The organism is Pseudomonas sp. PB3P13 (assembly GCF_054897735.1).
Window position 1 is genome coordinate 1831785 of record NZ_CM142702.1, and the last position, 57671, is coordinate 1889455.

Below are 57671 nucleotides of genomic sequence, written 5' to 3' on the forward strand. Positions count from 1 at the left end.
GACCCTGCGGGAGCACGCTTGCACATGTTCATTCACCGGCTATTCCCATGACAGCAACTCCCCGGCGCCACATCTTCATACCGATCGTGATACGTCATCCAGTCCATAATCACGCGTTCATTACGCCCCTTCGGCATCAGATCCAGATAGTTATAAGCCCCGACCAACATATCCAGACCCCGCGCATAAGTGGAATAGGTATGGAAAATTTCCCCATCCCCTCCGCGATAAAACACACTCAACCCGGGAAGTTCTTCTTCGGTTGCCTCCGACTTTTCGTAGTTGTAAGTCGCTTTGCCGGCAGCAACGTCCTCTGCGCGGAACGAAACCCCAAAGTCATAATTGAAGTCGCAACCCTCCGATGACAGCCAATCAAACTTCCAGCCCATGCGACGTTTGAACGGCTGAAACTCTGCATAGGGCGTGTGGGAAACCACCACCACTGCAACGTCGTGATGGGCCAGGTGCAAATTGGCCCCATCGATGTGATCGGCTAAAAATGAGCAGCCGGGACAGCCTTCATCCCAGCCTTTGCCATACATGAAATGGTAGATGACTAACTGGCTTCGGCCGCCGAACAGATCGGCCAGTTTCAGCTCACCGTTGGGTCCCTGGAAATGGTAGTCCTTGTCGATTTTCACCCAGGGCAGGGCGCGGCGCTCGGCGCTGAGTTTGTCGCGCTCCTTGGTAAACGCCTTTTCGCGGGCGAGATGTTGTACACGGGCGGCGAGCCATTCTTCCCGGGACACAACGGGATGGTTCTGAATGTTCATTGATTTCTCCTGCGGGAGGCTGGGAGGTGACTTACACCCCATAGTCGCGCGACCGCCGGGTCATTCGACATACCGCCGGTCAGCGGCTGCGAAAAGCCGGGCTGAACGGCTTACGAGCGCACCGGTCACAACCTATGAAAGCCATCTTACTCACAGGCTTTGGAGGTTGAATCAGGATGACGACTTACAACTGGGATTTGATTGAGCGCTTGTTGCACGAAGTGCAGAAAGGCGACGCGAGCTTTACGCCTCGACCGTACGCTGAACAGTACGTGGCAGAGAAGGCCTCCGAGGGGGAGCGGACTGAAAACGTGGACCATTTGAAAGCGGTGGCTGGCGAGTATGAAAGTCTGCTGGTAGAACGCGGTTATATCGAAGCGCGACCTGAGGAGCAGGGCGGGACGGGCTCGAATTACATTTTGACGGCGAGGGGTTCGAGTCTGCTGAGCATGATCGACAGCAGCATTCCGGGTAATGATCATCCACGGCAGGTGCTGGATGAACAGGACGATGCGCTGGACGAAGTGACATTTGATGAAGTGGCTTCGAAGGCGCAGATTGCCTGATGTGGTGGTGACAGCAAAAGATCGCAGCCTTCGGCAGCCTACAGCGAACGCCACCTCTGTGGAGCACCGAAGGCTGCGATCTTTTGATATTCAGCCCTGCTGCGCCGCTTTCAAACACTTTAAATCATTGAAATCCTTGCGCACCCCTTCGATTTTCTTCAGCAACTGCTGCCGTTGCTCCGGCGTGCTCTCCGCCATCAAATCCACGAACAATGCCCGCGCCTGAGCCTCTGTATTGGCGAAAGCCTGGCGGTAAGCCGGTGTCCATAAACTCTCGCGATTCACCAGAAGCGTCTCGATTCGTTGTGGGAATTCTGCACTTTCTCGCTGGGCAACGGCTGCACTGAACTGATTCTGCCAATGTGCACGGTTCGCGATCCATTGACTGTTCTGGTCGCCCAACGCGGCAGACCAGGCTGCAACTCGTTGCTGTTGAGACGGGCTTAACGGGCCAAGCCAGTCGTTCATGCGTTTCTCCATGCGCTCGCTGCGATCCTTGATCTGCTCAGCCAATGACGGTTTGACGTATTCCTGCTGACGCTTGCGCTGGTCCTTGGCGAACGCCTCGTTCATTTCCGCGACTTGCTGGTCATCCAGCCCTTTCAATAACTGGATCGCCGAGGGTGTGATTTCCCGGGCGGTCTGCGCAATTGCGTGTTTGGCTTCGCGAGTGCGCTCCAACAGCGCACCGTCGGTGACCTGATTGGTCTCGACCATCGTTTGCAAGCGGTCGAGCCAGTCCAGATAACCGGGCAATTGCGTGGTGCAATGCCAGCTCAGGTGCTCCTTGAGGCGCTCATTGAACCAGTCTTTCTGGTCACCGCTTATGTTCAGGTAATCACTGAGCGTCCACGGGATGATCACATCGAGATTGCGATACGCCAGGCCGACGCGGCTGCATCCGCCAAGGGCGAGGCTAAGGGTGAGCACAACGGCGAGACATTTTAACCAGCGCGACATGGGCGAGTCCTTGCGAAAGCGTAGGTTTGCATGTGATCGGAGGATGAGGCTGGCAGTTCAGCCGATCAAAAAAAAGCGCGCTCGGCCTTGAGCGTCACCAGGCCATCGCATTGGCTGTTGTGCCCGGAGTAGGCGGAACAATCACTGCCACGCAGGCTCGAGTCACTGTAGATCAGGTTGAGGTCGACCCCCATGAACGGCCGGGAAAGCTGCACCGACCAGTCGGTGAAGCTGTCGATATAGCCGCCGTCTACCGATACCGGTGCGTTGAGCTGATGAGTGGTGTATTTCATGCTGATCCCGATGCCGAACGGCTGATTGCCGCCGAGGTCGGCGAAAACGGTGCTGTTCTGTTTGTCCGGGTCGTTGCTGAAGGCGGCGCCGAATCGGCTGCCGAGCAAGGTCAGACCGCCGAACAGTTCCTGGCTGTCGAGGGTGTCGACGTGTGGGTAGCTGTAATGAATCATGCCGACTTCGTAACCGAGCGTGTGATCGAAAGGCTGTTTGAAACCGAAGTAGGAATCCACCTCAAGGTTACTGCCGGGGCTCAGGCCCATGCTCGGCGACCATTGGCCAACGTAAAAGCCGCTGCCGTGGCTGAGATCGAGTCCACCGTGGAACGAACCGGTACTGGCAGGTTTGACCAGCCCTTGGGCCATGCTGCGCGAGGGCGTCGTGCCGAGTTTGAGGTCGAAGTCACCCAGCTCGCGCTGAAAAATTTGCGCGTTGGCGACCGGACACGACAGCAGAACGCCGAGCAATAAGCAGGAAGGTTTGAGCATGCGTCACTCCATGAACGGCGAGCGCAGGCCAGGAAAACCTGCTGAAACGCTTGATCTAGACGTGCGAAAGCATACCGACGATTGCACCGCGCTGATGGCCGTTCGTCGATTTTTGGAAAACTGTAGTAAGTGCGGGAGTGTTCGTGAGAGGTTCCAGTGCAAGCGCTTCGAAGCTCAAAGCGCTTAGGGACCAGTGATCGCGGGGATCTTGAAGAGGTTTATTTCTTGCCCAGAGTGATCTGCTTGGACGGGCCGAATGTCTGGCCGCTGACGCCTTTGGCAATTTGCTGGATCTCGCCGCCAGACTTGAGGAACGCAGCGATCTGGTTGTTGATCGACTCGCTGGTTTCAACGGCTGGAGCTGGCTTTGCTTTGCTGGTGGATGCTTTTACACGCATGGCGGCCATTAACCTGTAGAAATTAACTTGGCCAAGCATAGTACAGGAAATACTTGACAATTGCTTGGCAAATATCCCCTTGGAAGACGCTTCACATAAGCACGGTTATCTGCAGGATATAATCGGAATTTTCCGCCTAAGCTGCTGTTTTAAATCAGAAGAGTGGCCATGCAAAGTGCTTCGCCAGACACCTTTATCCCGCAATAACTGATCAATTGGTCTGACGAGCGGCCATCACCGTACCGCAAGAGCCCAGCCAAGCCGTGGCTCGCCGAGGATTTTCGTCTGCCACCGGGTTGACCCGTCAACGCCGCGCGCAAAACCGGGTAGAATGCCGCCCACGCAATGAGGGTATTGGAAATGGCTTTAGTCGGGCGCTACAACAGTTTGCAAGTAGTTAAACACACTAACTTCGGTTTATATCTGGACGGCGGCGCGGACGGCGAAATCCTGCTGCCCAATCGTTATATTCCCAAAGATATTCCCAGTGAAGATGAAGATTGGCTCAACGTTTTTATTTATCTGGACAGCGATGACAAACTCATCGCAACAACTGAAAAGCCGAAAGTGCAGGTCGGTGAATTCGCCAGTTTGAAAGTCGTTGAAGTCAACAGCATCGGTGTTTTTCTCGACTGGGGCTTGCCCAAGGATCTGTTGCTGCCGTACTCCGAAGAAAAGCGTCAGATGACTGCTGGCGAGTACGTCGTGGTGCACGTCTACCTCGACAAGCACACCCGACGGATTACAGCGACGGCGCGTCTGGACCGTTACCTGGACAAAACTCCGGCCAGTTACACGCCGGGTCAGGAAGTTGACCTGCTGGTCGCCGAAGCAACCGACATGGGTTTCAAGGCGATCATCAACAACAAGCACTGGGGCCTGATTCACAAGAACGAAATCTTCAAGTTCATGCGCGCCGGTAAAGAAGAGAAGGGCTTCATCAAGGAAGTCCGTGCCGATGGCAAGATCAGCCTGAGCCTGCAGCCGGTCGGTGAGGAAGCTGCCACCAGCCTTAACTCGAAGATCCTCGCCAGGTTGCGCGACAACAATGGTTCGTTGCCGGTGAGCGACAAGAGCGATCCGACCGTCATCAGCAGCATGTTTGGCGTCAGCAAGGGCAACTTCAAGAAGGCCATTGGTGCGTTGTACAAGAATGGCCAGATTGTCATTCATGCCGATCGCATCGAACTGAGCTGACCGCTGTACGGACAGCGACGTTACGTTGTCAGCAAATTGAACCCGACGGGCCCCGCCAAGCGGGGTTTTGTTTTTTTAGTGAGAGCCACACTGCCATGGATTGTATCGTCGAGGTTTTTTCATGACCGCCACCCGGCGCAGCGCCGATGGATTCGCCCTGCAGGTGATGGTTGGCCTGTGTCTGGTCTGGGGCGTTCAGCAGGTCATGATCAAATGGGCTGCGCCAGACATTGCCCCGGTGATGCAGGCGGCCGCTCGGTCGGGTATTTCAGCGTTGCTGGTAGGACTGCTCATCTGCTGGAAAGGCGGATGGGACCAGGTCAGTCATACCTGGCACGGCGGACTGCTCGCTGGTGCGCTGTTCGGTCTCGAATTCTTCTTCATATCCGAAGGCCTTCAACTGACCACCGCCGCGCACATGTCGGTGTTTCTCTACACCGCGCCTATCTTCACCGCGTTGGGCGTGCACTGGTTGCTGCCCAGCGAACGGTTGAGACCGGTGCAATGGCTAGGCATTTTCCTCGCCTTCGTGGGTATCGCGGTCGCGTTTGCGGGGGGTGTTTCGTGGGATAACCTTGATCGACGCATGCTCATGGGCGATGCCCTCGGCGTGCTGGCGGGCGCTGCGTGGGGCGCAACCACCGTGGTGGTGCGCGCCTCGCGGCTGTCGGAAGCGCCAGTGACGCTGACGTTGTTCTATCAGTTGATGGTCGGTTTTGTCGGCCTGCTGCTGATTGCGATTTTCAGCGGGCAGGTCACCCATGTCAGCCTGACTACCGTGGCGGTGGCCAGTGTGCTGTTTCAGGGGCTGGTGGTGTCGTTCTTCAGTTATCTGACCTGGTTCTGGTTGCTGCGTCGTTACCTGGCGGCCAACCTTGCCGTTTTTTCGTTCATGACGCCGTTGTTCGGTGTGACCTTTGGCGTGCTGCTGCTCGACGAGGAATTGAGTCTCAACTTCGTCGTCGGCGCAGTGCTGGTGTTATTGGGCATCACATTCGTCAGCGCGGAGCAGTGGGTGCGCCGTCGGTTGCGCAAGGCCCTCGGGCAGACTTGACCGGACCCGCGACACACCGCCGGCGATCAGCAAACCACTGCCGGCAACGATCAAAGCGGGGTGCAAGCCGCCGCTGAAATGACTGCTCAACGCGGCCAGCAACGGCCCACTCAGTTGGCCGACAGCAAAGCAGGCAGTCAGCAAACCAGCATTACGCTGAGTGGAATGGGGCGCCAGCTCACGTGACCGTTGCATGACCAGTTGCATGCAGGCCAGAAACGGCGTCCCGCAAAGGATCACGCCCAATGCAAGACCCGCACCGCTGCCCATAAGGCACGCGAATACACCGGCCGCCTGCAGCCACAATGTCGCCATCAGCCAGTGACGTGTGGCATCCGGATTGTGTCGACGCAAGCTGACCAACCCCACGCCAATCGCTGACGCCAGGCCAAAACACGGCCAGAACAGATCCGCCTGCCATTGACCCTGAAACTGCGCACTGGCCATCTGCGACAGGAAGGTAGCCGGAATGATGTAGCCCAAGCCGTACAACGCGTAAACCAGGCCTAACCGGCCAATCCCGTGATTGCCCGTGCCGACAGTGCCAGGGGCGGTGGAGTGGGTGGCCACCGTTCGCGGCAGGAACGGCAAAATCCCTAATAGCATCACCAGCCCCACGGTTGCATACACCAGCCACAATGTTGCCGAAGTCTGCTCCATCAGGTTGGAGGCCAGTGCCAACAAGCCTGTCAGAAAGATCCCCAGACCGGGTCCGGCAAATACCAATGCGCCCAGTCGCGGGCGACCGGCTGCAGCGGCGAGGGGCTGGCTCAGGGCAGTAATCATTACCAGCACCCAGGCGCTGGCCACGCCGGTGCCGAAGCGCAGGATCATGTGCGACCAGAACCCGTTCGCCCAGAACGACGCCAGGGTCAGCAACACGCACAGCCACAGGCCGCCCAGCAGCCGCCGGAGCACCTGCTCGGGGCGGCGGGAGAACATCGCATCCACGGCGCCGACGAAATAGCCCAGGTAATTGGCGGCCGCGATCAAACCGGCAGCGGTGAGGTCGATCTGTCCTTCGCTGAGCAGGTGCGGCAGCTGCGGCGTCAGGGCAAAGCGCCCAATGCCCATGGCCATCATCAAAGCGATAAAGCAGGCTGATAAACGAATCAAGGGAGTCATGGTCAGGTTCCAGCGGATGATCAGTGACCGTCAGGCTAGAGTCGATTGACTTTCTTTAAAAATGAATAATAGTGAGTAACTTGTTCTGATTTGGAGAAGATTGTGGATTTCGGACAGTTGAAGATCTTCCAGGCTGTCGCGCAGGAGGGCTCGATTACTCGGGCTGCGGAGCGGCTACATCGCGTGCCTTCCAACCTGTCGACGCGACTCAAACAACTCGAAGAACAACTGGGCGTTGAATTGTTCATCCGCGAGCGTCAGCGTTTGCAGTTGTCGCCGGCAGGAAAGGTTTTGCTGGACTACACCACCAAGTTGTTCAATCTGCGTAACGAGGCGCAAGCGGCCGTGCAGGGCGGGCAACCGGCCGGTGACTTCGTGCTCGGCACGTTATACAGCACGGCTGCCATTCACCTGCCTGCGTTGCTGGCGCGCTATCACCGACAGTACCCAGCGGTGAACCTGCAGGTGCAGTCCGGCCCCAGTGGTGAACTGCTGGAAGGCTTGCTCTCCGGTAGGCTCGACGCCGCGTTGGTCGACGGTCCGCTTGAGCTGGCCGGGCTTGACGGTGTGCCGCTGTGCCATGAACGGCTGGTGCTGATCAGTGAGGCCGATCATCCGCCGGTGCGCAGTGCGCTGGATGTCGAGGGGCGCTCGGTGTTCACCTTTCGCCATGGCTGCTCTTACCGTATGCGCCTGGAAGCGTGGTTCGCGCACGACCGTGCCGCCATGGGTCGGGCAATGGAAATAGAATCCTATCCGGGAATGCTTGCCTGCGTGATTGCCGGCTCCGGGGTAGCGCTGATGTCGGAATCGATGCTCGCCAGCCTGCCCGGTCGCGAAAGTGTCGCCGTGCACCCGCTGGCCGAGCCGTTTGCCAGTGCGACGACGTGGCTAATGTGGCGCAAGGGCATGGTCGGGGCCAACCTGAATGCCTGGATCGAGCAACAGCAGGCGGTCTATCCACCACCGGTGATCGCCGCGCAGGGGATTGCTTGAACTTACCGCGCGGGATTCGGATCAATTCAGTAACAGATCATTGCTACTTTTGCCGAGCATTGCGTAGGACTTCGGACTATTATCAGTGCGAAGGGGCTTCAGAATTTCAGCCGCTCAGCACGACCCTGAAGGGGGCACCATGAAAGAGAAAATCCAAAACTGGCTGCACGATCTGGGTGTTGCACTCGGTTTGATCGAACCACCTATGCAACCTGTGCCTATTCGTACGGACGACGAACAGCGTCGACGTCAGCAACGCCGTCGGTAAGTCGCTTCCGGGCCATGATGAGCGCCGCTGAACGCGGCCTCGCGGTGCTCGACAGCTGCTACACGGTATCCGCGGGGGCGCGGACGTTCCGGTCATTGCCGCCCAATCTCGATTCAATACGCATTATTTTTTTCCTCCCGGGGTGGTAGCGTCAGGCTCAATCCCGGGAAGCGCTTCATGCTGCAGACGAAAAAAAAACGGGTGTGGCAACCGACGCCACACCCGTCGAAGAAAGCATCAAATCGGTTAGCGTTTAAATCGCACTCGCCACCACTGCCGGCCGACGATACAGCAGGCTGACCGCAACGAAGCTCACCAGGCTGACCCCCAGGCTGTAATAGATCGGCGTATTGGCATCCATGCCATCGATGTACATGAATACCAAAGCTGTGATGAAGCCCAATGCCATGCTGGTGATCGCCCCGGCTGTCGTCGCACGTTTCCAGTAAATGGCGCCCATCAATGGGATCAGCATGCCGCCCACCAGCAAGTTGTACGCAAGGGTCAACGCGCTGATCACATCATTGACGACCAGCGCGATGCCCAGCACCACGGTCCCGGTGAGGAGGGTGAACAGGCGGTTGCTGTTGACGTTCGACGGCTTGCCGCCGCGCAGTTTCGGCAACAGGTCTTCAGACAGCGTGGTGGACGCAGCCAGCAGGCCGGCACTGGCGGTGGACATCATCGCGGCCAGTGCGGCGGCAATGACCAGACCGCGGATACCGTCCGGCAAGGACACTTTGACGATGGCCGCGAAGGCGTTGTTGACGTTGTCCAGATCCGGAATCAGTACGTGGGCCGCCATGCCGATCAAGGCGCAGACCAGGCCATAAATGATGCAGTAGATGCCGGCGGAGGTGCCGGCCACTTTGGCGACTGTCTCGCTGCGGGCGGTGAACACCCGCTGCCAGATATCCTGGCCGATCAGGATGCCGAAAAAGTAGATCAGGAAGTAGGTGATGATGGTGTCCCAGCCGATGCTGGTGAAGCTGAAACTGGCTGCCGGCAGTTGCGCCACCAGTTGGTCCCAGCCACCCACGCGATACATGCAGATCGGCAGCAACAGGAACATCAGGCCAACGGTCTGGATACCGAACTGGACGATGTCCGTCAGGGTCAAGGACCACATGCCGCCGATGGTGGAGTAGATCACCACAATGCCGCCGCCCAGCAGCACCGAAATCCAGAACGGTATGTCGAACAGCACTTGCAGTACGGTGCCAATGGCCAGGATAGACGTCACCCCGATCATCAGTGCGTACGCGAGCATGATGGTTGCGCTGGCCGTCCGGGCCATCGGGTTGTAGCGTTTTTCCAGCACTTGGGTAACGGTGAATATTTTCAGTTTCAGCAGCGGCTTGGCAAGAAACAGGTTGATCGCAATGATCCCGCAACCCAGCGCGGCACACAGCCAGAAACCGGAGATGCCATGGACGTAGCCCAAGCGTACGGTGCCGACGGTCGAGGCACCCCCCAGAACGGTGGCCGCCATGGTGCCCATATAGAGGCCAGGACCCAGATTGCGACCTGCGACCAGATAGTCTTCGTGGGTTTTTGCCTTGCGCATGCCGTAGTAACCCAGCACCAGCATTGCCACGGCGTAAATGATGATGACGAATAAATCCAAAGCCATGATGGCGGGTCTCCGATTGTCTTTTTTATGGTGAAGCGAAGATCAGTTCCCTTGTGGGAGCGGGGGGATCAGGCAGCTTGTCGTATCGCCGGTTTAGCGAGCGTATCCGCGCCCTTGCTACGTGGATCATTCGGCCCGAACACGGCGGCCGGTTCCGGAAACAGACCCAGCAACGTCAGATACAGCACCGATGCCAAACCGAGGGTAACCGGCAGGCTGATGTCGATGCCGCCCGCCAATTCCCCCAACGGGCCAACAAATTGGCCCGGCAGGTTGACGAAGCACAGACCGACCAGCGCACTCGGGATCCATGCACCCAGACCGCGCCAGTTCCAGCCGTGGGTAAACCAGTAGCGGCCACCTTTTTCGCCACGGGTGAACACTTGCAGGTCATCCGGGCAATAGAAGCCGCGACGCACCAGCAGGCCGATGATCATGATCACCATCCACGGGGTAGTGCAGGTGATGATCAGCACGGCGAAGGTCGACACGCTCTGCACCAGATTCGCCGCAAAACGTCCGATGAAGATGAAGGCAATCGACATTACGCCGATCAGCAATGTCGCCTTCACCCGCGACAGCACTCGTGGGAATACGCTCGACATGTCCAGCCCGGTGCCATACAGCGCAGTCGTTCCGGTCGACATGCCGCCAATCACCGCGATCAGGCACACCGGCAGGAAAAACCAGCTCGGCGAAACGGCCAGCAGACCGCCGACGTAATTGTTGGCGGCGATGTAGTCCGGCGCTTTGATCGCGACGATGGTGGCGGTGGCGAGGCCAAACAGGAACGGGATCAAGGTCGCGACTTGTGCAGCGATCACCGCCAGCATGATCCGGCGTTTCGGGGTTTCTCGCGGGATGTAGCGAGACCAGTCACCGAGAAACGCGCCGAAAGAAATCGGGTTGCTCATGGCCACCAGCGCTGCGCCGATGAAGGCTGCCCAGAAGCCGGCCTGACCCATCGCGACGGTGCCGCTGAACTGACTGTCGAACGTCGGGGCGAAGGCGAACACCCCGAGCAGGAACAGCGCGCTGGCCGCCCACACCGCGATGCGGTTGACCCACAGCATGAAGCGAAAACCGTAGATGCAGACAATCAGCACCAGTATCGCGAACAGACCGTAGGCCAGGCCCAATGACAGGTCGGTTTCCGGCAGGCCGATCAGGCGTTTCGCGCCCCCGATCAACGCATCGCCAGAGCTCCACACTGACAGCGAAAAGAAAGCGATGGCGGTCAACAGCGACAGAAACGATCCGACGATCCGTCCGTGCACGCCAAAGTGCGCACCGGATGAGACGGCGTTGTTGGTGCCATTGAGCGGACCGAACAGGCCCATGGGTGCAAGGATCACCGCGCCGAGCAATACGCCCAGGACAATCGCCCAGACGCCCGCTTGAAACGACAGCCCGAACAGCACCGGGAAACTGCCGAGCACGGCGGTTGCAAAGGTATTGGCGCCGCCGAAGATCAGACGAAAAAGATCGCTGGGGCGGGCATCACGCTCGTGGTCCGGGATCTGTTCGACCCCGTTTGTTTCGATGCTGCTAAGGCTTTTGTCGTTGTTATTATTCATGATCTGCTCCGATCATATCGGCGCGCTCATCGTGTGTGAGCGTCACCTGTTTGGCTAAGAGATTGGCAGCCCTTCCGGCATCGCGGACAAATGTTCGTGGCAGGCCAGCCATAGGCCTTGTTGTTGTCGGCGAAACACAATGGTCTCGCGCTCCTGGCTGAAGTGTTGCTCCCCTTGCATGCGCAGCTCGGTGGCCACGTCATGGATGAAAATCGCCACATCACCCCGCAGGCTGACGAAAGCGTTGCTCGAGGTGCATGACAGCACCTCGAAGCCATCCTCGGCGCGCCAGCTGTCCCACAAGGCCTGATAGGCATCGCGCGACAGCAATGGCTGTTTGAGGGTGTAGAACACGAAGCTGGCATCGGCGCTGAACGCATCGAAGTAGGCTTGGCGGTCGTTGCGGGCGAAAGCTGCCACCAGGGCGGCGGCGGCGTTTAGAACCTGATCACGTTCGTTCATGACCGATCCTCAGCGGTGGGCCACGCCAGGCAGTACGCAGAGCATTTCGTACAGCAGGTTGGCGGCCAGCAGCGAGGTGTTGCCGGTTGTGTCGTAAGCCGGCGAGACTTCTACCAGATCGCAACCGATCAGGTCGAGACCCTGGCAACCGCGAATGATCTCGATCGCCTGAATGGTGGTCAGACCGCCGATTTCCGGGGTGCCGGTGCCGGGTGCCCAGGCGGGATCGATGCCGTCGATATCGAAGCTCAGGTACACCGGACCGTTGCCGACTTTCTCGCGTACTTCGGCCATCAGCGGCGCCAGGGATTTGTGCCAGCACTCTTCAGCCTGAACCACGCGAAAGCCTTGTTTGCGGCTCCAGTTGAAATCTTCGGAGGTGTAGCCCTGAGCGCGCAGACCGATTTGTACCACGCGGTCACAGTCGATCAGGCCTTCTTCGGCAGCGCGACGGAAGGTGGTGCCGTGGGCGATTTTCTCGCCGAACATGTGATCGTTCACATCTGCGTGGGCGTCGATGTGCACCAGGCCGACCTTGCCGTGTTTTTTGTGAATGGCACGCAGGATCGGCAGGGTGATGGTGTGGTCGCCGCCGAGGGTCAGCGGGATCACATTGTGTTCGAGGATGTTGTCGTACGACTCTTCGATGATCCGTACCGCGTCCAGCAGATTGAAGGTATTGATCGCCACGTCACCGATGTCGGCGACCGAAAGGGAATCGAACGGTGCGGCGCCGGTGGCCATGTTGTAGGGGCGGATCATCACTGATTCGGCGCGGATTTCGCGAGGCCCGAAGCGGGTGCCTGGGCGCAGGGATGTGCCGATGTCCAGCGGTACACCAACGAAGGCAGCATCGAGGCCGGCAGCGGTCGGCACATGGGGAAGTCGCATCATGGTGGCGATGCCGCCGAAGCGCGGCATTTCGTTGCCGCCCAGTGGCTGGTGAAGAATCTTGTCCACGGGTAAGGCCTCATCGTCGTTGTTTTATTTATGTCGGTTGCACGGCTCGGGGAGAGACGGGCGAAACCTTGTGCGCCGATTCTGCGAAATGTAGTGGCCGGGAAGAATCGCTACGGGCAAATACTTAGTTCAGATTTTTCTAAACTAATGGCTGGCGGGAAGATAGACTTTGCGCCCTTGCACAGAATCCCGTGTGGATTGGGCTTTTGTGGCGAGGGGGCTCGCCCCCGTTCGGCTGCGCAGCAGTCGTCAGGTGATTTGGGGCCGCTTCGCGGCCCAACGGGGCGAGCCCCCTCGCCACAGAGTTCTGTGTCGAGCCCAGGAGAGCTTTCAATGGCCAACGCTTTACCCGACCTGAAACTGTTGCGCATCTTCGTCAGCGTGGTCCGTCATCAAGGTTTCGCCACCGCCCAGCAGGAACTCAACCTCTCCACTTCGGCGATCAGCACTTACATGAGCCAGCTCGAATCGGCACTGGGTCTGGTGCTCTGCCATCGCGGGCGTGGCGGCTTCAGCCTGACCAGCAAAGGCGAGCTGTTTCATCAGGAAACCTTGCGCCTGCTCGGTGAGCTGGAAGGGTTCGAGCAGTATGCCGCCGCTTTGAAGGGCGAGTTGCGCGGCACCTTGAACCTCGGCGTGATCGATTCCACCGTGAGCGACAAGGCACTGCCATTCGCCGAAGCCATTGGCGCTTACAGCCAGGAACACCCGGCCGTGCATTTGCACCTGTCGGTAATGAGCCCATATGAACTGCAACTGGGCGTGCAGGACAATCGCCTCGACCTGGCGATCGGCGCGTTCTCCACGCGCATGAGCGGCCTGGTCTACATGCCGCTCTACCGCGAACAACACTGGCTGTATTGCAGCAGCCGCCATCCGCTGTTCACCGAGCGGCGCATCCCCGAGCAAGTGATCACCCAGCAACGCATGGTGGGTCGTGGTTACTGGAGTCAGGCCGAACTGGCGCGCCACGGTTTCAAGCACAGCGCCGCCACCGTGGAAAGCATGGAGGCGCAGCTGATTCTGGTGCTGTCCGGCGCCTACATCGGTTACCTGCCGGAGCACTATGCGCAGGCCTGGGCTGACAAGGGCGATCTGCGCGTTCTGCTGCCGGCGACGTTCGGTTATCAGGCGCCGTTTTCGATGATCGTGCGCCGAGGCCGTAGCCGTGAACCGCTGATCCAGACATTCCGCGACTTGCTCAAAGCGCAGCTCAATCAGGTCTAAGACGATGCCCAGAATCCACTGCCCGCGCTGCCTGCGCCCCGAAGGCCATTGCCTGTGCGCGCTCATCCCCAATCTCGACAGCCGCACCCGCGTGCTGCTGTTGCAACACCCGACGGAAGTGAATCATGCGCTGAACACGGCGCGTTTGGCGGCGTTGGGGTTGAACAATGCCGAGCTGATCGTCGGTGAGATATTCGAGGATTTGCCCGCGCTGTTGAATCAGCCTGGTTACCGCGCGCGGCTGCTGTTTCCGGCTGACGATGCGCAGACATTGCACGCGTATGCCGCAACCGATAAACCGCTGTTGCTGGTCGTCCCGGACGGCACCTGGCGCAAGGCGCGCAAGATGTTGCACCTCAACCCGTTGCTGGCAGCGTTGCCGAGGGTGACGCTGGCGGGCGGCGCGGTGTCGCGTTATCGCCTGCGCAAGGCACCGGGGCCAGGCGCATTGTCGACCGTCGAGGCCATTGCCCAGGCGTTGCAGACACTGGAATCGCCAGCGGATTTCGACGCGTTATTGAAGCCGTTCGAAGCGCTGATCGAGGGGCAGATTGCGGCGATGGGGCAGGAGACCTATCAGCGTAATCATGGGCCCAAATAGCCGTCGTTATAAGGACCTCATCGCGAGCAGGCTCGCTCCTACAGTGATCGAGTTCTTCCAGAAAAACTGCGATCCACTGTAGGAGCGAGCCTGCTCGCGATGGCGTTAGAACAATCACAGCAATCCCGAGCCAGAGATCACCGCTCCCGCATCGCCTCGGTCCGCGCTTTCAACACCGGTTTCAGCAAGTAATCCAGCACGCTTTTCTCGCCAGTAATGATGTCGACAGTCGCCACCATCCCCGGAATGATCAGCAGCGGTTTCGCATCCCCGCCCAAGTGGTTTTTATCGGTGCGCACCTGAATCAGATAAAAGCTGTTGCCCTTGTCATCCGTGATCGTATCCGCACCAATCAGCTCGAGTTTGGCGCTCAATCCACCATAAATCGTGTAGTCGTAAGCGCTGAACTTGACCATCGCTTTCTGCCCGGGGTGCAGGAAGGCCACATCCTGCGGGCGCACCTTGGCTTCGATCAGCAGGTTCTCTTCGATCGGCACAATCTCCACCATGTCGTTGCCCGGCTGAACCACGCCACCGATGGTATTGACCTTCAACATCTTGATGATCCCGTGTACCGGCGAGACCACCGTGGTGCGGGTCACGCGGTCATCGATGGCGATACTCGACGCGGTGATTTTCGACAGTTCGGTGCGTTTCTCATTGAGTTCCTTGGCCGCTTCGGAACGGAACGCTTGCTCGGATTCGTCCATCTTGCTTTTGATCTCGTTGATCGCCGATTCCGCACGCGGTATCGCCAATGTCGTTGCGTTCAACGAACCCCGGATTTCCACCGCACTGCGCTTGAGCCTTAGAATTTCCACCGGCGAAACCGCACCCGTGCCGACCAGCGGCGCGGACATGTTCATTTCCTGTTGAAGCAGCGCAAGGCTGGAGCTGAACTGACCCTGTTTGGAACGAAATTCCGCCAGCTCCTGGGTTTTTTGTCGCAGTTGCTCGCTCAGCGTGCGTTGCTCACTGGCCAACTGGCGCTGCCGTTGGTCGAATAGCGAACGTTCGTCTGCGGCCACTTGCGGCGCTTTGGCGATCACGTCCGGTGACAGTTTGAAGGGACGCCCCTCGGCTTCGGCGGACAGACGCTCGACTTGCGCCGTCAGCGCATAGCGATCCGCTTCACTTTCGCCCTTGTTTGACAAAAACCGGGTGTCATCCAGGCGCAGCAACGTATCGCCCTTGTTCACCATCTGACCTTCGCGGACGAAAATCTCGGTGACGATGCCGCCCTCAAGGTTCTGGATGACCTGAACCTTGCTCGACGGAATTGCCTTGCCTTCGCCCATGGTCACTTCTTCCAGCACGGCGAACTTGGCCCAGACCACGGCGGTAATGATCAGCCCGGCGGCCAGCCATACGGTGATCCGCGACCAGCGCGGCGAATCCTGCAAAGCGGCGCCTGCGGTTTCCGGCATGAATTCGCTTTCGGCGGTTTTGCCGAAACTGCCGAAGTAGCCCCTGTCTTTCGATGACGCTGCGGATGAATCAGACATGGACAACTCCTATACCGCCGCAGAGCCGACGCGGCCCTTGCGTAATGCATCGATAACCGCTTCCTTCGGACCGTCGGCGACGATCCGCCCGTTGTCCAGCACCACCAGCCGGTCGACGAGGCTGAGCATCGAGGTGCGGTGGGTGACCAGCAACAGGGTTTTGCCTTGCATCCAGCCGTGGAGCTTCTGGCGGAGAACGTCTTCGCTGCTGTTGTCCATGGCGCTGGTGGGTTCGTCGAGCAGCATAATTGGCGGGTCGAGCAACAAGGCCCGCGCCAGCAACACGGCCTGACGCTGACCGCCGGAGAGCAACTGGCCGCGCTCGCCCACCGGCCGGTCAAATCCTTGCGGATGTTGACGCGCCAGTTCGGTAACGCCGGTCAGTTCGGCCACTTCAAGCATGCGCGCATCGCTGATGTACCGCGCGCCCAGGGTCAGGTTGTCGCGCAGGCTGCCGGCCAGCAACGGCAAGTCGTGGGCGACGTAGCCGATTTGCTGACGCAGGTCGGCGACGTCCAGTTGCCGCAGGTCCAGGCCGTCAAGCAGCAGTTGACCTTCCTCCGGCGCGTAGAAACCCATCACCAGCCGCGCCAGCGTGCTTTTGCCGGAACCGCTGCGGCCGATGATGCCGATGCGCTCACCGGGTTTCATGCTGAAACTGACGTTGTGCAGTGCTGGCGTATTCTGGCCGTTGTAGTGAAAGGTCACGCCGATCACGTCGAGTGCGCCTTGCAACTGGGTGCGCTCCAGCGGACGTTGTTTGGCATCGCGCTCCTGGGGCAGGCTCATCAGCGCATCGGTGCTTTTCATGGTCAGTTGTGCTTGCTGATAGCGCGTGATCAACCCGGCGATTTGCCCGAGCGGCGCGAGCACGCGACTGCCGAGCATGTAGGTCGCGACCAGCGCGCCGACGCTGAGGTTACCGGCAATGATGCTGTACACACCGGCAACGATGGTCGCCATGCCGGAGAATTGCTGGATGAACAGTGTGCCGTTGGTGGCCATCGCCGAGAGATTGCGTGCGTGGCTGTCGAGGCGGGTGAGGGCGCCGTGGGTGCTCTCCCATTTGTGCTGGCGTTCGCTTTCGGCGCTGCACGCCTTCAGGGTTTCCAGACCGCCGAGGGTTTCGATCAGCAGGGCCTGGCGTTCCGCACCCAGGGTCAGGCTTTTCTGTACCGTGTCGCGCAGGCGCGACTGAATCACCATGGCAAAGATGATCGTGATCGGGAATGCCAGCAGCGGAATCACCACCAGCCAGCCACCGAGCAAGCCAATCACCACCAGCATCAGCACGGCGAACGGCAAGTCGATCAGACTGGTCAGGGTCACGGCGGTCAGAAACTCGCGCAGCCCCTGAAAGTCGTGAATGCTCTGCGCAAACCCGCCGATGGTTGCCGGCCGCGCTTTCATCGACATGCCGGTGATGCGCTCGAACAAAGTCGCGGACAGGATCACATCGGTTTTCTTCCCGGCGGTGTCCAGCAAGTGCGCGCGCACCAGGCGCAATACCAGTTCGAAACCGGTGCCGATCAGCAGCCCGATCGACAACACCCACAACGTCGACGTGGCCTGGTTCGGTACCACGCGATCGTAGGTTTGCATGACGAACAGCGGCACCATCAGGCCGAGCAGGTTGATCAGGAAACTGGCGAGAATCGCATCGCTGTACAGCCATTTCGATAGTTTCAAGGTGTCGCGAAACCACGCATCCACCCTCGGTACCAGCGGCGCGCGCAAGTCTTCGAGTTCGTGTCGCGGGCGCGCGAACAAGGCCTGGCCGGTGTAGTCCGCCGTCAGTTCTTCACGGCTGACCCACTGTTCACCACCGTCGGCTTCGCTGGGCAGAATCAACAAGCGCCCGTCATCGCCGACGCGCCGCAGTATGGCGGTGCATCCGTTGGTGAGCATCAACATGACCGGCAGGTTGAGCGGCGAGATGTCGGCCAGCTCGCGCCGTAACAGCCGCGCTTGCAAACCGGCCCGGGCCGCCGCACGGGGCAGCAGGTCCAGGCTTAAACGTTGGTGTGCCATAGGCAGCCCGGCACTCAGGCTGGCGCGACTGACTGTCGCGCCATGAAGTTTGCAGAGAATCAACAGACCGTCCAGAAGCGGGTCGTCGAAGCTCAGCCGCGGATCGACGCCGATGTTGCCGGGTTCCATGCTGGTCACACTAATTGTTCCTGTTGATCCGTGTAGATGCATCTCACCTACGGGCTTGGTTTTATCTCAGCTCGGGCAAACGGGCTTCGCTTTTCACTTCACTCTGGGCGACGGCATCGGCGGGCAGCACCACACGCTGTTTGCTCAACAGCTGACCCATGTTTGCGAGCACACGGTACATGGAATATTCCTCGGTGTAGCGAACTTCCGTGTAGCGTCGGTTGGCGTTGTAGAGCTCGTTTTCACTGTCGAGAACGTCGAGCAAGGTCCGCTGGCCGAGGCCGAACTGATCCTGGTAAGCGGCGCGCACGCGAGTGGTGGTCTCGGCGTATTCGCGAGCGGTCGGGGTTTGCTTGCGCGCGTTGACCATGGCGTTCCACGCCAGGTGAATGTTCTCGTTGAGCTGACGCAGGGCGTTGTTGCGGATGTCCATCGACTGGTTGATCAGGTGCGCGTTGGAAGCCAGGCGCGCCTTGTCGCTGCCGCCGCGGAACAGGTTGTAGTTCATCACCACGCCAACGCGCCATTCGTTGTCGTGGCCTTCTTCGCCTTGCACGTTGTTGTTGGCACCTACCGCAGCTTCGGCATCGAAGCGGGGGTAGAACGGCGACTTGGCGACCTCGTATTGGCTCTCGGCAGATTGCACGTCAGCCTGGGCGGATTTCAGGTACGGGTTGTTGTCGACCATGCTGTTCTGGGCGTCTTGCAGATTGGCCGGCATCTCACCGCGGATCGACGGCAGGGTTTCCAGCTCATCGGGCATGCGTCCGGTGACGGCGAAGAAATTCGACTCGGCATCGGCCAGATCGACCTGGGCGGTGTCCAGGTTGTTCTCGGCCAGCGCGCGGCGGGCGGTCGATTGATCGGCGTCAGCATTGCTGCCGATGCCGCGTTGGGTACGCAGGCCGATCTGATCGTTGACCCGCAGGTGCGCCTGCAGATTGTTCGTGGCCAGCGTCACCAGTTCACGGCGCTTGAGCACTTCGAGGTAGACCTCGATGGTGCGCAGGGCCAGATCCTGAGCGGTGCCCTGAGCGTAATAGGCCCGTGAATTGACCACGCCTTTGGTGCGCTCGACTTCGTTGGCCGTGTTGAAGCCGTCAAAGAGCATCTGCCGCAGACGCAATTCCGACTGGGTGTAGGTGAGAATTTCGGTGTTGTGATTGCCGAACGCCCGGGTGTTGGTGTTGTCGCTGTATCCGCGGCCGTACGCAGCGTTCAAATCCACCGACGGATAAAATCCACCTTTGGCGACTTTCACGTCCTCGTCAGCCGAGAGACGGCTGTCAACGCGCGAAGCGAGTTCCGGGTGAGTGGCGAGGGTACTTTGGATAGCCTCGGTCAGTGACATGGCTTGGGCCTGAGTCGTGCAGGCCATGGCCAATAAAATCGCACTGCAAAGGGGTGTTAAAAGGCGCATGGGTGCATCTCCCTGGTTCCTGATGGTGCTTTATCGGTCGCCAAATATTTGACGACATTTATAGGTTAAATTGTTTCATGCTTGTAACAACAGAGCTAAGAACATTCCAGCAAAAAGCTGAGAAGAATTTCGCATAAAGCATATTCCAAAAAAAACTTATGCGCTAAGCTCATTACAGCACATTGTTCACGCGTAAAACCCTTGATTTGATTGCGTTATAGAGCGTCAAGGGATTAAAGAAAAAGTTCCATCCACTTATCGACATAGAGCGAAGAAGTGCTGAAGGGGAGGAGAGTGTAACGGTTTTGAGCGACAGATTTCTGTCACTCCTAGTACCTAAACCGTTACGCATCGCTCGACGGGCCGGGCTGCGAAGTCAAATTGGTGCCACAAAAGGCGCAGATCTTGACAGTCGCATCCGCAGCCCTCTGGCGAAGTGCCAGGTGTGAGGCAGGACAGAATGGCGGCCCGTTTTACTTGGCCCACTGTCTGCCTCTACCGGCCACCTGTTCGAGCCAGAGCACATTCTTCGCTGACAACAGGTGCCGACAGCGGTTGGCAGCGGAGGAAATGCACATGGCTACGCTCTTCGGTATCGTCAGTAAGGTTATTGGCCAAGTGTTCGCAGTTGCGGGCGATGGCACTCGTCGCGTGTTGATCGAGGGCGACAGATTGTTCGCCGGCGATCAACTGGTGACCGGAGCCGAGGGTTCGGTCGCGGTGCGTTTGCAAAATGGCCAGGAGCTGACGCTGGGGCGTGGCAGCAGTCTGCAGATGAATGCGCAGTTGCTCGCCCATCAGGCGCCGCACGTGGACACCGCTGACGCGACCACGCCGACTCAGGCGCAACTGACCGATGTCGAACAGCTGCAAAAAGCAATCGCGGCGGGCGCTGACCCGACTCAGACCGGTGAGGCCACGGCTGCCGGCCCAGGCAACCCTGGAGCACCGGGTGGCCCATTAGGTGGCGGTCACAGTTTCGTGTTGCTGGAAGAAGTGGCCGGAAGCGTCGACCCTACCGTTGGCTTCCCGACCGAAGGCTTCAACGGCATTCCGGAATTTCCGCTGGGGCGGCTGGCCGGCGATCCGGACAATGGCAGTGATGGCCTGGACGACGCTGGCGATCTTCCGGTTGACCCTGGTAATCCTGTAAGCCCGGTTGACCCGGTTATTCCCGTTGACCCTGTAAGCCCGGTTGATCCAGTGCTCCCCGGTGACCCTCAAGTGCCCGATTCGCCCAACAACCCTGTCACGTTGACGGGGCTCTCGGTCGCTGGCGGCGAGCTGACGCTCAATGAAGCCAACCTCACCGACGGTTCTGCGCGCAATCCGGGTGCCTTGACCCAAAGCAGCACGTTCAGCATCTCCGCACCGGACGGTCTGACCAGCCTGAGCATCGGCGGAATCAACGTGATCAGCGGTGGCGTGGCCGCCGGTTTCCCGCAATCGATCACTACCCAGTTGGGCAACACCCTGACCGTGACCGGCTACAACCCGGCCACCGGCGTGGTGAGCTACAGCTACAGCCTCAACGGCAACGAAACCCATTCGGCCGGTGACGGCATCAATAACCTCAGCGAACAGTTCACCGTTGTCGCCGGTGACAGCAATGGCGACACCGCCACCGGTACGGTGGACGTCAATATCACCGATGACGTGCCGCAGGCAGTCGACGACAGCAACGCCAGCGCCGCTTCGGAAAACCTGGTCATACTGACCGGCAGCGTCCTGCCGAATGACGCGCAGGGCGCCGACCGAATCGCGGTTGGCCCCAACAGCGGCCCGATCATCGGCGGAACGTTCACCGGGACCTACGGCACATTGGTGCTGAACGCCAACGGCACGTACACCTACACCCTCAACACCGGCGACGCCGATTTCAAGGCGTTGACCGGTGGCGGCAATGGCACCGAGACGTTCACCTACACCCTCACCGATGCCGATGGGGACACCAGCACCGCTGACCTAATCCTGGACATTCACAACAACGATGACCCGGTGGTTATCGATGGGCTCACCTTGGCCGGTGGCGAACTGACCGTTCGTGAGCAAAACCTGGGCGATGGCACCAGCCCGGATGCACCGGCGCTGACTCAGAGCGGCACGTTCACCATCACCGCCCTCGACGGCGTGCAGACCCTGACCGTCGGCGGCATTGCCGTGGTCACTGCCGGTGTCGCCGCAGGCTTCCCGCAATCGGTGGTTACGCCGCTGGGCAGCACACTGACCGTCACCGGTTTCGACAGCGTTACCGGCGTGGTCAGCTACAGCTACAGCCTGGCCGATAGCGAAGCCCATTCGAATGCCAATGGCAGCAACAATATCGCCGAGCAGTTCGCTGTGACGGTGGTCGATGACAACGGCACCACCGCCAATGGCAGCCTCGACGTGAACATCGTCGACGACGTGCCGCAAGCCATCGATGACAGCAACGTCGCCACCGGATCCGAAGCCCTGCGGACGCTTGAAGGCAACGTTCTGGGCAATGACGCGCAAGGCGCCGACCGTGTCGCGACCGGGCCGACTGCCGGGCCGATCACCGCCGGAACGTTCATCGGGACCTACGGCACATTGGTGCTGAACGCCAACGGCACGTACACCTACACCCTCAACACCGGCGACGCCGATTTCAAAGCGTTGAATGGCGGCGGCAATGGTGTGGAGAGCTTCGTCTACACGCTCACCGATGCCGACGGCGACACCAGCACCGCAACGCTGGTACTGAACATCGGCAACAACAACGATGACGTGATCCTCAACGGTCTCGACGTCAACGGTGGCGAGCTGACCGTCTCCGAGCAGAACCTCGGCGACGGCACCAACCCTGACACCCCGGCATTGACCCAGAGCGGCACCTTCACCGTCACTGCCCTCGACGGCCTGCAAACCCTGACCGTCGGTGGCATTGCCGTGGTCACCGGTGGCGTCGCCGCAGGCTTCCCGCAATCGGCCGTCACGCCGCTGGGCAGTACGCTGACCATCACCGGTTACAACCCGACGACCGGCGTGGTCAGCTACACCTACACCCTGGTCGACAACGAAGCTCACCCGAATGCCGCCGGTGTCAACAGCATTAGCGAGAACTTCGATGTGGTCGCCACCGATAACGACGGCAGCACCGCGTCGGGCCAGATCAACGTCAACATTGTCGATGACCTGCCCACCGCCAGCCGTGACGCCGGCACAGTGCAGGAAGGCGCCACGGTCAGCGGCAACGTGCTCGACAACGACATCGGCGGTGCCGACGGTCCGGCGCTCAGCGGTGCCGTAGTGGGCGTGCGCGCGGGTAGCGACACCTCGACCTCGGCCATCGGTGGGCTGAACTCGCAGATCAATGGCGCCTACGGTTACCTGACCCTCGACGCCAATGGCAACGCGACGTACCACAGCAATCCAGACGCGGTCAGCGCACCGGGCGCGACCGATGTGTTCACCTACACCGTGCGCGATGCCGACGGTGATGAAAGCACCACGACCATCACCATCAACGTGGCGGACAGTCGCCTCTTGGCGGCGACAGACAGCGACGTGAAAGTCTACGAAAAAGCCCTCGACCTGACCCGCGACGGCCAGGACCTGGCGCCGGGCATCGTCGAAGGCAGCCGTCCAAACAGCACCGCCGAAACGGCGACCGGAACGCTGGTCGGTTCGGTCACCGGCGCCGTGGGCGCGATCACCTATTCGCTGGTCAGCAACGCGACCGGAACCTACGGGCAGATTCTGCTCAACGCCGATGGCAGCTACACCTACACCCTGACGTCGCCAGCCACCACCACCCCGGGCGTGGATGACGGCCCGAACAAGCTGAGCGAAAGCTTCACCTATCAAGCCACCGACTCGCTGGGCAACACCGTCACCAGCCAGATTGTGGTCAGCATTGTCGATGACGTGCCGATCGCACACTGCGATTTTGCGTCGGTCACTGAAGGTGGCACCGTCACCGGCAACGTCCTGGGCAACGATGTGCTCGGGGCGGACGGCGGTGCGGCGGGCGGCGCAATCATCGGCGTGCGCGCCGGCGACGACAATTCAAGCTCGGCCATTGGCGGTTTGAATACCAGGATTCAGGGCACCTACGGTTACCTGACGCTGGATGCCCAGGGTAATGCGGTTTATCACAGCAATCCCGACAGCGTGAACCCCGCCGGCGCGACGGATGTGTTCTCCTACACCGTGCGCGATGGCGACGGCGACGAAGCCACCACGACCATCACCATCGACGTCAGCAACAGCTGCATCGCTGCCGTCAAAGACACCGACGTCACCGTCTTCGAAAAAGCGCTGGACCTGAACAAGGGCGGCCTCGACCTTGCGCCTGGCACCGTCACCGGCAGCGAGCCCGGCAATACCGGCGAAACCGCTTCCGGCACATTGGTCGGTTCGGTCAGCGGCGCCAGCGGGGCGGTCACTTACACCCTGGTCGGCAACGCTACCGGTGCGTATGGGCAACTCCTGTTGAACCCCAACGGTACTTACACCTACACCTTGACCTCGGCGCCGAAAACCGCGCCGAACGCCAACGATGGTGCAAACAGCCTCAGTGAAAGTTTTACCTACAAGGCCACCGACGCGCTCGGCAACAGCACTACCAGCACCATTCAGATCAACATTGTCGATGACGTGCCCAAAGCAGTCGCGTCTGATCGTTCGGTGGCGGCGGCGGCGATCGATTCCAACCTGCTGCTGGTGATCGACGTCTCCGGCAGTATGAAGGACGCATCCGGCGTGGCCGGCCTGTCGCGCATGGCGTTGGCCAAACAGGCGATCAGCGCCTTGCTCGACAAGTACGACGACCTCGGCGACGTCAAAGTGCAGATCGTCACGTTCAGCAGCGATGCCACCGACAAGACGTCGGTCTGGGTCGATGTGGCCACGGCCAAGTCGATCATCTCCGGCCTGGTGGCGCACGGGGACACCAACTACGATGCCGCGATCAAAGTGGCGCAAACGGCGTTCGACACCGACGGCAAACTGGCCGGCGCACAGAACGTTGGCTACTTCTTCTCCGACGGCAAACCCACTGTGGGCAATCTCGATAAAACCGAAGAAGCTGGCTGGAAAACGTTCCTCGAAGAAAACAACATCAAGAACTATGCGATCGGCCTGGGGAATGGCGCCCGCAATCTCAACCTTGATCCGCTGGCGTTTGACGGCACTGCCGGTTCGGGCCATGGTACCGACATCAACTCGGTGGTGGTGACCGATCTCAGCCAGCTCGATTCGGTGCTGTCCGGCACCGTCGTCGGGGCGCCGGTCACCGGCTCGCTGCTGGGCGCGGGCGGCTCCTTCGGCGCCGATGGCGGTTTCATCAAAACCATCACGGTCGATGGCGCCACCTACACGTTCGATCCGAAAGGCAACAGCAATCAGGGTTCACTGACGGTCAGCGGTGCGACCAGCCATGGCACTTTCAACACGCTCGACAATACCCTGAGCATCGCCACCAATAACAAAGGCACGCTGGTGGTCAATCTCGACACTGGCGAATACACCTACACCTCGCAGAAAACCACGGCGGTGGTGCTGACAGAAAACATCGGTTTCACCGTCAGCGACAACGACGGCGACCTCTCCAGCTCCAAACTGGTCATCAAGGTCATCCCAAATGCCGCCCCGGTCGCCATGGACGATCACGTCATTACCAACGTGTTTGCGCCTAACGTGGTCTTGCCGGGCGACGTGCTGCTGGCCAACGACAAGGATCCCAATGGCGATCCGATGACCGCATCGCCAACCACATTCAAGACCGGCTGGATCGCCAAAGGCGCAGACTTCATCGGCACCAAGCCTAATCTTGTCTTCACTGGCAGCAATGAGCAGGCCGTGACGATTGCTCGCAGCCAGTTCGTTGCCAACACGGCGGCGATGACCGCTGTGCTGGTGGTTGGCGGTGCGTTGGGCGCGGTCAGCAACCTCAATACCAATGACGAGGACCGCATTACCGTCAACCTGAAACAGGGCGAAACGCTCAACCTGGATCACAACCTGGCGGCGGGTAACATCGGCATGGAATATTCGGTCAACGGCGGCGCGTTCATGGCGCTTGCGGACGGCCAGACCATTACCGCGGCCTCGGACGGCACCTACCAGATTCGTGTCACCAATACCCTGGATACCCCGGGCAACGGTGGCACGGGTTCGGAGGCCTACAAACTGACCATGACTGTCAATTACGCCAACGCCCACGACGTTACCCCTGATGCGCATGGCACCTATGCGGCCAACGATAATCATGGCGGCAGCGACAGCGCGGCAGTGTCCATCAGCTATCAGGCCGGTCACACCCTCACCGGGACCGCAAGCGATGACGTGCTGGTGGCGGGCGCCGGGGATAACATCCTCAATGCCGGCGACGGCAACGACGTGCTCAGTGCCGGCGCCGGCAATAATCAGTTGCACGGTGGTGCGGGCAATGACTTGCTTTACAGCGGCGCAGGCAATGATCTGCTCGACGGTGGCACCGGCATCGACACCGCCAATTACGCCAACGCCACGGCAGGGGTCAAGGTCGACCTGGGTCTGACAAGTGCGCAGAACACTGGCGGCGCGGGCACCGATACGTTGACCGCGATCGAAAACCTCACGGGCTCCAGCTTCAACGACCAGCTCACCGGCGACAGCCGCAGCAACATCATCACTGGCGGCTTGGGTAATGACATCCTCAATGGCGGTGACGGCGATGATTTCCTGATCGGCGGCTTGGGCAATGACACCCTCAGCGGTGGTGCCGGCGCGGACACCTTCCAGTGGCTAAAAGGCAACAGCGGCCATGACGTGGTCACCGATTTCACCCCGGGCACCGATAAACTCGACCTGTCACAATTGCTGCAGGGTGAAAATGCCAGCGTGTCCTCGCTCGACGATTACTTGCACTTCAAAGTCATCGGCAGCGGCTCGGAAGTCATCACCAGTATCGACGTCAGCGCCATGGCCGGCGCCGCGCCGAATCAGACCATCGACCTGGCCGGCGTCAACCTCGCCAGTCATTACGGCGTGACGCCGGGAGCGGGCGGGATGGTTGCTGGCGGGCACGACACCGCGACGATTATCACTGGCATGTTGAACGACCATTCATTGAAGGTTGATACGGTGTGATCTGAAAGCCTGAAACGAAAAACCCGCCATCTTCGAGAGCAGATGGCGGGTTTGTTTTTTGTGCGAACAGAGTTTCTTCAGGGTCGCGAAAACGCGCAGTCGTCAGGATTTACGCAAAGTCTTCTGCCGAAGGATATAAACCGTGACCAGCACTGCACTGGTCAGCATGAACCCGCGCGCCCACATCAGCGGCACCAGATAGCAGGACACTAAAATGCTTATCCACATTGAGCCAATGGCGTAGATCTTGCCTTTGAGGGGAATGCCGTTGCCTTCCAGATAATCACGAATCCACGGCCCGAGTCGTGGATGCTCCACCAGCCAGTGATAAAAACGCGGAGAGCTGCGGGCGAAGCAGGCGGCCGCCAGTAGAAGGAAGGGCGTGGTGGGCAATACCGGCAGGAAAATGCCGATCACCCCCAGCGCCACGCTCAGCCAGCCGACGGCCAGCAGCACGTAGCGCAACATCGGGGAGCGGTTGCCTATGGGTTTGTCCATAGGCGGCACCTTAGTGGTGACGGGGCTTAAGGATCGCCGGTTTTTCGTCCGGGGCATTGCACAGCAAATACAGCGCAGTCAGGGCTTCCGGAATCTGCACGATCATGTCGTCCATCAGGTTGGCGTCGGCCGCAATGTCGGAGAATTCCGGCTGCTCGTCGAACAGACCCGAACCGACCATGATCGGCAGCAGCATTTCGCTGACTTCGTCTTCGGCGGTTTCAAACCAGGCGGCCTCACGCAGGAACACGCCTTCCATGAAACCGATGCACCAGCCGCGCAGGTCCGAATCGTCCGGCTCTTCGCCAAGATCGAGGTCGCAAGGCAACTCGAATTCTTCATCGGCGGCCAGCTGGCGAGCAATGTGTGCCTTGAGCAGGATCAGCGTCGATTCGATCGCTTCGCGCTCGGTGTCGTCGGCGTAATGCGGTTCTTCAGCGAAGAGCGCGTCGATCCACTCACGCTCCGGAACCTCTTCGGAACAGATCGACAGCGCGGTCAGATAGCCGTGGGCGGCCACATAGTCCAGCGCCTCGTCATGCAGTTCATCGGCGTCGAGGAAGACTTGCAGGCGGGTTAATTGCTCAGCGAAGGACATTAAAGGGCTACCTTGGGAATTAAACAGATGCGCGAATTCTAGGCCTTCTTGAGCACTCAGGCCAGCCGCGCGGCATATTTGCAAACGCAAACACCACAATCCCTGTGGGAGCGAGGCTTGCCCGCCAAGGCGATATCACATGCACATGGAATCTTCGGCAGCGGCCGTGTCGCTTTTGCATTCATGTGTCTTCTCAGCGGCACCCTCTGCCGGACGGCCCTCGGGTATACTTGCGCGTTTTGTGAATGCCCTGCTGGCGTCGCGGCTGAGATGTGAAGCGTCATGCAACGCGCACTTACTATTTGTCGGTGCAGCCTGCATGTTTCTGAACCAGCCTTGCAGGGATGTTTCGGTGATTTTTGGAGTTTTTATGCTCGAACAGGCTCAACGCGTCCTCAAGGACATCTTCGGCTACGACAGTTTCCGTGGCCGGCAGGGGGCGATCATTGAGCGCGTGGCCAGTGGCGGCGACGCCCTGGTGCTGATGCCTACCGGTGGTGGCAAATCCTTGTGCTTCCAGGTGCCGGCGCTGCTGCGCGAAGGCCTGGCGGTGGTGGTGTCGCCGCTGATCGCATTGATGGATGATCAGGTCGCGACCCTTGAGGAACTGGGCGTCGCGGCCGCGGCCCTGAACTCCACGCTCAGCGCCGAGCAGCAACGCGACCTGGCGGCACGGATCAAACGCGGCGAAGTGAAAATGCTCTACCTCGCACCCGAACGTCTGGTGCAACCGCGCATGCTGGCATTTTTGCAAAGCCTCGAGATCGCCCTGTTTGCTATCGACGAGGCGCATTGCGTGTCGCAATGGGGTCATGATTTCCGTCGCGAATACCTGCAACTCGGCCAGTTGGCGGAGTTGTTTCCCAACGTCCCGCGCATCGCCTTGACGGCCACTGCCGATAAACGAACCCGAGAAGAAATCGTCGATCGCCTGCACTTGCAGAATGCCGAGCGTTTTCTGTCGAGTTTCGACCGTCCCAACATTTTTTACCGCATCGTGCCCAAGGAGCAGCCGCGCAAGCAGTTGCTCGCATTCCTCGCCGAGCGCCGCAGCGATGCCGGCATCGTCTACTGCCTGTCGCGCAAGAAAGTCGATGAGGTGGCGGTGTTCCTCAGCGAGCAGGGGTTCCCGGCGCTGCCTTATCACGCCGGCCTGCCCAACGAAACGCGTTCCCACCACCAAAAGCGCTTTCTCAACGAAGAAGGCTTGATCATGGTGGCCACCGTAGCGTTCGGCATGGGCATCGATAAACCCAACGTGCGGTTTGTCGCGCACCTGGACCTGCCGAAATCCCTCGAAGCCTATTATCAGGAAACCGGTCGTGGTGGTCGCGACGGTCTGCCGGCGGATGCCTGGATGGCCTACGGTCTGCAAGACGTGGTGATGCTCAAGCAGATGCTGCAAAACTCCGAAGGCGACGAGCGCCACAAGCGTCTTGAGCATCACAAGCTCGACGCCATGCTTTCGCTGTGCGAGGAAACCCGTTGCCGACGCCAGACCCTGCTGGCCTATTTCGACGAAGACATGCCTGAGCCATGCGGCCATTGCGACAATTGCATCGATGGCGTGCAAACCTGGGATGCCACCGAGCCGGCGCGTCAGGCGCTCTCGGCGATTTACCGCACTGGCCAGCGCTACGGCGTCGGTCATCTGGTCGATGTGTTGCTGGGCAAGGACAACGAGAAAGTGCGCAGCTTTGGCCATCAGCACTTGTCGGTGTTCGGCGTTGGCAAGGCGATGGGCGACAGCGAATGGCGCTCGCTGTTTCGCCAACTGGTTGCGCGCGGTCTCGCCGACATTGACCTTGAGGGCTATGGCGGTTTGCGCCTGAGCGATAAATGCCGGCCGTTGCTCAAGGGGGAAGTGACCCTGGAACTGCGCCGCGACCTCAAACCGCAAACCACGGCGAAAAGCAGCAAAAGTCAGGCGAGCCAACTGGTCCGCGGCGAAGAGCGCGAACAATGGGAAGCCTTGCGTGCCCTGCGGCGCAAACTGGCCGAAGAACACGGCGTACCGCCGTACGTCATTTTCCCCGACTCGACCTTGCTGGAAATGCTCCGCAGCCAGCCGACCTCGCTGGCGGAAATGGCCACGGTCAGTGGCGTAGGGGCGCGCAAACTCGAGCGTTACGGCGAGGCGTTCCTGGAAGTGCTCGGTGGGCAGGTCGAAGCGCCAAAAGTGGTGGCCGATGTGCGTCACGAGCTGATCACGCTCGCTCGCGCCGGTATGACGCCGTTGCAGATTGCCGGCCAGTTGCAATGCTCGGAAAAAACCGTCTACACCCTGCTCGCCGAAGCCATTGGCAAACAGCAGCTGTCGCTGGATCAGGCGCTGGATCTGCCCGAAGACTTGATGAGCGAAGTCCAGGATGCCTTTCTCGATGGCGAAGGCGAATTACCGCCCGTTACCGAGATTGCGGCACTGTTTGCCGGGCGGGTGCCGGAAGGTGTTCTGTATTGCGTACGTGCCGCGTTGCAATCGGAATTTGAGATGTGAATCAGGTATTTGCGCCCTGTCTGACTGATGTAACGATTCAGTGCGGTGCGACCCTTGCCTCAAGCCAAGGGTCATGCTTAGCTGACTAATAATTAGTATTTCTACTTCAGTCCGATCATGAGTGTTTTATGCCGCTGACCGATCAACACCGTTTTGGCATGCAACTGGCCCATATGTCGCGTGGATGGCGCGCCGAACTTGACCGTCGCCTGGCGGGTCTTGGCCTTTCGCAGGCGCGCTGGCTGGTGCTGCTGCACCTGGCGCGTTTCGACGATGCACCCACTCAGCGCGAGCTGGCGCAAAGCGTTGGCGTGGAAGGGCCGACGCTGGCCCGGTTGCTGGACAGCCTGGAAGGTCAGGGGCTGGTGCAGCGTCAATCGGTGGTGGAAGATCGCCGGGCGAAAAAGATTGTCCTCTGTGCCCCGGCTCGTCCGCTGATTGAACAAATCGAAACCATTGCCACGCAACTTCGACATGAATTGTTTGATGGGGTCGATGAGGCGGATTTGAAGACATGCATGCGGGTTCATGGACTGATTCTGGCAAATCTGGAAAAGTCTTGAGGCACAACATCGCATCGGCTTTTTGAGATAGCCCATCCTGCAGGCTATAAATAACTGACAAGTGGAACGTATTTTGTACCTGATGTGCGAGCGCCTACAGGTCGGTTGCGGTTAATTAAGGGATGCTCATGCTCCAGAGTTGGCACGTAGTAATGCGGTGTTGCACCCGATGGTTGCTGGCAGGTGGGCTGGTCACTTATTCGGTCGCGGCATCCGCATTGGGTCTTGGTGAGATCACCATTCATTCGGCGTTGAATCAGCCGCTGCGCGCCGACATTGCTCTGGTGGATGCCGCAGGCCTGGAGGAGGGTGATCTGTCAGTCAGCCTGGCCACCGCGGACGAATTCAGTCGCGCCGGGGTCGAGCGGGTCTTTTTCCTCAACGATCTGAAATTCACGCCGATTTTGCGCGGCAACCGTGCCGTCATCCGGGTCAGCTCCGGCAAACCGGTCAACGAACCCTTTCTGAATTTTCTCGTGCAGCTCAACCAACCCAATGGTCGATTGCTGCGCGAGTACACGGTGCTGATCGATCCGCCGGGTTCACCGGGTATCGTCCCTGTTGCCGACGAGCCGGTGACCAGTACGCCAAACTCGCCCTTCCCGAGTGTGAAGCCTGCCGCTGCACCACCTCCAGCGGTAAAAAAACCTGCTGTTAAACCGGACGCCCAAACGAATGCGGCGCCAGCGATCGATCCTGTCGCCGAGCAACTGGCTGCCAGCGTGCTGCACAACCAGCAACTGCAGCAAACGCTCGACGAGCTCAAAGCCAGGCTTCTGGCACAGGATGAGCAGATTGCCGGACAGAAGAAGCAGGTTGTCGAGCTGGAGACCCGACTGGCTGAAGGCCAACAGGCGCCGCCAGTCGCAGCGCCATTAGCGCCCGTTTCTGCCGCCCCAGCCCCGGTTGTCGTCGAGGAGTCTGAACCGACCGACTGGCTGACGATCATCGGTTTGTCGGCATTGGTTGCGTTGTTGTTGCTGGGGCTTTTGCTTCGTCGCCGCAAGCAGCAGGCGCAGGCAGTGCCGCAAGACGCTACGGTTTTCATGCCGCTACCTGACCCGATGCTTGACCGGGAAGAAGAGCCCGGCGTTCAGACTTCCCCGCTGAAACATGCCCCCGTCCATCACGAAGAGACGCCGTCGGGCGATGTACTGGAAGGTGTCGGCATCTACATCGCCTACGGGCGGTTCGCTGAAGCATCGGGGTTGCTGCGAGAGGCCCTGGCGAAGGAGCCACAACGTACGGATCTGGCGTTGCGGTTGCTGGAGGTATTGGGCAAACAGGGCGATGTCCCGGCCTACGATGCTCAGGAACAAAGCCTGATTGACAGCGGTTTTGACCCGCATCAACTTCAGGAGATCCGCGAGCGCTACCCAAAGATGATCACCGCGCCGACCCCTGTGGTTGCGGCGCTGCCGATTATCGCGCCGATCGCCGCGCCCGTTGTCGCACCGCCGCAACCAACGCATGCACCGACAGACGAATTTCAGTTGAACCTGGACGACCTGTCGATGGATTCAAATTGGGACCTGATCAGTCCATTCGAAAGCACCCCGTCTGCCGATCAGCCCCACCGTGCAAACGAGCCGGTTTTCTCCTCACACTTGCAGGTGTTGCCCGTCGAGTTCGACATGTCCGACGAACCGACACTGGACGAGACGGAACTGGAGTGGGTGGCCGAGCCCGATGCACAGTCTCTGGACGACGCCTTTCTTGACGGGTTCAGCGACCCGCTGCAGTCATTCGAACTGGAACCGCTGAGCGCCGAATCGATGGAACTGGAGCCTGCCGTAGCCGCTCACGCCGACAAGCTCGAGCAAGCTCAGACCTGTATCGATGACGGCGATCTGGACAGTGCAATCGAGTTGCTCAACGAGTTGCTCGAAGACGGCGACGAACCCCTCAAGCAGACAGCCCGGACGCTGTTGGCTGGCATCCGGTGACGTTTTATCATGGCCACTTCCACAGGTCAGGAGCCCGGCATGGCCGCGCATAAACCGGAAATCGTCATCACCTACTGCACGCAATGCCAATGGCTGTTGCGAGCTGCGTGGCTGGCTCAGGAACTTCTCAGCACCTTCGGCGATGATCTTCGCAAGGTGTCGCTGGTGCCGGGCACCGGCGGGGTGTTCCATATTTTCTGTGACGATGTGCAGATCTGGGAGCGCAAGGCTGATGGCGGCTTCCCGGAGGCCAAGGTGTTGAAGCAGCGGGTCCGCGATCGGATTGATCCGGACCGCGACCTTGGGCATAACGATCGCACTCAGTGAGAGGCCGTCTCAGCCACAACGGTTTTTTTACCGGCGCCGCCCGATAGCCTGCTCGACACTACAATCGCTACGATGATCAGCACACCGCCGACCAACATGCGCAGCGTCGGCGTTTCATTGAACAGCAGCCAGGCCAGGGTGATGCCGTAAACCGGCTCCATGGCGAATACCACGGCGGCGGTTCGCGCCTTGATGACAGCGAGGCTGGCGACGAACAGGCTGTGCGCAACCCCGGTGCAGAACACGCCTAGCAGGCCGATCCACAGCCAATCGATAGCGCGCACTTGAGCCAATTGCGGCGCCGCCACCGGCAGCAGGCACAGCGCAACCACCACGTTCTGGCACAGCGCAGCCTGCACCGGGGGAATCCGCCCGGAGCTGGCGCGATTGGTCAGGGAGAGCAACGCAAACAACAGTCCGGATCCCACCGCCCAGAGCAGGCCAGTGGTAGCGTCACTGGCGAAATCGAAATGCGGCGTGACCAGCACCAGGCCGATGCTCACCAGCACCACCAGTAGAATTTCGTTGGCGCGAATCCGCTCTCGAAAGATCAGCCCCTCAAGTATCACGGTAAACGCCGGGAAGCTGGCAAAACCCAACGTCGCGATCGCCACGCCCGCCACCTTCACCGCGATGAAAAAACTCACCCAGTGTCCGGCCAGCAACACACCGCTGAGCAGCAGACGTCGCCAGTCAATGGCCGCCAGTTTTTGCCACGGCGTCTGGCTGGCAAATCTGGCAAAAACCGCCAGCGCCAATACGGCAAACGCCGCCCGGCCAAACACGATAACGGCGGGAGAGGCGGCAGCCAGTTTGCCAAACACGCCGGTCAGGCCAAACATCAGTGCGCCAATGTGCAGGGCGCCGAGAGCGGTACGGGGAGTCATTGCAATCCTTGGCAGAGTGAGCTGGAACCGCGAGGGTCGTGGCTGTGAACGAACAGGTCGTCGGTGTGTTGGCGTAGCGTGAGGATCGGTCTCATCGCAGGTTTCTCTGTTGCGGTCGCGGCCAGTCTACACCGAGGGCGCAGACGAGCGCTGTCACACGTCTGACTTGTGTTTGTCATGGAGGGTTAATCACAGCGGCGCAAGCTTGCCCAAACCATGCAGAGGGTCGCCCATGACCAGCGCCGAGCTCGCCAAACCCAGTCGAAAGCAACGTGTGCGGACCCTGTGGATTTCCGACGTGCACCTGGGCACGCGCGATTGCCAGGCCGAGCACTTGTCGGCATTTCTCAAGGGCTACCACGCCGACAAGATCTACCTGGTCGGCGACATTATCGATGGCTGGAAACTGCGCGGCGGCATGTACTGGCCACAGGCGCACACCAATGTGATCCGTCGTCTGCTAACCATGAGCAAGCGCGGTACCGAGGTTATTTATGTAACCGGGAATCACGACGAGTTTTTGCGCCGATATTCGAAGCTGATTCTTGGCAACATTCAGTTGGTCGACGAAGCGGTGCACGTCACCGCCGATGGCCGCCATCTGTTGGTGATTCACGGTGACCAGTTCGACGTGATCACTCGCTACCACCGCTGGCTGGCCTTTCTGGGCGATTCGGCGTACGAGTTCACCTTGACGCTCAACCGCTGGCTCAACCATTGGCGCGCCCGTTACGGCTATGGCTATTGGTCGCTGTCGGCATACCTCAAGCACAAGGTGAAAACTGCTGTCAGTTTTATCAGTGATTTCGAAGAAGCCATCGCTCACGAATGTGTCAGACGTGGACTGCACGGGGTGGTGTGCGGGCATATTCACCATGCTGAAATTCGCAAGGTGGGGGAGGTGGATTACCTCAATTGTGGGGACTGGGTGGAGTCGTGCACGGCGCTGATCGAGCATTGGGACGGGACGATCGAGTTGTATCGGTTGGCGGACGCGCAGGCCCGGGAGGCGGGATTGCAAGCGATCAAGGTTGCGGAGCCAGCTTGAAAAATCCGGCGCAAGGGACATAAGTTCATCAAGCAGACGAACGCTCTTGCATCGCCGCCTTGTAAATCGAATGCTTCGGCTGCGAAAACAACCGCTCCACCATCGGCTCGAAAAAGCTCAGGGGCAATGTGTCGTAGGCGGGATCGAACGCCGCCGCATCGTATTTGGCGCAGAATTCGATGGTCGCCTGATAGTGCGGATGTCCGCTGAACTGCTCGCGCAGATGCCGATCCATGCCCAGATGATGGAAGAAATAATAACCCTGAAAAATCCCGTGCTTCTCGACCATCCACAGATTATCAGCGCTGACAAAAGGCTTGAGAATCGCCGCGGCGATGTCCGGATGATTGTAGGAGCCGAGCGTGTCACCGATGTCATGCAGCAGCGCACACACCACGTATTCCTCATCACGACCGTCGCGCCAGGCACGGCTGGCGGTTTGCAGGGAATGGGTCAGGCGATCCACCGGGAAGCCGCCAAAGTCGCCCTCCAGTAATTTCAGGTGCGCCATGATCCGGGTCGGCAACTGGCGGGCGTAGGCACTGAAATCAGCGGCGATGATCGCCCAGTCTTCCTGCGTGCCGTCCTTCATGTGGGTAAAACGGGCATTGGCATTCATGGACTATCCTCATTGAGCTGTGCGCCTAGAACGGCACGCGCCGCAGAATCATGTCGCGGTACATGGCGAAATCACCGAGCAGGCTGTAAAGCGGATGCTGAAACGTCGCAGGACGATTCTTCTCGAAGAAGAAATGCCCGATCCAGGCAAAGCTGTACCCGGCCAGCGGCAACGCCAGCAGCATCAACCATGCGCCTTTGCTGATAGTGACTGCCAGGATCAGAATCACCAGCGTCGTGCCGATAAAATGCAATCGTCGGCACGTGCTGTCCCTGTGTTCGCTGAGGTAATACGGATAGAACTCGGCGAAGCTGTTGAAATGCTTGATGTTTTCCACGACTGCAATCTCTGTGGTGGTAGATCGGCTGCAACAGGTTCTGCGGGTAGCTTATTTGAGTCTAGAGTCATCATAGGCAGCAGCCAGTGACAATGGGTGCCACTTTAGTATCCTTCGCAAATTCGCCGCGACATGCGGCCCTCTTTTTAAGTAAACGCCATGAGCGAACGAACGACTTCTGCAAGCTGGGCGATGGGAATTGTCAAAGCGCTGGAGATGGAAGGCCTTGATTGTCGGGTTCTGTTCAAACAGCTGGGGCTCGATTACGCGGCACTGAATGATCCGGATGCGCGCTTCCCGCAAGACTCGATGACACGTCTGTGGCAGCGCGCAGTGGAACTGTCCGGCAACCCTGCGATAGGCTTGAACATGGGCAAAGTGGCGCGACCGGCGTCGTTTCACGTGGCCGGGTATGCGTTGATGTCCAGTCAGACCCTGGCTGAAGGTTTTCAGCGACTGGTGCGGTATCAGCGGATCATTGCCGAAAGCGCCGACCTTAGCTTTCGCCTGCTGGATGAGGGCTACGGACTGATTCTGACGGTGCATGGCGATCTTCTGCCACCGACCCGGCAAAGCGCCGAAGCATCACTGGCCTGCGGGCTGGCATTGTGCGACTGGTTGACCGGGCGGAGCCTGCAACCGCGCAAAGTGCTGTTGCAAGGCGAGGAGCCTGCCAATCTCGAACCTTACAAACAGACTTTCCATGCACCGATGACATTCAACGCGCCTTATGACGCGCTGATTTTCGAGTGCGCCGACATGGAAGCGCCGCTGCCTACGGCCAACGAAGCCATGGCGGTGCTGCACGACCGTTTTGCCGGCGAGTACCTGGCGCGGTTTTCCGAAAGTCGCGTGACGCACAAGGCCCGTCAGGTGTTATGCCGCTTGTTGCCCCAGGGCGAACCCAAGCGCGATACGGTGGCGCAGACGCTGCACCTGTCGCAACGGACGTTGCAGCGGCGTTTGCAGGAGGAAGGCACGAGTTTTCAGACGTTGCTGGATGACACCCGGCGCGAACTGGCCGAGCAGTATCTGGCGCAACCGAGGATGACGTTGCTGGAAATTGCCTACTTGCTGGGATTTGCTGATCCGAGCAATTTCTTCCGCGCTTTCCGCCGCTGGTTTGATGCCACGCCCGGTGAATACCGGGCACGGCTGACGCAAACGGCAAACCCGGTCAATGACGCCAGAACGCAGGAATACACAGCACAAACACGGTGATGATTTCCAGTCGGCCCAATAGCATGCCGAACGAGAGAATCCACTTGGCGGCATCCGGCAGGGTGGCAAAATTGCCCGCCGGCCCGATGGTTTCGCCCAGCCCCGGACCGACGCCGGACACAGTACTGGCGGCACCTGTCAGGGCGGTCATCCAGTCGACACCGAGCAGTGAGAGCAACAGCGCAATGACGCAGATGGTAATCGCGAAGAAAAACGAGAAGGTCAGAATCGACCGCACGATCTCTTCGTCAAGGCGGTGACCGTTGTACTTTTGCTTGATCACGGCGCGTGGGTGGATCAACTGGTTAAGGTTGGCCTTGAGCAGAATGTAGGCAACCTGGAAACGGAAAATCTTGATGCCGCCGGCAGTCGATCCCGAACAGCCGCCGATGAAGCCCAGATAAAAGAACAGCATCAACGAGAAATTGCCCCACAGGCTGTAGTCTCCGAGCGCGAAACCTGTGGTCGTCACGATCGACGTCACGTTCAGCGCGACGTGGCGCAGCGCTTCCAGCCAATGCAGCTGAGTCGTCCACCAGTACCAGGTGCCAAGCACCAGCCACGTGAGCAGCAACAAGCCGAGCAGGCCCTGCACCTGCTGATCGTTTACCAACGCCCGTCGATTGCCGCGCAAGGTCGCCACGTACAAGGTGAACGGCAGGCTGCCGAGGATCATGATGACCACCGCCACCCAGTGCACCGCCGGTTGTGACCAGTTGGCCAGGGACTTGTCGGACGTGGAGAAACCGCCTGTGGAGATCGCCGACATCGCGTGGTTGATGGCATCGAACAGGCTCATGCCCGCCCACCAGAACGCCAAGCTGCCCAGAATGGTGATGCCGACGTAGGCCGCCACGATCAACCGCGCCACCATGTGCGAACGGGGCATGACTTTTTCGGAACGGTCCGACGACTCGGTCTGAAACAGGCGCATGCCGCCAATACGCAGCAAGGGCAAAATCGCAACGGCCATGCCGATAAAGCCGATGCCGCCGATCCAGTGCAGCAATGAACGCCACATCAGGATGCCGGGCGACATCTTGTCCAGTCCGTTGAGCACTGTTGCCCCGGTGGCCGTGATGCCGGACATGCTTTCGAAGAACGAGTCGGTATAGCTGATGTGCTGGGTCAACAGAAACGGCAGCGCGGCGAAGATGCACACCACCAGCCAGCTGCTGACGGTCAGCAGGTACATGTCGCGCGGGCGCAAATGTACATGCTCGGGGCGCCCGGGAATCACCAGCGCCAGGCCGGCGACGAAGGTGATCATGCTGGCCCAGAGGAACGACGGCAGATCACCGGTGCGCTCGAAAATCACCAGTGTGGCCATGGGCACGACCATGGCGATCGCCAGGGTGATCAGGAAGAGGCCGATGATGAAACCAATTGTCCGTAGGGTCGGCAACGCCATGAAGTCCGCTCGGGCTGTGATTGAGGAAGGGCGCCATTCTACCCGTGGGACGGGGCATGTAAACCGGCATGCGGGCGATGGATACCGCTAGAATAGCCGGACATTTTTTTCTGGAGGTGGCCGATGCAGGCTCTCGACGCTTTGCTCAACCGTGTTTCCGTTCCCCGACTGCTTGAACCGGCGCCCACCGCCGCGCAGCGCGAAGTGCTGTTCGGCGCCGCAATGCGTGCCCCGGACCACGGCCATCTGCAGCCATGGCGCTTCCTGACAGTCGAAGGTGCGGCACGCGAGCAAATGGGCGAGTTGCTGGCCGAAGCCGCAAAACTACAGGCCGGCGATGTGGCGGGAGCGGCAGTGGACAAGGCGCGCAGTGGCCCGCTGCGGGCGCCGCTGGTAGTGGTGGTGATCGCGCGGTTGCAGGATCACGTCAAATACCCCAAATCCGAGCAATTGTTGGCAGCCGGCTGCGCGGCGCACGGGATTTTGCTGGCGGCCTATGCGCAAGGGATCGGTGCGGTATGGCGCACGGGTGAGCTAGCTTACTCGCCGCACGTGGCTCAAGGGCTGGGCCTGGCGGCAGGCGAGGAGGTGATCGGGTTTCTTTATCTGGGCACGCCGCAAAAAGAACCGCGGGTGGCGGAGAAGGTAGATTTGACAGAGTTTGTCAGCGCCTGGCCAGGTTCGAAAACCTGATCAAGTGATCTTTTCGCGCCACCGCTGCCTCAAGGCTGAACGACAACCCCCGGCACCAACGGCAATTCCAGACTGGCGACAAATCCGCCCTGCGGGTGATTGGCCAGCACCAGGCTGCCGCCATGCCGCTCCGCGGCGCGCCGTGCAATCGCCAGGCCCAGACCATGTCCCGCGGCCGTCTGCCCCGGCGCGCGGTAGAACGGCTCGCCCAACAGGCCCAGATGCTCGGCCTCAACCCCCGGCCCATGGTCGCGAACACTGATCACAATCCGCTCACCTTGACGCAACGCCAGCATCTCGATGGGTAATCCACCGGCCGGGTTGAATCGCTGGGCATTGCGCAGCAAATTGTCCACGGCGCGTTCGATCATCGTCGGCCAGCCCTGGAGGCTCAGTTGCGGCTCGGCCTCCAGGTGAACGCTCTGCTCGGGCGATCCCAGTTGAGCATCTTTTTGCACAGTACTCAGCAGCGCATTCAAATCGACATCCTCGGCATTGGCGTTGTCGGCATCCACTCGCGCCAACACCAGAATCTCGCTGATCAGCGCTTCCAGACGGTCGCACTCACGGGTCAGGCGCGGCCAGAGTTTTTCCCGCTCTTCGGGATTGGCGCGCTCCGCCAGCGCCAAGGCGATGCGCAGTCGGGCAAGGGGAGAGCGCAGCTCGTGGGAGACATCGCGCAACAGTTGCCGCTGGCTGCCGATCAGGCTTTGCAGGCGCGCGCCCATGCGGTTGAAATCGTTGGCCAGCACGCCGAATTCGTCGCGCCGATTCGCCAGTTTCACCAGGCTGTTCTGCTGATAAGTGGTTTGCCCCAGGTCATGCACGGCGCCACGCAGGCGATTGAGCGGTCGGGTGATGGACAAGGTGACGAACAGGCTGAACAGGGTCAGCACCACCAGCGCGATGCCCAGCGCACTCAGCGGCCAGAGCAGGCTTTCGCGGTGCCAGGAATCCAGTTCCGGGTGGGGTATGCGGTAAATCAGCAGGTAGGTGTCGCCGGTTTTTGCGCTGGTGTACTCGTCGGTCAAACGCCGCCAGGGCAGGCGGCGATCGTCGTTGTTCTGGCGGGCCTCGAATGCCGCAGCACGGCGCGGAAAGGTGCCACGCACCACCGGATCACCGCTTTCGTTGAGTACCTGAACGTCAATGTGATACTGACGTTTGCGCTGTTTGAGAATGTCCTGTGCCGCCTCTTCACCTTGAGTTTCGAAGGTTTGCGTCCACTGTTCGGCCAGCGTGTTGAGCCCCGGATGGCGGCTGAGAATCCACGCATCCTGGTTGAGCATGTGCCCCAACAGAATGGAAAGACCCGCTACCAGCGTGATGGCCAGCCAGAAGCTGGCCAGAATCCGCCAGAACAATGAGCGCACAGAAAATCCTCAAACAAATGTCGGTCAATGTGGGAGCGAGCCTGCTCGCGATAGCCGTGTGCCAGTCAACATTGCGTGATCTGATACACCGCTATCGCGAGCAGGCTCGCTCCCACATGGAACCGCATGGAACCGCATGGAAACAGGCCCCACGGGGTCAGCCGTCGGACCTAGGGTCAGCGCATTATTGCGCTTTTTGCGGTTGTTGCGCTTTCCAGGCTTTGAACTCTGCCCATTCCGCGCGACGCTCTGCCTTCTTCTTCTGCATCTCGTCGAATTGCTTTTGCTGATCCGGTTTCAGCAGGGCGCGAACGTCGGCTTCGGATTTCTTGTGGTTGGCGGCCATTTCATCTTTCATGGCTTTCTGGTCGGCTGGCGACAGCTTCTCCAGGTATTTGTCGACCACTTGCTTACGCTCGTGCATCTGCTCGCCCATGATCTTGCGGATCTGCTCGCGCTGTTCGCGGCTCAGGTCCAGTTGGCTGTACGGGCCTTTGCCGTGCATGCCATGCATCTGACCGCCGTGACGCGGGCCGTCCATCGGGCCGCCACCTTCAGGCATGGCCATGGCCACGGTTGGCAGAGCGGCAGCGAACAACAGAGCGATAAGAGTCTTGCGCATGGTGAATCTCCTTGTCTCGTTCCCGGTACGTTCCGGATGAGTTCAGATTACGCAGATCAAGGTCAGCGGCGGTCAGCGAAGCGTAAAGCTTCGGTAAAGAGGCTTTTGCACGGGCCTGACAATCCCTAGGTTTTCACCGCGGCAGCTGCTACAAAGGCGCCTCGTTTCAAAGGCTGTAGTAATAACCGCGGCTGCGCAGCGCCACGATGCGGGGACGGCCGTCGGGGTGCGGGCCAATCTTTCGGCGCAGGTTGCTGACGTGCATGTCCAGACTGCGGTCATACAGGGTCAGTTTGCGGCCAAGGGCAATTTGCGCCAGTTCCTGCTTGTCCAGCGGCTCGCCGGGCTGCTTGAGCAGGGCTTCGAGCAGGCGGCTTTCGGATACGGTGAGGGTGAATTCCTGCTCGTCGATACTGACCACACCGCGCATCGGGCTGAAACACAGATCGCCCAGTTCGAGCTGGCTGGAAACGGTCGCCGGATGGCTGCGGCGCAATACTGCGCGCAACCGGGCAGTCAGTTCCCTTGGGTCGCAGGGTTTGGCCAGGTAATCATCGGCGCCCAGCTCCAGACCGAGGATACGGTCCAGCGGCTCGCCGCGAGCCGAGAGCATCAGCACCGGCAAGTCCGGGTGATCGCTGCGCAGTTGCTTGAGCAGCTCCAGACCGCTGCCGTCCGGCAGCATCACGTCCAGCACCACGGCGGCCGGGGATGTTTCAGCCAGCGCGCGACGGGCGCTCTGGCCGTCGTGACAGGCGCGCACCTGAAAGCCTTCCTGACTCAGCCAGCTGACCAGCAGCTCACACAACTCCTGATCGTCATCAATTAATAACAGCTCGCTCATGACTCACTCAATTTAGCCATTGTCGACGTTTCCTATACACACCACTGGCGAAGATACCGCAGAGCAGGGCCAATAGCGCGACTCCCGCGCCCACCACGAACCATTGCTGTTGATCCGTCAGAAAGCGCCGCAGCGGGCTGCCCGACTCGCTTTCCTTCAGTTGCAGTTTCAGGCGCTGATTATCCTGGCGCAACCGGCTCAGCTGTACGCTTTCACGTTCGGCATGGGTGCTTTGCAGTTGTTTGCTCAATTCTTCCCGCTGCTGCTCGCTTACTTTCAGGCGGTGCTGCAACTCGGCGATCTGACTGCCGGCGTTCAAGGACAGAGGCGTCGAATGACTGCCCTCGGTGGGTTCCTCGCCGTGGGCGGGTGCCACGATCGACAACGTGACCAACATCAGACACAACGGACCTTTGCGCATCGGAGCTCCTGATTCCAATTATTATTGGGCAGGTTATCGGCAGGCAAACGGGAATAATGAGCGTTGAAAGCGCGATGAACCGGGAAGGTTCATCGCGACAGAGGACACTAAGGCAGGACCTGCTTGAAGGGCTTGACCGAAACATTGGCGTAGACGCCCGCGGCGATATACGGATCGGCGTCGGCCCAGGCTTGCGCGGCGCTCAGTGAAGCGAATTCGGCGACGATCAGGCTGCCGGTGAAACCCGCAGCGCCCGGATCATTGCTGTCCACCGCCGGATGCGGGCCGGCCAGAACGATACGGCCTTCGACTTTGAGCGCTTGCAGGCGCTCGAGGTGTGCAGGCCGTGCGGCCAGGCGGGCTTCCAGGGAGTTGGCGACGTCTGTGGCAATGATTGCGTAAAGCATGTCAGTCCTCGGTTTTTGGCGTTGTGGTATCGGCGTCGTGCAGGTGGCGGGACAGGTAAACACCCTGTGCGACCAGGAACAACAGCGTCAGGCCCAGGCTGCCGAAGACCTTGAAGTCGACCCAGTACTCCTGGAACGTGAACGCGACGAACAGGTTGGCGGCACCGCAGAACAGGAAGAACCCGATCCAGGCGACGTTCAAACGGGTCCAGACCGGCTCCGGCAATGTCAGCGCGTGGCCCATGATCCGTTTGACCAGCAACTGCTCACCGATGAAGTGACTGCCGAGGAATGCCAGGGCAAACAGCCAGTTGACCACCGGCGCTTTCCATTTCAGGAAGGTTTCGCTGTGGAACGCCAGGGTCAGACTGCCAAAGACCAGGCAGGCGATGAGCGTCAGCCATTGGCTCTTTTCCAGCTTGCGCTGCTTGAAATAGAGCGCGCCGTAGACCACCAGCGAACTGATGATCAGCATTGCCGTGGCGCTGTAGATGCCGCCAACAGTCACCTGATGGCCAGCAATATCGACAACCCGTGGGTCAATTTTGAACACAATGAAAAACAGCAGGAGCGGGATGAAATCGATGAATTGTTTCACAGTGGCAGCCAGAAGCAGGATGTGGCGGCATAATAACAAACATATGGGCGCGCGATAGCGCCAGCTGATTTGAGGTTACACATCCCCGTGAATGTTGATTTGCACTGCCACAGCACGGCCTCCGATGGCGCCCTGGCGCCCGCGGTTCTGGTTGCGCGGGCGTTCGAGAAAGGCGTGCGGGTCCTGGCCTTGACCGATCACGACACCCTCGAAGGCCTCGATGCGGCCCGCAGCGCGGCGACTGCGCTGGGGATGCACCTGGTCAACGGCGTCGAATTGTCCTGCACCTGGGGCGGCGCGACCATTCATGTATTGGGTTACGGCTTCGATGTCACGGCGCCTTCTTTGGTCGCGGCAATTGCCCGACTGCACGATGGCCGCTGGCTGCGGTCCGAGGAGATAAGCCGCAAACTGGCCTTGAAAGGGATGCCGGGCGCGCTCGAAGGCGCCCGGGCGATCCAGCAGGAACTGGGTGACAGCGGCAACGCGCCGGCACGGCCGCATTTCGCCGACTGGATGGTCCGCGAAGGTTTCGTCAAGGATCGCGCCGAAGCGTTCCGCAAGTGGCTGGGTGCGGGCAAGCTCGGCGACGTCAAGCAACACTGGCCAAGCCTTGAAGAAACCGTTGAGACCCTGCGTGCGGCGAATGCCTGGGTCAGCCTGGCGCATCCCTGGCATTACGATTTCACGCGCAGCAAACGCCGTCGCCTGATTGCCGACTATATTCAAGCAGGGGGCCACGCCATCGAAGTGGTCAACGGTCATCAGCCCGCCGAGCAAGTGGGCAGCCTGGCTATTCTCGCCCGCGAATTCGGTCTGCTGGTCAGCGCCGGCAGTGACTTTCATGGCCCAGGCGGCTGGTCCGAGATCGGCGAATACCGCCCGCTCCCGGAGGACCTGCCGCCGCTGTGGTGTCGGTTTAAACATGAGCCAATTATTGCCGCCGTCTGAACAGGTAGAGAATGTGAGTCAATTTTTCCAGATTCATCCGGAAAACCCGCAAGCGCGCCTGATCAAACAGGCTGTTGAAATCATTCGCGGCGGCGGGGTGGTGATTTATCCCACGGACTCGTCCTACGCCATTGGTTGCCAGATCGGCGACAAAAATGCCGTGGAGCGCGTGCGCCGGTTGCGTCAACTGGATGAAAAGCACAACTTCGCGCTGATTTGCAGTGATCTGTCGCAGTTGGGGATCTTCGCCAAGATCGACACCGGCACGTTTCGCATTCTCAAGGCGCACCTGCCGGGGCCTTACACCTTTATTCTGAATGCCACCCGCGAAGTGCCACGGTTGTTGCTGCACCCAAAAAAACGCACCATCGGCCTGCGCGTGCCGAGCCACCCGATTGCTCTGGCGCTGCTTGCCGAGTTGGGCGAACCGTTGATGAGCGTGACGCTGATCATGCCCGGCGACACCGACCCACTGACTGACCCGTATGAAATGCGTCAATTGCTCGAACATCAGGTCGACCTGATCATCGACGGCGGTTTCGGCGGCCTCAATGCGTCCACGGTGATCAACCTCGCCGATGGCGAACCGCAAGTGATCCGCGTCGGTTGCGGCGACCCGACGCCGTTCATGGCCGAGGCGTAGATGTCTGCAGTGGAGCCCGTTGTCGACAGTCAGGCCGGCGCCCAGCAGGAGCTGCCGTTCGCCATGGTCTATGGCCAGGCCGTCCTGGAAATGCCCCTGGACCTGTACATTCCTCCCGACGCGCTCGAAGTGTTTCTGGAAGCCTTCGAAGGCCCGCTGGACTTGCTGCTGTACCTGATTCGCAAACAGAACATCAACATCCTCGACATCCCGGTGGCGGAAATCACTCGTCAATACATGGGTTATGTCGAGTTGATGCAGTCGGTACGCCTGGAACTCGCGGCCGAGTATCTGGTGATGGCGGCGATGCTCGCCGAGATCAAATCGCGGATGCTGCTGCCACGCGCCGAAACCGTCGAAGATGAAGAAGACGACCCGCGCGCCGAGCTGATCCGGCGTCTGCAGGAGTACGAACGTTTCAAGGCCGCCGCCGAGGGCATCGACGGTCTCAGCCGGGTCGGCCGCGACGTGGTGGTGCCCAGGCTTGATGCCCCGCAGGCACGGGCGCGCAAGCTGTTGCCGGACGTCAGCCTCGAAGAGTTGCTGATGTCCATGGCCGAGGTCCTGCGCCGTGGCGACATGTTCGAAAGCCATCAGGTCAGCCGCGAGGCGCTGTCCACGCGCGAGCGCATGAGCGATGTGCTGGAACGGCTCAAGGGCGGCGGTTTTGTGCCGTTTGTCGAGCTGTTCACCGCTGAAGAAGGGCGCCTCGGTGTGGTCGTGACTTTTATGGCCGTCCTCGAACTGGTCAAGGAATCCCTGGTCGAGCTGGTGCAGAATGAGCCCTTCGCGGCGATCCATGTCCGAGCCCGAGCCGAATAACGAGTCCAATCATGAACCTGACTGAACCCCGCGAGCTGGCGCCACTGCTTGAAGCCTTTCTGTTGGCCTCGGGAAAACCGCAATCGCTTGAACGCCTGTTCGAACTGTTCGAGGAAGGCGAGCGCCCGGAACCGCCGGTCTTCAAAAAAGCGCTGACGCTTTTGGCAAAATCCTGCGACGGTCGCGCCTTCGAGCTGAAGGAAGTTGCCTCGGGGTATCGCCTGCAGATCCGCGAGAAGTTTTCGCCGTGGGTCGGACGTTTGTGGGAAGAGCGTCCGCAGCGTTATTCCCGCGCCATGCTGGAAACCATGGCGCTGATTGCTTATCGCCAGCCGATTACCCGTGGCGAAATCGAAGACGTACGCGGCGTGGCGGTCAACAGCCACATCGTCAAAACGCTGATGGAGCGCGAGTGGATTCGCATCGTCGGCTACCGCGATGTGCCCGGCAAGCCGGCAATGTTCGCCACCACCAAGGTGTTTCTCGATCATTTCAACCTGAAGAACCTTGACGACCTGCCGCCGCTGGCCGACCTGCGCGAGCTGGAACCTGATCCGGTGCTCGATTTCGACGATGCGCCGGTGCCGGCGAGCTTGCAGGAGCTGGCCGACGCCAGCGCCGAGCCGGAAGAACCGAAGGAAGAAACCAGTTTCCACACGTTGTTGCTTGAGCTGGACACGATGGAGGAGGGGATCAAGACTGACTTTGATGATTTGTTACGTGATGGGGCAGACATTTCAACTGCGGACGTTGCGGATCAGCCTGAGCCCGGGGTTGAAGTTGCACTTCAGGTTGAGCAAAACGCCCCGGTCGAAGAGGCGCAGGAAGCTGATGTGCTGAGTGTCGCCGAGGCCCGGGAGAAACTTCTGGCCGCTGTCGCCGCACTTCAACCGTCCGTCCCCGAGCCGCAATTGACCGATGAGGAAGCAGAAGCCAGGGCGCTCGCCGAAGCCATCGAAGCCGAACGCCGCGAATTCGACGCCTGAGCCCATTTTAGGGATTTTGGAGTTCCACTGTGGGAGTGAGCCTGCTCGCGATAGCGCTCTTTCAGTTACTTCAATTTGAATGTGCTGGCCTCATCGCGAGCAGGCTCGCTTCTACAGTAGTTTTGTGTTGACTGGAGAATTGGATGAGCTCAACCAAAGACCCTTGCATCAGCGTCTGCAACTTTACCGACGAGCACATCTGCATCGGCTGTGGGCGCAGCAAGCGCGAGATCAAGGCCTGGAAGAAACTCGACAAGTCCGACAAACGCACCGTGCTCGCAGAGGCGGCGATGCGCCTGATCAAACTCGGCGCCACCGGTCGGCGGAAAAAATAACCCTGCCCCTGTCAGCTAGTCTCTGATGCGCGAACGTTCGCATGAGCGTATGATTCGCGACCCTTCGGCGATCCCTTCGCCCAAGCTCTTCAAAACCGTACACCGATTTACATCGCTTCAGGACGCTCAATTCAGCGCAGCCTGAACAGACCACACCGGGAGGTGCCCAGATGAGTATCAAAGACCAGAAAGACGACCAGGAAATCGGCCCCGCAGGCGAAAAACTGCAGAAAGTCCTCGCCCGTATCGGCGTCGGCTCGCGTCGTGACGTGGAAGCCTGGATCAGCCACGGCCGCATCAAGGTCAATGGCAAAGACGCCACCCTCGGTTTGCGCGTCGATCTGCACGACGCCATCACCATTGATGGCAAGGTGATCAAGCGCGAAGAAGCCGCCGAGTCGGTTCGCCGCGTGATCATGTACAACAAACCCGACGGTGAAATCTGCACCCGTGACGACCCGGAAGGCCGTCCGACCGTGTTTGACAAGATGCCCAAGCCGAAAGAAGGCCGCTGGATCAACATCGGCCGTCTGGACATCAACACCACGGGTCTGCTGATGTTCACCACTGACGGTGAGCTGGCCAACCGTCTGATGCACCCTTCCTACGAAATGGACCGTGAATACGCGGTTCGTGTGCGTGGCGAAGTGGACGACGAAATGATCGAGCGTCTCAAAGCAGGCGTTGTCCTCGAAGACGGCCCGGCCAGGTTCACCGACATCAAGCAGGCACCGGGCGGCGAAGGCTTCAACCATTGGTACCACTGCGTGGTGATGGAGGGTCGCAATCGCGAAGTCCGTCGTCTGTGGGAATCCCAGGGTCTGGTGGTCAGCCGTCTGAAGCGCGTGCGTTTCGGTCCGGTGTTCCTCAACTCCGATCTGCCGATGGGTCGCTGGCGCGAAATGAGCCAGTATGAAGTCGACATTCTGAGTGCGGAAGTGGGCCTGACACCGGTGGCGATGCCGCAGATGAATGCCAAGAGCAAAGACAAACTCGACCGGATGCAGCGTAAGTCGTCGCGTCCAATGAACAAGACCGAGCGCGTGCGTACGTTGCGCCCGGCTGCCGGTGCTCCGGCTGCCGGGCGTGAGTCCCGCGAGCCGCAGATCGAAGGCGAGCGCCCATCGCGCAAACCTGTCGCCCCCCGTGCCGATGGCGAGCGTGGCCCACGTACACCGCGTCCGGCCAACGGTCGCACTGAGCGTGGCGAAGGCCGCGGTGCCCCAAGTGGTGGCCGCAGTGATCGCGGCGCGCCAGCAGGCCGTGGTGATTCCACGCGCGGTACGCCAGTGGCAGACCGTCCTTCTGACACCAAGCGTCCGGCCAAGCCAGCGCCGAAACGTCCGGGGATCAAACTGGTCGACGGCGACAAGCCATCGGGCAAACGCCGCGGCGCACCGGCCGGCTCGGGCCAGCGTCCAGGCTTCGGTCGCCGCAAGCCAGAGTGATTCGGTAAGCGCCAAATGAAAAACGCCAGCCTTCGGGTTGGCGTTTTTTTTTGCGCAGGCTCGGGTTAATCGATGAATTTAAGGGCCCCATCGCGGGCAAGCCCGGCTCCCACAGGTTTGGCGTAAGCACACGCATCCTGCGACATGCGCAAATCCCTGTGGGAGCGTGACTTGCCCGCGATGGCGTGATTCGCATCACCGCGGCTCACCTTGGGCACTCCGCTCTCGTCTGGCAACTATTCTTTACGCGATGTCAGGAAAGAATGACGGCATGTTCCTTGTGAGTCGGCCGCATGTCCGTACAAGGCAACGTTGTAAGGAAAAGCTGCCGACCGCCGGCCATTTGAACTCCTTACAACGCTCTGGCGCGCTTGTTTCACATGCGCCAGAAGGGTGAGATGCGCCCATGCCTGCTGTGCAGGTGCATAACAACAAGGAGGCGCAATGAACGCCGTGATCCATTTTCACTTCCTCCCGAAGGGCGATTTTTCCAGCGTCCTCGTTCATGACCCGCAAAGGTCTGACTCAATGTTTGCAGCCGCCCGCGACCGTCGTGGCGGACACAGGCAATCCCGGCAACTGACCCACTGATCCACGGTGTCTGGCAGCAGGGGGTTAGCGGTGTACAATGCGCCGCGTTTTACCTGTGACCTCCTGCGCAAATGCGCAACTTTCGAGGCTATCCGCCTTGTTCACTCCGCCGCGCCAAAAGCGTGTCGGGTTCGATTTCGTCACAGATAAAAACAAACAGGTGACGCATGACCGTAGGAAATACGCTGAACTCCTGGTGCCTGCGCTGGGGTTTGATCGGCGCTGCTTGAAATCGCAACCGAGCAGCAACGTCTACTGAACATCATCAAACCTTGCGTGAGACCTTTTTCATGAGTGGACAAAACTCGCATTCAGGCGAGCTGAAACGCGGCCTGAAGAATCGTCATATTCAACTGATCGCCCTCGGTGGCGCGATCGGTACCGGCCTGTTCCTCGGCTCGGCCGGGGTGCTGAAATCCGCCGGGCCGTCGATGATCCTCGGCTACGCCATCTGTGGCTTCATCGCGTTCATGATCATGCGCCAGCTTGGCGAAATGATCGTCGAAGAACCGGTGGCCGGGTCGTTCAGCCACTTCGCGCACAAATACTGGGGCGGTTTCGCTGGTTTCCTGTCGGGCTGGAACTGCTGGATTTTGTACATTCTGGTAGGCATGTCGGAGCTGACCGCGGTCGGTAAATACATCCACTATTGGGCGCCAGACATCCCGACCTGGGTCTCGGCAGCCGGGTTCTTTGTGCTGATCAACCTGATCAATCTGGCCAACGTCAAAGTCTTCGGTGAAGCCGAGTTCTGGTTTGCGATCATCAAAGTCGTGGCAATCGTCGGCATGATCGCGTTGGGCAGTTATCTGCTGGTCAGTGGCAACGGCGGCCCGCAAGCCTCGGTGACCAACCTGTGGTCGCACGGCGGTTTCTTCCCGAACGGGGTCAGCGGACTGGTGATGGCCATGGCGATCATCATGTTCTCGTTCGGCGGTCTGGAAATGCTCGGTTTCACCGCAGCAGAAGCCGACAAGCCAAGAACCGTGATCCCCAAAGCCATCAACCAGGTGATCTACCGGATCCTGATTTTCTACATCGGGGCGCTGGTCATTCTGCTGTCGCTGACGCCATGGGACAGCCTGCTGGCGACGCTCAACGCGTCCGGCGATGCCTACAGCGGCAGTCCGTTTGTGCAGGTGTTCTCGATGCTGGGCAGCAACACCGCTGCGCACATCCTCAATTTCGTGGTCCTGACCGCTGCCTTGTCGGTGTACAACAGCGGCACTTACTGCAACAGCCGCATGCTGCTGGGCATGGCCGAGCAGGGCGACGCGCCGAGAGCACTGGCGAAGATCGACAAGCGCGGCGTGCCCGTGCGTTCACTGCTCGCCTCGGCGGCGGTAACGCTGATTGCCGTGTTGTTGAACTACCTGATCCCGCAGAGTGCACTGGAGTTGTTGATGTCGTTGGTGGTCGCCACGCTGGTGATCAACTGGGCGATGATCAGTTACTCGCATTTCAAGTTCCGTCAGCACATGAACAAGACCCATCAGACGCCGTTGTTCAAAGCGCTGTGGTATCCGTACGGCAACTACGTCTGCCTGGCGTTCGTCGTGTTCATTCTGGGCGTGATGCTGCTGATTCCGGGCATTCAGATTTCGGTGTACGCGATCCCGGTGTGGGTTGCGTTCATGTGGGTGTGCTACGGCATCAAGAACAAGCGCAGTGCGCAGCAGGCGATGCGGCCGGCGGTGGAATAACGCGACGCTGGTAAACAACGAACCCGGCCATGTGCCGGGTTTTTGTACGCGCTGCAAAACCTGTGGGGGCGTGGCTTGCCCGCGATAAACGATATCGCGGTGTGGGCTGATCAAGCGCTGTGCCTGATGCGCGGGGCAAGCCATGTTCCCACGGGGGCGCATTCAATCAGCTGAATCGCGGTATCCTGCGCATTCTGAACCCGGACGCTTTTTCCATGCTGGTAATCTCCAACAACGTGCACCTCCCCGATGCCGAGATCGAATTGACGGCCATTCGTGCTCAAGGCGCGGGGGGGCAGAACGTCAACAAGGTTTCCAGCGCCATGCACTTGCGCTTCGACATTCCGGCTTCGTCGTTGCCAGAGTTCTACAAGGAACGGTTACTGGCGCTGCGCGACAGTCGCATCACCAGCGAAGGCGTGTTGATTATCAAGGCCCAGCAATACCGCACGCAGGAAGCCAATCGCGCCGATGCACTGGAGCGTTTGACCGAGCTGATCCTGAGCGCCACCAAGGTCGAAAAGAAGCGTCGACCGACCAAACCGACCCTCGGCTCGAAGAAACGCCGGCTCGAATCCAAGACCAAACGCGGCAGCATCAAGGCCGGGCGCGGCAAGGTCGATTTCTAGCGGGCGTCGCGTTCTTCCCGGTGCTTTTGATTAAGGTACTTCGGCGCCTGTCGGTACAGGTAAACGCTGAGGGCCAACCCGCTGAGCGCCGCGAGTGCGGCAAACAGAAAGATCGAGGCAAAACCGAAACCTGCCGCAATCGCTCCGGCCAGTGGACCGGTGATCCCCAGCGACAAATCAATGAACAGCGAATAAGCCCCGACCGCCGCGCCGCGACTGGAGGCCGGCACCAGATTGACCGCCTCCACGCCCAGCGCCGGGAACACCAGCGAAAACCCGAAACCGCTGAGTGCCGCACCGGCCAGGGCCCATTGTGCGTCCGGCGCCAGCCAAAGCAGGAGCAAGCCCAGGGTTTCCACTGACAGGCAGGCAATCGCCACACGAAAGCCGCCAAGTCGGTTGATCAGGTTGCCGAACAGCAGGCGCGCGGCGATGAAACTGGCGCCGAACAGACTCAGGCACAGCACCGCGTTGTCCCAGTTCTGCGTCGCGTAATACAAGGTGATGAACGTGGCGATAGTGCCAAAGCCGATCGAGCCCAGCGCCAGGCCGCAACCGTGTGGCAACACGCGCCCGAGCACATGCATGAACGGCAAGCGCTCGCCGACTACGATCGGCGCGGCGGTTTTCGGCCAGGCCAGCGCCAGGCCCAGCACGGCCAGCAAGACGATACTCGCACCCATGCTCCATAAACCCAATTGACTGACCAGCAAGACGCCCAGTGGCGCGCCGATGGCCAATGCGCCGTAACTGGCGATGCCGTTCCACGAGATGACTTTGGCGGTATTCGCAGCGCCCACCCGACCGATGCCCCAGCCGATCGACCCGGAGCCCACCAGGCTTTCAGCGCTGCCGAGCACCAGCCGGCCGATCAACAGGCTGATCAGGCTCAGCATCGGCAAGCTTTGCGTCCACGCCGAAATCAGCATGAACACGCCGCTCAAACCGCACCCGGCGAGGCCGTACATCACCGCCAGTTTGCTGCCCTTGTTGTCGATGATTTTCCCTGCATACGGACGGCTGAGCAGGGTGGCCAGGTATTGCACGCTGATCACCAGACCCGCGACGACGGCGCCGAAACCGAGGTCGCTGTGGACGTAGCCGGGCAATACGGCCAGGGGAATGCCGATGTTCAGATAGCCGATGAAGGTAAACAGGACGATGGAAACGACTTGCAGCGTGACCGCCAGGGGGCGCTGGTTTTCAGACATGAGGTAAAGGTCCACGGAGAAGCAGGATAGATAGGCTGCTTATGATAGCGGCGCGCATGGCTGCTGGTCGTGGAAAAGTAAAACTATTTGCCGGGCGGGCAGTTTCAGGACTTGGCCGGGGCAACCAGATGCGTCGTGACCAGGGCGGCCAGGGCGTTTTCTTCAGTGCCGAAACGGGCGAGCAATGCAGCCTGTTTTTCGGGAGAGAGACGATTCCAGATGTCGATCATTCTTTCGGCAGTGCCGATCAGGATGCTGGCCTGCAGCTCTTCATCAACAGGAGGGATGATGGTGTCGGTCATGAGGAGTCTCGGGGTTCAGGCGGTGTGGAAAGCGCATGTTAGCGCTTTCCACACGGTCTGGCATTGCAGGTGTTTCAGTCTTCGCTGTCGGCCTGGCGGCTTTCAGTGGCTTGTGTCGGCTCGGGCTGTTGGGCACCGGCTTGTTGCGTGGTTGTCTGCTCAGTTTCGTGCAGGCTTGGGAAGGGGAGATTAGGGATCTCGTGCATGTTTCGCGCTCCTCGCAAAGTCTGTTGACAGATCTGGTAGATCCGCGCTTTTACAAAGCCTGCGCAGGATACAGCAGGAGAAATGACAAATAGACTTTTATCTCGAGTTTCTGCGACCAATGGCCGCACCGAGGAACTTTTACGGGAAAACCCTGTAGCAGCTGCCGAGCCCGCGAGGCTGCGTCCGACTGCGCGCCGAGCCCGACGCAGCCTCGCAGACTCGGCAGCTCCTACCGGGAAACCGGCAGGCTATTTATTTGCAGACCTTGGCGATGGCTTCCGCCAGCAGGTCCAGACGCGTTGCATCAATCCCGGCGACGTTGGCGCGACCCGTGCCCACCATGTAAACGCTGTGATGATCGCGCAAGTTTTTCACTTGGTCCGGCGTTAAACCGGTGTAGGAAAACATCCCGCGCTGTTCACCGATGTGAGCAAACCGCTCGCGCAAACCGTGCGGTTCCAGCGCTTCGACCAAGCCGCTGCGCAACTGGGCGATGCGCAACCGCATGGCTTCCACTTCATCTGCCCAGAGACTTTTCAGGTCCGGGTCAGCGAGAATTGTCGCGACCACGGCGGCGCCATGATCCGGCGGTGTCGACCACAGGTTACGAGCGATGTTGGCCAGTTGGCTGCGGATATCGATCAGCTTGTCTGCATTTTTCGCGCAGACAATCAATGCGCCAGTGCGGTCGCGGTACAGGCCGAAATTCTTCGAGCAGGAACTGGTGATCAGCACTTCCGGCAGCTCAGCCGCGAACAGTCGGGTGGACCAGGCATCCTGTTCCAGCCCATCGCCGAAGCCCTGGTAAGCGAAATCGATCAGTGGCACCAGATCGCGACTGCGCACCACGTCCAGCACTTGGCGCCAGTCGTCATGGGACAGATCGAAACCGGTCGGGTTGTGGCAGCAGGCATGCAGCAACACCACGTCGCCCTTCGGTGCTTCGCGCAGCGCGGCGAGCATCGCCTCGACATCAAGACGGTTGTCGCCGCCGACATAAGGGTAGTGGCTGACCTTGACCCCGGCCGTGGCGAAAATGGTTTCGTGAATCGGCCAGGTCGGGTTGCTCAACCAGACGCCACGGCCCGGCAGGCATTGCGCGATGAAGTCGGCGCTCAGCCGCAAGGCCCCGGTTCCACCCGGAGTCTGCGTGGCGCCGACGCGCTGTTGCGCGATCAATGCCGAATCGGCGCCGAGCACCAGTTCATTGATGGCTTTGCCGAACGCCGGCTCGCCGTGACCGCCGATGTAGGTCTTGGTGGTTTGACGATCCACCAGACGCTGCTCGGCCAGCTTCACCGCCTGCGGAATTGGCGTGAGGCCGAAGGCGTCTTTATAGACGCCGACGCCAAGGTCGAATTTGCCCGGGTTCTGGTCCTGCGCGTAGGCCTCCATCAGGCCCAGAATCGGGTCGCCGGGGACTCGGCCAATGGCGTCGAAATGCATTATTTGCGGCCCTCGGCGTCTTTCGCCACGTCGTCAGTGCGCGCGGCCATGATGAAGTCGTTGCGGTGCAAGCCCTTGATCGAGTGGCTCCACCAGGTCACGGTGACTTTGCCCCACTCGGTGAGCAGGCCCGGGTGATGACCTTCGGCTTCGGAGATTTCACCGACGGCGTTGGTGAACGCCAGCGCGTGCTTGAAATTCTTGAACAGGAACATTTTTTCCAGCTGCATGACGCCATCGCGAACTTCGATGTTCCAGTCCGGTATCTGCTTGATCAATACCGGCAGTTCTTCGTCGCTGACTTGCGGTGCATCGGCGCGGCAGGCTTCGCAATGGGCTTGGTTCAATGTGGACATGGTCTGTTTCCCGATTCGATTCTTGTTAGACGTTACTATTTTTCGGCGCGTGCCGCGACTGCCGGGGTCTTCAGGCAGCTTTGGGTTTAGGCGGAAATTTGGGTGCGTGCAAGCCCAGCGTCATGCCTTGCTCGACCATGCCCATGATGTCTTCGTGGGCCAGGTCGAACAGGCGCTTGAGATTGGGCAAGACAAAATACAGCGGCTGCAGGATGTCGATGCGATACGGCGTGCGCATGCATTCCAGCGGATCGAAGGCCTGATGCTCAGGTTCGTCCGACAGGCAGTAAACGGTTTCTTTCGGCGAGGACAGGATGCCACCGCCGTAAATGCGCTGGCCGTCTGGCGTGTCCACCAGACCGAACTCGATGGTCATCCAGTACAGGCGCGCAAGGTAAACGCGTTCTTCCTTTGAAGCCTGTAGGCCGAGTTTGCCGTAGGTGTGGGTGAATTCGGCAAACCATGGGTTGGTCAGCAGCGGGCAGTGGCCAAAGATTTCGTGAAAAATGTCCGGTTCCTGCAGGTAATCCAGCTCTTCGCGGGTGCGAATAAACGTCGCCACCGGAAACTGCTTGTTAGCGAGCAATTCGAAAAAAGTCTGGAAGGGAATCAGTGCCGGCACACGGGCGACTTGCCAGCCGGTGGTTTCACCGAGCACCTTGTTGATCTCGCCGAGCTGCGGAATACGGTCATGGGGCAGGCCGAGTTTTTCAATGCCGTCCAGGTATTCCTGACACGCACGCCCCTCGATCACCTTCAACTGGCGCGTGATCAGCGTGTTCCACACCGCATGTTCTTCGGCGGGGTAGTCGATAAAACCTTGCGCATCGGGCTCGCGAGCCACGTATTGCGTCTGTTTCATGCTGCTCTCCTGCTAGGGGATATCGTTCTTGTTATGTCCTGCGATGGACCTAGAAATACCCCATCGGTTGCCGAGTGACAGCCCCATGAACGGCGCAACGCGTAGGAAATTTCGCGCCTTTCCGTAAAGTAATCGTTACGATTTGTGCGGTGTAGCGCAGATATTACGGTTCCAGGGCTTGAAACGGTTCCCGGGTGTCACATAATCTTGACGACTATCTGCGCACCTCGACAGAAATATCCTGCACTGATCTCTGTGGGAGCCAGCCTGCTGGCGATTGCGGTGGGTCAATCCACAGCAGTATCGCGTGACTGATGGCTATCGCCAGCAGGCTGGCTCCCACAGGTTTTGGCTGTGTCTGCACCTTACTCGTAGTTTTCAGGCCTTCTATATGCGTATCAAAGTTCATTGCCAGAACCGCATCGGCATCCTGCGCGACATTCTCAACCTGCTGGTCGAGTACGGCATCAACGTCGCTCGCGGTGAGGTCGGCGGTGAGCATGGCAACGCGATTTACCTGCATTGCCCCAACCTGATCAACATTCAGTTTCAGGCGCTGCGTCCGAAATTCGAATCAATAGGCGGGGTATTCGGTGTCAAGCGTGTCGGGCTGATGCCTAGCGAGCGTCGGCATATGGAGCTGAATGCCTTGCTCGGCGCCCTGGAATTTCCGGTGCTGTCGATCGACATGGGCGGCTCTATCGTGGCGGCCAACCGCGCGGCAGCACAATTGCTTGGCGTGCGGGTGGATGAGGTGCCGGGTATACCGTTGTCGCGTTACGCCGAGGACTTCGACGTGCCGGAACTGGTGCGCGCCAACAAGTCGCGGATCAATGGCATGCGGGTCAAGGTCAGCGGTGACGTGTTTCTCGCCGATATCGCCCCGCTGCAATCGGAGCATGACGACAGTGAAGCCATGGCCGGTGCGGTGCTGACCTTGCACCGGGCCGATCGGGTGGGCGAGCGCATCTATAACGTGCGCAAGCAGGAGCTGCGCGGCTTTGACAGTATCTTCCAGAGTTCCAAAGTGATGGCTGCGGTAGTGCGCGAGGCCCGGCGCATGGCGCCACTCGATGCGCCGCTATTGATAGAAGGCGAAACGGGCACCGGCAAAGAGCTGCTGGCGCGCGCCTGCCACCTGGCCAGCCCGCGCGGGCAGTCGCCGTTGATGGCGCTTAACTGCGCCGGGCTGCCGGAATCGATGGCCGAGACCGAATTGTTCGGCTATGGCCCCGGCGCATTCGAAGGCGCGCGGGCCGAAGGCAAACTCGGGCTGCTGGAGCTGACGGCAGGCGGTACGCTGTTTCTCGATGGCGTCGGCGAAATGAGCCCGCGCCTGCAGGTGAAATTGCTGCGTTTTCTGCAGGATGGCTGCTTCCGGCGTGTAGGCAGTGATGAAGAGGTCTATCTGGATGTACGGGTTATCTGCGCAACGCAGGTCGACTTGTCCGAGTTGTGCGCGCGCGGCGAATTTCGTCAGGATCTCTATCACCGTTTGAATGTGCTGTCG

General features: G+C 59.9%; 54 protein-coding genes and 1 pseudogene (1 of these 55 only partly in view). 25 read left to right on the plus strand and 30 right to left on the minus strand.

The genetic code is table 11. The features are described 5' to 3' along the window. Positions 1-32: 32 nt before the first annotated feature. Entirely contained in the window at positions 33-773 is a 741-nt protein-coding gene (locus ACYZT1_RS08285; RefSeq protein WP_462018495.1) for a DUF899 domain-containing protein, read from the minus strand. Between the two features lie 176 nt (positions 774-949). Here ACYZT1_RS08285 and ACYZT1_RS08290 point away from each other — a divergent pair, with 176 nt between their 5' ends. Further along, positions 950-1339, plus strand: coding sequence for a transcriptional regulator (locus ACYZT1_RS08290; RefSeq protein ID WP_462018496.1), 390 nt, complete (start codon positions 950-952; stop codon positions 1337-1339). A 90-nt stretch (positions 1340-1429) separates the two neighbouring features. On the opposite strand, the gene ACYZT1_RS08295 is transcribed toward ACYZT1_RS08290, so the two are convergent. The 3 genes from ACYZT1_RS08295 to ACYZT1_RS08305 all read right to left on the minus strand — a co-directional run bounded on the left by ACYZT1_RS08295 (position 1430) and on the right by ACYZT1_RS08305 (position 3488). Next, positions 1430-2299, minus strand: coding sequence for a DUF6279 family lipoprotein (locus tag ACYZT1_RS08295; protein WP_462018497.1), 870 nt, complete (start codon positions 2297-2299; stop codon positions 1430-1432). A gap of 65 nt (positions 2300-2364) precedes the next feature. After that, the gene (locus ACYZT1_RS08300; RefSeq protein WP_462018498.1) at positions 2365-3081 is read right to left on the minus strand and encodes a TorF family putative porin; all 717 of its coding nucleotides are present in this window, start codon (positions 3079-3081) and stop codon (positions 2365-2367) included. 218 nt (positions 3082-3299) lie between these two features. Then, positions 3300-3488, minus strand: a complete 189-nt coding sequence (locus ACYZT1_RS08305) for a hypothetical protein (protein WP_028621608.1) — start codon at positions 3486-3488, stop codon at positions 3300-3302. A 351-nt stretch (positions 3489-3839) separates the two neighbouring features. Between ACYZT1_RS08305 and ACYZT1_RS08310 the strand changes: the two genes are divergently transcribed. Together ACYZT1_RS08310 and ACYZT1_RS08315 are read left to right on the plus strand one after the other, a co-directional pair. Next, complete coding sequence (locus ACYZT1_RS08310) at positions 3840-4676, plus strand: CvfB family protein (RefSeq protein WP_462018499.1); 837 nt, start codon at positions 3840-3842, stop codon at positions 4674-4676. Positions 4677-4797: 121 nt separating this feature from the next. Continuing rightward, positions 4798-5730: a DMT family transporter gene (locus tag ACYZT1_RS08315; protein ID WP_462018500.1), complete on the plus strand. Its 933-nt coding sequence runs from the start codon at positions 4798-4800 to the stop codon at positions 5728-5730. Here ACYZT1_RS08315 and ACYZT1_RS08320 read toward each other — a convergent pair. Continuing rightward, positions 5675-6855: pseudogene (locus tag ACYZT1_RS08320) on the minus strand (MFS transporter). The gene ACYZT1_RS08315 and the pseudogene ACYZT1_RS08320 sit on opposite strands and share 56 nt — an antisense overlap. Positions 6856-6957: 102 nt before the next feature. On the opposite strand from ACYZT1_RS08320, the gene ptrR reads away from it, so the two are divergent. Both ptrR and ACYZT1_RS08330 read left to right on the plus strand, forming a co-directional pair. Further along, entirely contained in the window at positions 6958-7851 is an 894-nt protein-coding gene (gene ptrR, locus ACYZT1_RS08325; RefSeq protein ID WP_462018501.1) for a putrescine utilization regulator PtrR, read from the plus strand. Between the two features lie 139 nt (positions 7852-7990). Beyond that, positions 7991-8119: a PA1414 family protein gene (locus ACYZT1_RS08330; RefSeq protein WP_257737111.1), complete on the plus strand. Its 129-nt coding sequence runs from the start codon at positions 7991-7993 to the stop codon at positions 8117-8119. Between the two features lie 253 nt (positions 8120-8372). On the opposite strand, the gene ACYZT1_RS08335 is transcribed toward ACYZT1_RS08330, so the two are convergent. From ACYZT1_RS08335 to speB, 4 genes are all read right to left on the minus strand, one after another. Then, positions 8373-9752, minus strand: a complete 1380-nt coding sequence (locus ACYZT1_RS08335; RefSeq protein WP_462018502.1) for a sodium:solute symporter family protein — start codon at positions 9750-9752, stop codon at positions 8373-8375. Between the two features lie 68 nt (positions 9753-9820). Continuing rightward, on the minus strand, positions 9821-11332 hold the full coding sequence (locus ACYZT1_RS08340; protein WP_462019209.1) for a purine-cytosine permease family protein: 1512 nt from the start codon (positions 11330-11332) through the stop codon (positions 9821-9823). 51 nt (positions 11333-11383) lie between these two features. Beyond that, positions 11384-11791, minus strand: a complete 408-nt coding sequence (locus ACYZT1_RS08345) for a YybH family protein (RefSeq protein ID WP_462018503.1) — start codon at positions 11789-11791, stop codon at positions 11384-11386. 9 nt (positions 11792-11800) lie between these two features. After that, entirely contained in the window at positions 11801-12751 is a 951-nt protein-coding gene (gene speB / locus ACYZT1_RS08350) for an agmatinase (protein ID WP_462018504.1), read from the minus strand. A gap of 333 nt (positions 12752-13084) precedes the next feature. Here speB and ACYZT1_RS08355 point away from each other — a divergent pair, with 333 nt between their 5' ends. Together ACYZT1_RS08355 and ACYZT1_RS08360 are read left to right on the plus strand one after the other, a co-directional pair. Continuing rightward, entirely contained in the window at positions 13085-13978 is an 894-nt protein-coding gene (locus ACYZT1_RS08355) for a LysR family transcriptional regulator (protein WP_462018505.1), read from the plus strand. Between the two features lie 4 nt (positions 13979-13982). Beyond that, positions 13983-14579, plus strand: a complete 597-nt coding sequence (locus ACYZT1_RS08360) for a tRNA-uridine aminocarboxypropyltransferase (RefSeq protein ID WP_462018506.1) — start codon at positions 13983-13985, stop codon at positions 14577-14579. Between the two features lie 137 nt (positions 14580-14716). Here ACYZT1_RS08360 and ACYZT1_RS08365 read toward each other — a convergent pair whose 3' ends face one another. The 3 genes from ACYZT1_RS08365 to ACYZT1_RS08375 are packed head-to-tail and all read right to left on the minus strand — an operon-like array spanning position 14717 to position 19664. Next, complete coding sequence (locus tag ACYZT1_RS08365; RefSeq protein WP_462018507.1) at positions 14717-16084, minus strand: HlyD family type I secretion periplasmic adaptor subunit; 1368 nt, start codon at positions 16082-16084, stop codon at positions 14717-14719. A gap of 9 nt (positions 16085-16093) precedes the next feature. After that, entirely contained in the window at positions 16094-18253 is a 2160-nt protein-coding gene (locus ACYZT1_RS08370; RefSeq protein ID WP_462018508.1) for a type I secretion system permease/ATPase, read from the minus strand. 52 nt (positions 18254-18305) lie between these two features. Beyond that, a complete protein-coding gene (locus ACYZT1_RS08375; RefSeq protein WP_462018509.1) occupies positions 18306-19664 on the minus strand; it encodes a TolC family outer membrane protein in 1359 nt (452 codons plus the stop codon). A 576-nt stretch (positions 19665-20240) separates the two neighbouring features. On the opposite strand from ACYZT1_RS08375, the gene ACYZT1_RS08380 reads away from it, so the two are divergent. After that, positions 20241-26759, plus strand: coding sequence for a retention module-containing protein (locus ACYZT1_RS08380; protein ID WP_462018510.1), 6519 nt, complete (start codon positions 20241-20243; stop codon positions 26757-26759). A gap of 102 nt (positions 26760-26861) precedes the next feature. Here ACYZT1_RS08380 and ACYZT1_RS08385 read toward each other — a convergent pair whose 3' ends face one another. Both ACYZT1_RS08385 and ACYZT1_RS08390 read right to left on the minus strand, forming a co-directional pair. Then, positions 26862-27257, minus strand: a complete 396-nt coding sequence (locus tag ACYZT1_RS08385; protein ID WP_462018511.1) for a YbaN family protein — start codon at positions 27255-27257, stop codon at positions 26862-26864. Positions 27258-27267: 10 nt separating this feature from the next. Then, entirely contained in the window at positions 27268-27855 is a 588-nt protein-coding gene (locus ACYZT1_RS08390; protein ID WP_150582502.1) for a UPF0149 family protein, read from the minus strand. 370 nt (positions 27856-28225) lie between these two features. Here ACYZT1_RS08390 and recQ point away from each other — a divergent pair, with 370 nt between their 5' ends. The 4 genes from recQ to ACYZT1_RS08410 all read left to right on the plus strand — a co-directional run bounded on the left by recQ (position 28226) and on the right by ACYZT1_RS08410 (position 33188). After that, on the plus strand, positions 28226-30352 hold the full coding sequence (gene recQ / locus ACYZT1_RS08395; RefSeq protein WP_462018512.1) for a DNA helicase RecQ: 2127 nt from the start codon (positions 28226-28228) through the stop codon (positions 30350-30352). Positions 30353-30480: 128 nt separating this feature from the next. Beyond that, positions 30481-30915, plus strand: a complete 435-nt coding sequence (locus ACYZT1_RS08400; RefSeq protein ID WP_462018513.1) for a MarR family transcriptional regulator — start codon at positions 30481-30483, stop codon at positions 30913-30915. Between the two features lie 128 nt (positions 30916-31043). Further along, the gene (locus tag ACYZT1_RS08405) at positions 31044-32861 is read left to right on the plus strand and encodes a FimV/HubP family polar landmark protein (protein WP_462018514.1); all 1818 of its coding nucleotides are present in this window, start codon (positions 31044-31046) and stop codon (positions 32859-32861) included. 39 nt (positions 32862-32900) lie between these two features. After that, positions 32901-33188, plus strand: a complete 288-nt coding sequence (locus ACYZT1_RS08410; RefSeq protein WP_462018515.1) for an Rdx family protein — start codon at positions 32901-32903, stop codon at positions 33186-33188. Here ACYZT1_RS08410 and ACYZT1_RS08415 read toward each other — a convergent pair. Beyond that, the gene (locus ACYZT1_RS08415) at positions 33182-34075 is read right to left on the minus strand and encodes a DMT family transporter (RefSeq protein WP_462018516.1); all 894 of its coding nucleotides are present in this window, start codon (positions 34073-34075) and stop codon (positions 33182-33184) included. The two genes, ACYZT1_RS08410 and ACYZT1_RS08415, sit on opposite strands and share 7 nt — an antisense overlap. A gap of 232 nt (positions 34076-34307) precedes the next feature. Here ACYZT1_RS08415 and ACYZT1_RS08420 point away from each other — a divergent pair, with 232 nt between their 5' ends. Next, positions 34308-35123 (plus strand): UDP-2,3-diacylglucosamine diphosphatase, encoded by an 816-nt coding sequence (locus ACYZT1_RS08420; protein ID WP_462018517.1) that lies wholly within the window; start codon positions 34308-34310, stop codon positions 35121-35123. 28 nt (positions 35124-35151) lie between these two features. On the opposite strand, the gene ACYZT1_RS08425 is transcribed toward ACYZT1_RS08420, so the two are convergent. Beyond that, a complete protein-coding gene (locus tag ACYZT1_RS08425; protein WP_462018518.1) occupies positions 35152-35742 on the minus strand; it encodes an HD domain-containing protein in 591 nt (196 codons plus the stop codon). Positions 35743-35767: 25 nt separating this feature from the next. After that, positions 35768-36079, minus strand: a complete 312-nt coding sequence (locus tag ACYZT1_RS08430) for an Mpo1-like protein (RefSeq protein WP_462018519.1) — start codon at positions 36077-36079, stop codon at positions 35768-35770. A 159-nt stretch (positions 36080-36238) separates the two neighbouring features. Between ACYZT1_RS08430 and ACYZT1_RS08435 the strand changes: the two genes are divergently transcribed. Beyond that, a complete protein-coding gene (locus tag ACYZT1_RS08435; RefSeq protein ID WP_462018520.1) occupies positions 36239-37300 on the plus strand; it encodes an AraC family transcriptional regulator in 1062 nt (353 codons plus the stop codon). Here the strand turns inward: ACYZT1_RS08435 and ACYZT1_RS08440 are convergent. Next, positions 37257-38711, minus strand: a complete 1455-nt coding sequence (locus ACYZT1_RS08440; protein WP_462018521.1) for a TrkH family potassium uptake protein — start codon at positions 38709-38711, stop codon at positions 37257-37259. The two genes, ACYZT1_RS08435 and ACYZT1_RS08440, sit on opposite strands and share 44 nt — an antisense overlap. A gap of 123 nt (positions 38712-38834) precedes the next feature. On the opposite strand from ACYZT1_RS08440, the gene ACYZT1_RS08445 reads away from it, so the two are divergent. After that, complete coding sequence (locus ACYZT1_RS08445; protein ID WP_462018522.1) at positions 38835-39404, plus strand: nitroreductase family protein; 570 nt, start codon at positions 38835-38837, stop codon at positions 39402-39404. Between the two features lie 29 nt (positions 39405-39433). Here the strand turns inward: ACYZT1_RS08445 and ACYZT1_RS08450 are convergent, their stop codons facing one another. The 6 genes from ACYZT1_RS08450 to ACYZT1_RS08475 form a co-directional block, all read right to left on the minus strand. Beyond that, entirely contained in the window at positions 39434-40777 is a 1344-nt protein-coding gene (locus ACYZT1_RS08450; RefSeq protein ID WP_462018523.1) for a sensor histidine kinase, read from the minus strand. A 184-nt stretch (positions 40778-40961) separates the two neighbouring features. After that, entirely contained in the window at positions 40962-41399 is a 438-nt protein-coding gene (locus ACYZT1_RS08455; protein WP_462018524.1) for an LTXXQ domain protein, read from the minus strand. Positions 41400-41565: 166 nt separating this feature from the next. Then, entirely contained in the window at positions 41566-42243 is a 678-nt protein-coding gene (locus tag ACYZT1_RS08460) for a response regulator transcription factor (protein ID WP_462018525.1), read from the minus strand. A gap of 7 nt (positions 42244-42250) precedes the next feature. Beyond that, a complete protein-coding gene (locus ACYZT1_RS08465) occupies positions 42251-42664 on the minus strand; it encodes a translation initiation factor 2 (protein ID WP_462018526.1) in 414 nt (137 codons plus the stop codon). A gap of 107 nt (positions 42665-42771) precedes the next feature. Further along, positions 42772-43071, minus strand: a complete 300-nt coding sequence (locus tag ACYZT1_RS08470; RefSeq protein WP_462018527.1) for a YciI family protein — start codon at positions 43069-43071, stop codon at positions 42772-42774. 1 nt (position 43072) lies between these two features. Continuing rightward, a complete protein-coding gene (locus tag ACYZT1_RS08475; protein ID WP_462018528.1) occupies positions 43073-43669 on the minus strand; it encodes a septation protein A in 597 nt (198 codons plus the stop codon). An 87-nt stretch (positions 43670-43756) separates the two neighbouring features. On the opposite strand from ACYZT1_RS08475, the gene ACYZT1_RS08480 reads away from it, so the two are divergent. The 9 genes from ACYZT1_RS08480 to arfB all read left to right on the plus strand — a co-directional run bounded on the left by ACYZT1_RS08480 (position 43757) and on the right by arfB (position 51777). Next, positions 43757-44620, plus strand: coding sequence for a PHP domain-containing protein (locus ACYZT1_RS08480; protein ID WP_462018529.1), 864 nt, complete (start codon positions 43757-43759; stop codon positions 44618-44620). Between the two features lie 13 nt (positions 44621-44633). Next, entirely contained in the window at positions 44634-45263 is a 630-nt protein-coding gene (locus tag ACYZT1_RS08485) for an L-threonylcarbamoyladenylate synthase (protein WP_462018530.1), read from the plus strand. Next, the gene (locus tag ACYZT1_RS08490) at positions 45264-46085 is read left to right on the plus strand and encodes a segregation and condensation protein A (RefSeq protein WP_462018531.1); all 822 of its coding nucleotides are present in this window, start codon (positions 45264-45266) and stop codon (positions 46083-46085) included. Between the two features lie 11 nt (positions 46086-46096). Further along, on the plus strand, positions 46097-47071 hold the full coding sequence (gene scpB, locus ACYZT1_RS08495) for an SMC-Scp complex subunit ScpB (RefSeq protein WP_462018532.1): 975 nt from the start codon (positions 46097-46099) through the stop codon (positions 47069-47071). A 143-nt stretch (positions 47072-47214) separates the two neighbouring features. Beyond that, complete coding sequence (locus ACYZT1_RS08500; protein WP_462018533.1) at positions 47215-47406, plus strand: DUF1289 domain-containing protein; 192 nt, start codon at positions 47215-47217, stop codon at positions 47404-47406. A 170-nt stretch (positions 47407-47576) separates the two neighbouring features. After that, positions 47577-48854, plus strand: coding sequence for a 23S rRNA pseudouridine(2605) synthase RluB (gene rluB, locus ACYZT1_RS08505; RefSeq protein ID WP_462018534.1), 1278 nt, complete (start codon positions 47577-47579; stop codon positions 48852-48854). Between the two features lie 444 nt (positions 48855-49298). Continuing rightward, positions 49299-49445 (plus strand): hypothetical protein, encoded by a 147-nt coding sequence (locus ACYZT1_RS08510; protein ID WP_462018535.1) that lies wholly within the window; start codon positions 49299-49301, stop codon positions 49443-49445. 290 nt (positions 49446-49735) lie between these two features. Next, the gene (locus tag ACYZT1_RS08515; protein ID WP_462018536.1) at positions 49736-51148 is read left to right on the plus strand and encodes an amino acid permease; all 1413 of its coding nucleotides are present in this window, start codon (positions 49736-49738) and stop codon (positions 51146-51148) included. 215 nt (positions 51149-51363) lie between these two features. After that, positions 51364-51777, plus strand: coding sequence for an alternative ribosome rescue aminoacyl-tRNA hydrolase ArfB (gene arfB, locus ACYZT1_RS08520; protein WP_007902485.1), 414 nt, complete (start codon positions 51364-51366; stop codon positions 51775-51777). Here arfB and ACYZT1_RS08525 read toward each other — a convergent pair. The 6 genes from ACYZT1_RS08525 to phhA all read right to left on the minus strand — a co-directional run bounded on the left by ACYZT1_RS08525 (position 51774) and on the right by phhA (position 56161). Next, positions 51774-52988 carry an MFS transporter gene (locus tag ACYZT1_RS08525; protein WP_462018537.1) on the minus strand — a complete coding sequence of 405 codons (1215 nt, stop codon included), beginning with the start codon at positions 52986-52988 and terminating at the stop codon, positions 51774-51776. The two genes, arfB and ACYZT1_RS08525, sit on opposite strands and share 4 nt — an antisense overlap. A gap of 104 nt (positions 52989-53092) precedes the next feature. Then, the gene (locus tag ACYZT1_RS08530; protein WP_462018538.1) at positions 53093-53290 is read right to left on the minus strand and encodes a hypothetical protein; all 198 of its coding nucleotides are present in this window, start codon (positions 53288-53290) and stop codon (positions 53093-53095) included. A gap of 74 nt (positions 53291-53364) precedes the next feature. Continuing rightward, on the minus strand, positions 53365-53496 hold the full coding sequence (locus tag ACYZT1_RS08535; protein WP_462018539.1) for a hypothetical protein: 132 nt from the start codon (positions 53494-53496) through the stop codon (positions 53365-53367). 253 nt (positions 53497-53749) lie between these two features. Continuing rightward, positions 53750-54943: an amino acid aminotransferase gene (locus tag ACYZT1_RS08540; RefSeq protein ID WP_462018540.1), complete on the minus strand. Its 1194-nt coding sequence runs from the start codon at positions 54941-54943 to the stop codon at positions 53750-53752. Then, a complete protein-coding gene (locus tag ACYZT1_RS08545) occupies positions 54943-55299 on the minus strand; it encodes a 4a-hydroxytetrahydrobiopterin dehydratase (protein ID WP_462018541.1) in 357 nt (118 codons plus the stop codon). Before ACYZT1_RS08545 ends, ACYZT1_RS08540 begins: the two co-directional genes overlap by 1 nt. A gap of 70 nt (positions 55300-55369) precedes the next feature. Then, positions 55370-56161, minus strand: coding sequence for a phenylalanine 4-monooxygenase (gene phhA / locus ACYZT1_RS08550; RefSeq protein WP_462018542.1), 792 nt, complete (start codon positions 56159-56161; stop codon positions 55370-55372). A gap of 391 nt (positions 56162-56552) precedes the next feature. Between phhA and ACYZT1_RS08555 the strand changes: the two genes are divergently transcribed. Next, positions 56553-57671, plus strand: partial view of a sigma-54-dependent transcriptional regulator gene (locus tag ACYZT1_RS08555; RefSeq protein ID WP_462018543.1) — the 5' portion only. Its footprint extends 441 nt past the window's final position; 1119 of the gene's 1560 nt are visible here — the first part of the coding sequence; the start codon lies at positions 56553-56555; its stop codon lies off the right edge, out of view.

Coding starts and splice junctions, on each gene's coding strand:
- ACYZT1_RS08380 (WP_462018510.1), top strand. CDS start 20,241: ATGGCTACGCTCTTCGGTATCGTCAGTAAGGTTATTGGCCAAGTGTTC.
- rluB (WP_462018534.1), top strand. CDS start 47,577: ATGAGTATCAAAGACCAGAAAGACGACCAGGAAATCGGCCCCGCAGGC.
- ACYZT1_RS08455 (WP_462018524.1), bottom strand. CDS start 41,399: ATGCGCAAGACTCTTATCGCTCTGTTGTTCGCTGCCGCTCTGCCAACC.
- ACYZT1_RS08305 (WP_028621608.1), bottom strand. CDS start 3,488: ATGGCCGCCATGCGTGTAAAAGCATCCACCAGCAAAGCAAAGCCAGCT.
- ACYZT1_RS08530 (WP_462018538.1), bottom strand. CDS start 53,290: ATGACCGACACCATCATCCCTCCTGTTGATGAAGAGCTGCAGGCCAGC.
- ACYZT1_RS08295 (WP_462018497.1), bottom strand. CDS start 2,299: ATGTCGCGCTGGTTAAAATGTCTCGCCGTTGTGCTCACCCTTAGCCTC.
- ACYZT1_RS08390 (WP_150582502.1), bottom strand. CDS start 27,855: ATGTCCTTCGCTGAGCAATTAACCCGCCTGCAAGTCTTCCTCGACGCC.
- ACYZT1_RS08400 (WP_462018513.1), top strand. CDS start 30,481: ATGCCGCTGACCGATCAACACCGTTTTGGCATGCAACTGGCCCATATG.
- ACYZT1_RS08385 (WP_462018511.1), bottom strand. CDS start 27,257: ATGGACAAACCCATAGGCAACCGCTCCCCGATGTTGCGCTACGTGCTG.
- ACYZT1_RS08535 (WP_462018539.1), bottom strand. CDS start 53,496: ATGCACGAGATCCCTAATCTCCCCTTCCCAAGCCTGCACGAAACTGAG.
- ACYZT1_RS08490 (WP_462018531.1), top strand. CDS start 45,264: ATGTCTGCAGTGGAGCCCGTTGTCGACAGTCAGGCCGGCGCCCAGCAG.
- ACYZT1_RS08285 (WP_462018495.1), bottom strand. CDS start 773: ATGAACATTCAGAACCATCCCGTTGTGTCCCGGGAAGAATGGCTCGCC.
- ACYZT1_RS08420 (WP_462018517.1), top strand. CDS start 34,308: ATGACCAGCGCCGAGCTCGCCAAACCCAGTCGAAAGCAACGTGTGCGG.
- ACYZT1_RS08440 (WP_462018521.1), bottom strand. CDS start 38,711: ATGGCGTTGCCGACCCTACGGACAATTGGTTTCATCATCGGCCTCTTC.
- ACYZT1_RS08540 (WP_462018540.1), bottom strand. CDS start 54,943: ATGCATTTCGACGCCATTGGCCGAGTCCCCGGCGACCCGATTCTGGGC.
- ACYZT1_RS08410 (WP_462018515.1), top strand. CDS start 32,901: ATGGCCGCGCATAAACCGGAAATCGTCATCACCTACTGCACGCAATGC.
- ACYZT1_RS08365 (WP_462018507.1), bottom strand. CDS start 16,084: ATGTCTGATTCATCCGCAGCGTCATCGAAAGACAGGGGCTACTTCGGC.
- recQ (WP_462018512.1), top strand. CDS start 28,226: ATGCTCGAACAGGCTCAACGCGTCCTCAAGGACATCTTCGGCTACGAC.
- ACYZT1_RS08290 (WP_462018496.1), top strand. CDS start 950: ATGACGACTTACAACTGGGATTTGATTGAGCGCTTGTTGCACGAAGTG.
- ACYZT1_RS08525 (WP_462018537.1), bottom strand. CDS start 52,988: ATGTCTGAAAACCAGCGCCCCCTGGCGGTCACGCTGCAAGTCGTTTCC.
- ACYZT1_RS08300 (WP_462018498.1), bottom strand. CDS start 3,081: ATGCTCAAACCTTCCTGCTTATTGCTCGGCGTTCTGCTGTCGTGTCCG.
- ACYZT1_RS08345 (WP_462018503.1), bottom strand. CDS start 11,791: ATGAACGAACGTGATCAGGTTCTAAACGCCGCCGCCGCCCTGGTGGCA.
- ACYZT1_RS08510 (WP_462018535.1), top strand. CDS start 49,299: ATGAACGCCGTGATCCATTTTCACTTCCTCCCGAAGGGCGATTTTTCC.
- ACYZT1_RS08445 (WP_462018522.1), top strand. CDS start 38,835: ATGCAGGCTCTCGACGCTTTGCTCAACCGTGTTTCCGTTCCCCGACTG.
- ACYZT1_RS08515 (WP_462018536.1), top strand. CDS start 49,736: ATGAGTGGACAAAACTCGCATTCAGGCGAGCTGAAACGCGGCCTGAAG.
- phhA (WP_462018542.1), bottom strand. CDS start 56,161: ATGAAACAGACGCAATACGTGGCTCGCGAGCCCGATGCGCAAGGTTTT.
- ACYZT1_RS08470 (WP_462018527.1), bottom strand. CDS start 43,071: ATGCTTTACGCAATCATTGCCACAGACGTCGCCAACTCCCTGGAAGCC.
- arfB (WP_007902485.1), top strand. CDS start 51,364: ATGCTGGTAATCTCCAACAACGTGCACCTCCCCGATGCCGAGATCGAA.
- ACYZT1_RS08425 (WP_462018518.1), bottom strand. CDS start 35,742: ATGAATGCCAATGCCCGTTTTACCCACATGAAGGACGGCACGCAGGAA.
- ACYZT1_RS08415 (WP_462018516.1), bottom strand. CDS start 34,075: ATGACTCCCCGTACCGCTCTCGGCGCCCTGCACATTGGCGCACTGATG.
- ACYZT1_RS08435 (WP_462018520.1), top strand. CDS start 36,239: ATGAGCGAACGAACGACTTCTGCAAGCTGGGCGATGGGAATTGTCAAA.
- ACYZT1_RS08315 (WP_462018500.1), top strand. CDS start 4,798: ATGACCGCCACCCGGCGCAGCGCCGATGGATTCGCCCTGCAGGTGATG.
- ACYZT1_RS08500 (WP_462018533.1), top strand. CDS start 47,215: ATGAGCTCAACCAAAGACCCTTGCATCAGCGTCTGCAACTTTACCGAC.
- ACYZT1_RS08405 (WP_462018514.1), top strand. CDS start 31,044: ATGCTCCAGAGTTGGCACGTAGTAATGCGGTGTTGCACCCGATGGTTG.
- ACYZT1_RS08310 (WP_462018499.1), top strand. CDS start 3,840: ATGGCTTTAGTCGGGCGCTACAACAGTTTGCAAGTAGTTAAACACACT.
- ACYZT1_RS08360 (WP_462018506.1), top strand. CDS start 13,983: ATGCCCAGAATCCACTGCCCGCGCTGCCTGCGCCCCGAAGGCCATTGC.
- ACYZT1_RS08335 (WP_462018502.1), bottom strand. CDS start 9,752: ATGGCTTTGGATTTATTCGTCATCATCATTTACGCCGTGGCAATGCTG.
- ACYZT1_RS08355 (WP_462018505.1), top strand. CDS start 13,085: ATGGCCAACGCTTTACCCGACCTGAAACTGTTGCGCATCTTCGTCAGC.
- ACYZT1_RS08545 (WP_462018541.1), bottom strand. CDS start 55,299: ATGTCCACATTGAACCAAGCCCATTGCGAAGCCTGCCGCGCCGATGCA.
- ACYZT1_RS08330 (WP_257737111.1), top strand. CDS start 7,991: ATGAAAGAGAAAATCCAAAACTGGCTGCACGATCTGGGTGTTGCACTC.
- ACYZT1_RS08465 (WP_462018526.1), bottom strand. CDS start 42,664: ATGCGCAAAGGTCCGTTGTGTCTGATGTTGGTCACGTTGTCGATCGTG.
- ACYZT1_RS08375 (WP_462018509.1), bottom strand. CDS start 19,664: ATGCGCCTTTTAACACCCCTTTGCAGTGCGATTTTATTGGCCATGGCC.
- scpB (WP_462018532.1), top strand. CDS start 46,097: ATGAACCTGACTGAACCCCGCGAGCTGGCGCCACTGCTTGAAGCCTTT.
- ACYZT1_RS08460 (WP_462018525.1), bottom strand. CDS start 42,243: ATGAGCGAGCTGTTATTAATTGATGACGATCAGGAGTTGTGTGAGCTG.